This is a genomic window from Pseudofrankia sp. EUN1h (assembly GCF_001854645.1).
Classification (GTDB): domain Bacteria; phylum Actinomycetota; class Actinomycetes; order Frankiales; family Frankiaceae; genus Pseudofrankia; species Pseudofrankia saprophytica.
Window position 1 is genome coordinate 1 of record NZ_MBLN01000087.1, and the last position, 57671, is coordinate 57671.

General features: G+C 73.1%; 32 protein-coding genes (1 of these 32 running past the window's edge). 13 read left to right on the forward strand and 19 right to left on the reverse strand.

The window, feature by feature from the left end:
• A partial coding sequence (locus BCD49_RS34130) for a tetratricopeptide repeat protein (protein WP_131803619.1) occupies positions 1 to 187 on the forward strand: 187 nt, incomplete at its 5' end.
• 187 nt (positions 188 to 374) lie between these two features.
• On the opposite strand, the gene BCD49_RS34135 is transcribed toward BCD49_RS34130, so the two are convergent.
• A complete protein-coding gene (locus BCD49_RS34135) occupies positions 375 to 1187 on the reverse strand; it encodes a class I SAM-dependent methyltransferase (RefSeq protein ID WP_007520736.1) in 813 nt (270 codons plus the stop codon).
• A gap of 58 nt (positions 1188 to 1245) precedes the next feature.
• Positions 1246 to 2103 carry an NAD-dependent epimerase/dehydratase family protein gene (locus tag BCD49_RS34140; protein WP_232794056.1) on the reverse strand — a complete coding sequence of 286 codons (858 nt, stop codon included), beginning with the start codon at positions 2101 to 2103 and terminating at the stop codon, positions 1246 to 1248.
• A 226-nt stretch (positions 2104 to 2329) separates the two neighbouring features.
• On the opposite strand from BCD49_RS34140, the gene BCD49_RS34145 reads away from it, so the two are divergent.
• From BCD49_RS34145 to BCD49_RS34155, 3 genes are all read left to right on the forward strand, one after another.
• Positions 2330 to 4261, forward strand: coding sequence for a hypothetical protein (locus tag BCD49_RS34145; RefSeq protein ID WP_071042333.1), 1932 nt, complete (start codon positions 2330 to 2332; stop codon positions 4259 to 4261).
• Positions 4258 to 9267, forward strand: a complete 5010-nt coding sequence (locus BCD49_RS34150) for an FtsK/SpoIIIE domain-containing protein (protein ID WP_007515921.1) — start codon at positions 4258 to 4260, stop codon at positions 9265 to 9267. The genes BCD49_RS34145 and BCD49_RS34150 overlap by 4 nt, the downstream gene beginning before the upstream one ends.
• Positions 9268 to 9460: 193 nt before the next feature.
• Complete coding sequence (locus BCD49_RS34155) at positions 9461 to 10432, forward strand: aldo/keto reductase (RefSeq protein WP_007515922.1); 972 nt, start codon at positions 9461 to 9463, stop codon at positions 10430 to 10432.
• A 118-nt stretch (positions 10433 to 10550) separates the two neighbouring features.
• On the opposite strand, the gene BCD49_RS34160 is transcribed toward BCD49_RS34155, so the two are convergent.
• From BCD49_RS34160 to BCD49_RS34175, 4 genes are all read right to left on the reverse strand, one after another.
• Positions 10551 to 11027, reverse strand: coding sequence for a hypothetical protein (locus BCD49_RS34160; protein ID WP_027140642.1), 477 nt, complete (start codon positions 11025 to 11027; stop codon positions 10551 to 10553).
• 176 nt (positions 11028 to 11203) lie between these two features.
• Complete coding sequence (locus BCD49_RS34165) at positions 11204 to 12373, reverse strand: DUF7507 domain-containing protein (RefSeq protein WP_232794057.1); 1170 nt, start codon at positions 12371 to 12373, stop codon at positions 11204 to 11206.
• Positions 12374 to 12736: 363 nt separating this feature from the next.
• Positions 12737 to 14713: an anthranilate synthase family protein gene (locus BCD49_RS34170; protein WP_071042334.1), complete on the reverse strand. Its 1977-nt coding sequence runs from the start codon at positions 14711 to 14713 to the stop codon at positions 12737 to 12739.
• Between the two features lie 153 nt (positions 14714 to 14866).
• On the reverse strand, positions 14867 to 15301 hold the full coding sequence (locus BCD49_RS34175; RefSeq protein ID WP_007515927.1) for an SRPBCC family protein: 435 nt from the start codon (positions 15299 to 15301) through the stop codon (positions 14867 to 14869).
• 135 nt (positions 15302 to 15436) lie between these two features.
• Here BCD49_RS34175 and BCD49_RS34180 point away from each other — a divergent pair, with 135 nt between their 5' ends.
• On the forward strand, positions 15437 to 16000 hold the full coding sequence (locus tag BCD49_RS34180) for a TetR/AcrR family transcriptional regulator (RefSeq protein WP_007515928.1): 564 nt from the start codon (positions 15437 to 15439) through the stop codon (positions 15998 to 16000).
• A 72-nt stretch (positions 16001 to 16072) separates the two neighbouring features.
• Here BCD49_RS34180 and BCD49_RS34185 read toward each other — a convergent pair whose 3' ends face one another.
• The 3 genes from BCD49_RS34185 to BCD49_RS34195 form a co-directional block, all read right to left on the reverse strand.
• Entirely contained in the window at positions 16073 to 16381 is a 309-nt protein-coding gene (locus BCD49_RS34185) for a WXG100 family type VII secretion target (RefSeq protein ID WP_007515929.1), read from the reverse strand.
• A 62-nt stretch (positions 16382 to 16443) separates the two neighbouring features.
• Complete coding sequence (locus tag BCD49_RS34190; protein ID WP_007515930.1) at positions 16444 to 16740, reverse strand: hypothetical protein; 297 nt, start codon at positions 16738 to 16740, stop codon at positions 16444 to 16446.
• A gap of 53 nt (positions 16741 to 16793) precedes the next feature.
• Positions 16794 to 17774, reverse strand: a complete 981-nt coding sequence (locus BCD49_RS34195; RefSeq protein ID WP_007515931.1) for a hypothetical protein — start codon at positions 17772 to 17774, stop codon at positions 16794 to 16796.
• 392 nt (positions 17775 to 18166) lie between these two features.
• Here BCD49_RS34195 and BCD49_RS34200 point away from each other — a divergent pair, with 392 nt between their 5' ends.
• Positions 18167 to 27688 carry a hypothetical protein gene (locus BCD49_RS34200; RefSeq protein WP_071042335.1) on the forward strand — a complete coding sequence of 3174 codons (9522 nt, stop codon included), beginning with the start codon at positions 18167 to 18169 and terminating at the stop codon, positions 27686 to 27688.
• A gap of 328 nt (positions 27689 to 28016) precedes the next feature.
• Positions 28017 to 36758, forward strand: a complete 8742-nt coding sequence (locus BCD49_RS34205) for a hypothetical protein (RefSeq protein WP_131803623.1) — start codon at positions 28017 to 28019, stop codon at positions 36756 to 36758.
• A 90-nt stretch (positions 36759 to 36848) separates the two neighbouring features.
• Here the strand turns inward: BCD49_RS34205 and BCD49_RS34210 are convergent, their stop codons facing one another.
• Positions 36849 to 37181, reverse strand: a complete 333-nt coding sequence (locus tag BCD49_RS34210) for a hypothetical protein (protein ID WP_051466274.1) — start codon at positions 37179 to 37181, stop codon at positions 36849 to 36851.
• 316 nt (positions 37182 to 37497) lie between these two features.
• Here BCD49_RS34210 and BCD49_RS34215 point away from each other — a divergent pair, with 316 nt between their 5' ends.
• A complete protein-coding gene (locus BCD49_RS34215; protein ID WP_007515935.1) occupies positions 37498 to 40395 on the forward strand; it encodes a right-handed parallel beta-helix repeat-containing protein in 2898 nt (965 codons plus the stop codon).
• A 301-nt stretch (positions 40396 to 40696) separates the two neighbouring features.
• Positions 40697 to 42217: a sensor histidine kinase gene (locus BCD49_RS34220; protein ID WP_007515936.1), complete on the forward strand. Its 1521-nt coding sequence runs from the start codon at positions 40697 to 40699 to the stop codon at positions 42215 to 42217.
• Positions 42218 to 42266: 49 nt separating this feature from the next.
• Here BCD49_RS34220 and BCD49_RS34225 read toward each other — a convergent pair whose 3' ends face one another.
• From BCD49_RS34225 to BCD49_RS34250, 6 genes are all read right to left on the reverse strand, one after another.
• Positions 42267 to 43289, reverse strand: a complete 1023-nt coding sequence (locus tag BCD49_RS34225) for a TAXI family TRAP transporter solute-binding subunit (RefSeq protein WP_007515937.1) — start codon at positions 43287 to 43289, stop codon at positions 42267 to 42269.
• 167 nt (positions 43290 to 43456) lie between these two features.
• Positions 43457 to 44260: a response regulator transcription factor gene (locus BCD49_RS34230; protein ID WP_007515938.1), complete on the reverse strand. Its 804-nt coding sequence runs from the start codon at positions 44258 to 44260 to the stop codon at positions 43457 to 43459.
• Positions 44261 to 44515: 255 nt separating this feature from the next.
• Complete coding sequence (locus BCD49_RS34235) at positions 44516 to 45391, reverse strand: amino acid ABC transporter permease (RefSeq protein WP_007515939.1); 876 nt, start codon at positions 45389 to 45391, stop codon at positions 44516 to 44518.
• 102 nt (positions 45392 to 45493) lie between these two features.
• The gene (locus BCD49_RS34240) at positions 45494 to 46138 is read right to left on the reverse strand and encodes an amino acid ABC transporter permease (protein WP_071042337.1); all 645 of its coding nucleotides are present in this window, start codon (positions 46136 to 46138) and stop codon (positions 45494 to 45496) included.
• A gap of 58 nt (positions 46139 to 46196) precedes the next feature.
• Positions 46197 to 47135: a glutamate ABC transporter substrate-binding protein gene (locus tag BCD49_RS34245; RefSeq protein ID WP_007515941.1), complete on the reverse strand. Its 939-nt coding sequence runs from the start codon at positions 47133 to 47135 to the stop codon at positions 46197 to 46199.
• 140 nt (positions 47136 to 47275) lie between these two features.
• The gene (locus BCD49_RS34250) at positions 47276 to 48055 is read right to left on the reverse strand and encodes an amino acid ABC transporter ATP-binding protein (RefSeq protein WP_007515942.1); all 780 of its coding nucleotides are present in this window, start codon (positions 48053 to 48055) and stop codon (positions 47276 to 47278) included.
• A 644-nt stretch (positions 48056 to 48699) separates the two neighbouring features.
• Here BCD49_RS34250 and BCD49_RS34255 point away from each other — a divergent pair.
• On the forward strand, positions 48700 to 49281 hold the full coding sequence (locus tag BCD49_RS34255) for a sigma-70 family RNA polymerase sigma factor (RefSeq protein ID WP_007515943.1): 582 nt from the start codon (positions 48700 to 48702) through the stop codon (positions 49279 to 49281).
• Here BCD49_RS34255 and BCD49_RS34260 read toward each other — a convergent pair.
• Positions 49272 to 50198, reverse strand: coding sequence for a LysR family transcriptional regulator (locus BCD49_RS34260; protein ID WP_071042338.1), 927 nt, complete (start codon positions 50196 to 50198; stop codon positions 49272 to 49274). The two genes, BCD49_RS34255 and BCD49_RS34260, sit on opposite strands and share 10 nt — an antisense overlap.
• Before the next feature lie 73 nt (positions 50199 to 50271).
• Between BCD49_RS34260 and dapA the strand changes: the two genes are divergently transcribed.
• Entirely contained in the window at positions 50272 to 51195 is a 924-nt protein-coding gene (gene dapA, locus BCD49_RS34265) for a 4-hydroxy-tetrahydrodipicolinate synthase (protein WP_007515945.1), read from the forward strand.
• Positions 51196 to 51451: 256 nt separating this feature from the next.
• A complete protein-coding gene (helR, locus tag BCD49_RS34270) occupies positions 51452 to 53644 on the forward strand; it encodes an RNA polymerase recycling motor ATPase HelR (RefSeq protein WP_071042339.1) in 2193 nt (730 codons plus the stop codon).
• 77 nt (positions 53645 to 53721) lie between these two features.
• Here helR and BCD49_RS34275 read toward each other — a convergent pair whose 3' ends face one another.
• Both BCD49_RS34275 and BCD49_RS34280 read right to left on the reverse strand, forming a co-directional pair.
• Positions 53722 to 55923, reverse strand: coding sequence for an MMPL family transporter (locus BCD49_RS34275; protein ID WP_007515947.1), 2202 nt, complete (start codon positions 55921 to 55923; stop codon positions 53722 to 53724).
• Between the two features lie 643 nt (positions 55924 to 56566).
• Positions 56567 to 57274, reverse strand: coding sequence for a hypothetical protein (locus BCD49_RS34280; RefSeq protein ID WP_071042340.1), 708 nt, complete (start codon positions 57272 to 57274; stop codon positions 56567 to 56569).
• A 177-nt stretch (positions 57275 to 57451) separates the two neighbouring features.
• Between BCD49_RS34280 and BCD49_RS34285 the strand changes: the two genes are divergently transcribed.
• Positions 57452 to 57671, forward strand: partial view of a MarR family winged helix-turn-helix transcriptional regulator gene (locus tag BCD49_RS34285; protein ID WP_007515949.1) — the beginning only. It continues 230 nt past the right edge of the window; the window shows 220 of its 450 coding nt (coding positions 1–220); its start codon is at positions 57452 to 57454; its stop codon lies off the right edge, out of view.

Genomic DNA, 57671 nt, shown 5'->3' on the forward strand with positions numbered 1-57671 from the left:
GTTGAACGGGCTGGGTGACTATCAGGCGGCGCGGCCTTTGGCCGAAGACACCCTTGAGCGACAGCGCCGTGTCCAGGGCGCCGACCACACCGACACCCTCGCCACTGCGAACAGCCTCGTGGCCGCGCTGACCGGGCTGGGTGAGCATAGGGCGGYCCRGAGACTGGCCAAAGCCAGCAAAGCTTGACCTCCATACAAATGGACGTATGGACGTTGACGGCCAAGTAGGTCCGTGTTCCGACCCACAGGCTTTGGCCGGATCCGATGAGGGGCTTGACTAGTTTCGTTCCTCGCTCTGGCGGACAAGAACGCAGTCACTCCGGGAACGTTTTAACGATCTCAGAGCCAACCCCCACCGGAAGCCCAGCCTGGGCTCAGTCGGCGCGTTGCCCAAGGCGTAGAACGCTCAGGTAGCGACGTGATGCCTGGTTGCCCAGGCGCGTGCGGATGCGTTCGGCGATCGCGTCGAGCAACGGCTCCCGGACGTCGCGATGGAGTCGTCGGTACGGCGACATCGTGCGGAGAAGATCGGCGAAACCGTCTCCGTCGAACCACTGCTCTGTCCGGTACCAGCGCGCGGTGGGTGGCCCGAACAGGTCGCCGGGGTCGCTGACCAGTCCCCAGCCCTCGCCGGTCGCGCGGACCTCGTCCTCGACCGGCGGGTGGCCCCAGTCGGGGTTGCCCGGGGAGAATCGTTCGTGCAGGTCGGCGGTCTCGGCGTACACCTCCGGCTCTCCGGGCCGGCGGACGACGACGTGRCCGAGCAGCGCCATCCACCCGCCGGGTCGGAGCAGGTCGTGGGCTCGCCGCCAGCCGATCGATGGGTCGACCCAGTGCCATGCCGCCGCGGCCACCAGGACATCGAAACGGCGCCCGCGATCGTTCCACTCCTCGAACGTGGACGTCTCGACCTTGACGTCACGGAACGTCGAGAGCCGGTGACGAGCCAGCGCGGCCAGATCCTCCCCGGGCTCGACGGCGGTCACCGAGTAGCCGAGCGCCGCCAGCGAGCGGGTCGCCTGTCCCGTACCGCACCCCACCTCGAGCACCGACGACTCCTCGCCCATGGCGGCAAGTGAGACGAGGTCCGCGAACAACTCGTCGGGATAGCCCGGCCGCGCGCGGTCGTAGAGCTCCGCGACCTCGTTGAACACTCCGCCGAGGTCACGCCGCTCCGAGCCCGTCATCGCGCCATTCTTCCCCGACCGTCGTCCCTTCCCCAACCGTCGTCGTGGTGGCGGCGCACTACACCACGCGGGCGGGACGCCAGCGGTGCCGCGGCGCCCAGCCCAGCAGGGCGCGGGCGCCGGACGCGTCGACCAGCGCGCGGAACGGGTCGGTGTCGTACTCCGGGCCGCCCCGCCACTCGACGTCGGGGAGCAGCCGTTCGGCCAGGGTGCGGGCGTCGTCGTGCGCGGAGGAGATGTCCGCCGCGCACAGCAGCAGCCGGTGATGCCCGGTGAGCGGGGCCGTCAGTGCCCGTTCCACGGCGGACGCGAGATCCCGCACGTCGAGGAAGGCGCCGTACTGCCAGAAGGGGGACCATTCGAAGGCCGGATCGTCTCGACGGGCCTGCCTTATCCCGGCGTAGATCTCCTCCGTGAACACCCCCGGCGGGCGCAGGCACACGGTGCACACACCGGTCGCGGCGGTGGCCGCCGCGCACAGTTGCTCCACCAGCCATTTCGACATTCCATACGCCCCCACCGGGCGCGCGGGATGCCGGTCGTCGAGCGGAAGATAGTCGGGCCTGGCGCCGCCGAAGCATCCCAGCACGTCCACGCTGCTCAGGACGACCACGCGGGCGATGCCCCGCCGCTCGGCGGTTCGCAGCACGTTGCCGGTCCCGAGCACGTTGGTCTCGAACACCAGCGCGTCCGTTCCGGTGGTGTTGGGTCCGAACCGCGCCAGATCCGGTTCGTCGACCGGCTCGTCGACGGCGGCCAGGTGGACGATCCCGTCGCAGCCCGCGGACATCCGCTCGAGATCCGCGGCGTCGCGCACGTCGTGACCGTCCGCCAGGTCGAATCCCACCGGGTGGTGCCCGGCCGACGTCAACGCCGCCGTGACAGCCGGGCCCACCAGGCCTCGGTTCCCGGTCACCAGAACCCGCACAGCGGCACAGCCAACCAGCTCCTCATCCGTCCCGGCGAACCATTTACCGGGCGCCGCGGAGCGGCCGCCGGGCACCTGACGGCGGCCCTGGAGATCTGATGCGCGCCAACGTTCACCCAAGGGCCTTGCGACGCGGACGGGGGAGCCGGATCGGCTCGGTATCGTCCGCATGGATACACCTGGTCGTGACACCTCCCAGGGGCGGCGGACCATCGTGGGCGACGGCAGACAGGGCGGCCTCGACGACGACGCGGGCGTTTCCGCGCCCGCCCAGCCGGTGGCGGCTGTGCTCACCGGGCCGCCGGTGACGACCGTGACCGCCGGCGCGGCGCTGTTCGGCCCCACCGGGCTGTTCGCCACCCACCGGCACGGAATCCTCGTCGGCCTGACCATCGCGGTGGTGGTCGTGCTGGCGCTGGCCGGCGCCCAGTGGTTCTCCAGGACGGTTGGCTGGAAGCGGGCCGCCGGCCGGCTCGCCCGCGCGCTGCGCCGGGCCGTGCTCGACCTCGCGGCCGTGGCGTGGCGGCCGGCGGGCTACTGGCTGCGGGTACGGTTCGCGGCGGCCGTGCTGCTCGACGCCGGCGTGCCGGCGCTGCGGGCGCGCTCCTTTGCCGCGGTGGCCGGCGTCCGCCCGCCCGGCCGGCCGTATCTGCTGACCGTCGGCCCGGCGCGGGTGGGTGTCGGCGCGATGGTGCGGCCCGCCCGGTCCGGACCGGGCACGGCGCGGGGCCACGATGACCCGTCCGGCCGGGACGGCGGGCAAGGCCTGAGGGCGCCGTGGCGCCCGGCGGGGCCCGGCCGCTGGACGGCGGGACGCGCCGAGCTGCTGGCCGCTGCCAGCCCTACGCCGGGCGAGGCCGCGCCGGGCGTCCTGGTCGCCGTCGGCGTGTCCGGGCGGCGCCGGTGGCGAGGGCTCGTCCTGCTCGACCTCGCCGCGCTGCCCGCGGTCGGCGCCGTCGAGGGCGCGCCGGAGGACTGCCGGCGCCTCGCCGCGATGGTGGCCGCGCAGCTCGCCGCCGGCCTGCCGGCCACCGGGCGGCCGGCGCGGCTGGTCGTCACCGACGACGTGCTGCCCGGCTACGGCGGTCCGGCACTCCGTACGGCCCTCGACGAGCTGGCGAGCAGACCGCCCGGTGTCGTCCCGCGGCCGGCCACCGCCGGGAGGCCCGGCGACGACGGCGAGGCCTCGACAAGCGACGAATACCCCGGCCGGCGAGGCCCAGCCGAGGCCGAGGCCGAGCTGCCCAGGCCGGACTGGCTGCTCGACGAGCCCGAGCCGGAACCGGAACCGGAACCGGAACCGACCGCACCCGGGCATCCCTCGCTGATCGTGCTGGTCTGCGCCCGGCCCGACGACGTCGACGCCGCCCGGCTCGCGGCCGCGGCCCGGCGGGACCCGGCGCTGCGGGTGCTGGTCGCCGGCGGCTGGCCGGGCGCCGGCTTCCGGCTGGTGCTCGACGACGCGGGCGGGCTGACCGCGCCGGAGCTCGGCGTCGCCGTGGACGCGGCGCCGCTCGAACGCGCGCTCGCGCGGGCGCTGCGCCGCGGGGCGCGGCCGCGTCGGGAAAGGACCACGGCCGCGCCGGCCCGCGGCGCCCCGGCGCGACTCGCGACCGCGCCCCCAGCTCCGGGGATGTGGCCGGCCCCCGTGGGGCCGCTCCCTGTGGCGCCCGCCCCTGTGGGGCCCGTCCCCGCATGGGCGACTTCCGTGCCGGCGGCATTCCCCTCGCAGCCAGCCGTGCCGGCCCCGCCGGGACCGTATTCGCCACCGGCACCCGCCCTCGCGCCGTCCCGGCCCGAGGCTTCGCCGGTCCTCACGGTTCCACCGGTGCTGACGGCTTCGCCGGTTCCGGCAGCTCCGCCGGTTCCGGCAGCTCCGACAACTCCGTCGGTTCCCGCGGCTCCGCCGGTTCCCGCGATGCCGGCGGCGACGCCGGATCCTACCCAGCACCTGCCGCCGGCCGGCCCCGCGACGGCCTGGCCAGGGGGAGCGCCGAGGGTGGCCGGCCCGGCCGGCGCGGCGGACCTCGCCGAACCCGACGGGACGCTGGACGCCGCTGATCCGGCCGCGGCCGCCGCGTCGTCCGCGTCCGCGTCGGCGTCGTCGGCGTCCGCGGCGACATCGACGAGGGAGGCCTCGAGATGACGACCTCGTCCGTGGGTCCGGTACCGCTGACCGTCGTCCTCCCGTCTGGCGCCCAGCTCGACGTGGCGCTGGCGGCGAAGCCGTCGACCACCATCGCGACGGTCGCCGCCGGGCTCGCCCGGGACCTGGCCGACGACCTCGACGCGGCGCCGTCGCCTGCCTCCGACCTCTTCCTCGACGGCGCGCGGCTCGACCCGCTGGCGACCCTGCGCGAGTCGGGGCTGGCCGGCGGCGCCCGGCTCGGCGTCGGCGGCCCGGCCAGTCCGGTCGGGCCGGAGCCACCCTGGCGGGACACCGCGGCGTCGGCGGTGGACGGCGAGCAACTCATGACCCGCGACCCGCACTGGTACGAGGTGCACGCGGTGGGCGGCCCGCACGCCGGGCAGGTCTGGGCCGTCGGGCCAGGCGCGCACGGCATCGGTTCGGCGGCCGGCTGCCCGATCCGGCTCGACGGGCTGCCCGAGCGGGGCCCGGTGCTGCACGTCGGCCACACCGGCGACACCTGGGTCAGCTGGCCGGCACCCGACAGTTCACCAGCCCTGGCCCGTACGCCCACCGCGGTCTCGCCCTCGGCCGCCGAGTCCCGCCAGCACGCCGCGCGGCTCGCCCGGCCGTTCGCCGCACCGGTCCGCCGTACCGACGAGCACCAGCTGGCGACGAACGTCAACCACCACGGCGACCCTCGCCGCAAGCCCGGCCGCCCGGCCGGCCGCGCCGCGTCGACGGCCGCGCCCGGCGACACCACATTCGCCTCGAACGACCTGACGCCGAACGACCTGACCTTCAACGGGAACGTCTCGGGTGCCGGGACCGCCGACCGAGCGGTCGCGGGCCGTCCGGCTGCCTCGCGGCCGTGGCCGGTCGACGTCGACTTGGCCGTGGGGGACACCCTGCTGCGGCTGGTCGACCCGTTCGAGCCGGATGCCGCCGTGACCCCGTCGGTGGACGTCGTGGGACGTGACTTCAACCGGCCGCCGCGGATCGTGCCGCCGTTGCTCTACTCGCGGCAGCGCTACCCGTCGCCGCCGTCCACCCCGACCCGCCGCCCGATCCCGTTGGTGATGATGCTGTCGCCGCTGGTGATGGGCGTGGCATTCGTCTGGCTCTTCGGGTCGACGTACTTCCTGATCATCATGGCGATGGCGCCCCTCATGGGCGTGGCGAACTGGTACACCGACCGGCGCGGCGGGCGCCGCCAGTTCCGCCTCGCGGCCGCCCGCTACCGCGCCCGCCGGGCCGAGGTCGACCGCGAGCTCGCCGAGGCCGTCACCGCGGAGCGCCACGCCAGGAGCCTGGCCGCGCCGGACCCGGCGACCGCGTGGCTGATGGCGACCGGGCCGGGCGGACGGCTCTGGGAACGCCGCCGCGCCGACCCGGACCACCTGGTCCTGCGGGTCGGCACCGCCGATCAGCCGTCGCTGATCGAGGTGGAGGACCCGGCGGTCGACGGCTACTCCCGCGAGGTGCGCTGGACCGTCCCCGACGTCCCGGTCCTGGTCGACGTCGCCGGCCGGGGGGTCATCGGCGTGGCCGGCCCCGCCGAGACGGTGGCTGGGCTGGCCCGCTGGCTGGTCGCGCAGGCCTGCGTCCTGCACAGCCCCCGGGACCTGCGTGTGGAGATCCTCGCCGACGTGCTGGGGGAGGCCCGCTGGGACTGGGTGCGCTGGCTGCCGCACGCCCGGCCGAACCCGGCCGACGGCCCGGCGCCCGGCGCGCCGTACGCGTTCGTCGGCACCGACCCGGAGACCGTCGCGCACCGTGTCTCCGAGCTGGTGGCACTGGTCAAGGCGCGGACGAAGGCTCGCGGGTCGACGATGGGCCAGGTGCTGTTCCGGGAGCCGGACGTGGTCGTCGTCCTCGACGGCGCCCGGCGGCTGCGCGACGTGCCCGGCGTCGTGCAGGTGCTCAAGGAGGGCCCGGCGGTCCGGGTGTTCGCGCTGTGCCTGGACGCGGACGAGCGGCTGCTGCCGGAGGAATGCGCCGCGGTCGTGCGGGTCGACGGCGACGGGCTGACGGTCCGCCAGTCGGACGCCCCGGAGCTTCGCGGGGTGCGCCAGGACCTGGTCACACCGGACTGGTGCGACCAGGTGAGCCGGGCGATGTGCCCGCTGCGCGACGTCACCCCGGACGACTCCGGCGGGCTGCCTGGCGAGGTCCGGCTACTGGACCTGCTCGGCCTCGCGGACGTGGCGCCGGACGGGATGGCCAGCCGGATCGCCGACGCCTGGCGGGGCCGCCCGGCGACGACCGCGTTCCCGCTGGGAGCCGGGTTCGACGGGCCGTTCGTGCTCGACCTCGTCCGCGACGGCCCGCACGCCCTGGTCGCCGGGACCACCGGCGCCGGCAAGTCAGAGCTGCTGCAGACTCTCGTCGCGTCGCTCGCGGCCCGCAACCACCCGGACGAGCTGGGCTTCGTCCTGATCGACTACAAGGGCGGCAGCGCGTTCCACGGCTGCGTCCGGCTGCCACACACCCTCGGGATGGTCACCGACCTGGACGCGGCGCTCGCCGCCCGCGCGCTGGAGTCGCTCGCCGCGGAGCTGCGCCGCCGCGAGGAGGTCCTCGCCGCGGCGACCGCGAAGGACCTGGCGCACTACCGGGCGCTGCGGGCCAAGGACCCGACGCTGCCGCCGCTCGGCCGGCTCGTCATCGTCATCGACGAGTTCGCGACGCTGGTCGGCGAGGTACGGGAGTTCGTGCCCGGCCTGGTCAGCCTCGCCCAGCGCGGCCGGTCGCTCGGCGTCCACCTGGTGCTGGCCACCCAGCGCCCCGGCGGCGCCGTCACCGCCGACATCCGGGCCAACACCAATCTGCGGATCGCGCTGCGCGTCACCGACACCCACGAGAGCTCGGACGTCATCGACACCGTGGATGCCGCCTTCGTGCCCGCCGCGACGCCCGGACGGGCGCTCGTCCGGCTGGCGGCCCGGTCGTCCGTGCCGTTCCAGACGGCCTACGCGGGTGGCCGCTACGAGCCCCCGCCGCCGCCCGTCGGCACCGACGCCGAGGGCCTGGGCGGCGCGGGTGACACGGGTGGAGTCGTGGGCCCGCGTAGCGCGGCAGACGCGGGTGACGCGCCTTCCGTCCGGCCGGTCGCGGCGGTGCCGCTGCGGTGGACGAGCCTGGGCCGGCCGCTCCCGTTCACCGGCGAGGAACCGGCCGCCGCGGGGGCGACCGAGGCCGTCGCCACCGACCTGGACGTTCTCGTCGACGCGGTCCGCGCGGCGGCGCTGCTCGACGGCGCCGACCCGGGTGGCGCCGGCCGGCCGAGCCCGTGGCTGCCCCCGCTCGGCACCCGGCTGCTCGTCGACGACCTGGTCGCACGGCTGCGCGACCTCGGCTACCGGGCGCCGGACCGCGCGACGACGGCGCGCACCGGCGCGCTGCCCGCCGTCCCCTACGCGCTCGCGGACCTGCCAGCGCTGCAGCGGCAGGTGCCGGTGCTGTGCGACCTCGCGGCGAGCGGGCATCTCGGCGTCATCGGCACGCCCCGGTCGGGCCGCTCCCAGGTGCTGCGCACGCTCGCCGGCGCGCTCGCCGGAGCGATCTCCAGCGCGGACGTCCACTTCTATGGCATCGACGCCGGGGGAGGGGCGCTGGCGGTGCTGGCCGAGCTGCCGCACACCGGTGCCGTCGTGCCCGCGGGCGACCTCGAACGGCTCGCCCGGCTCCTCGAACGCCTGGCCGCCGAGGTGTCGCGGCGCCAGGCGCTGCTGGGCCGGCACTCCTGCGCCGGGCTTGCCGAGCTGCGCGGGGTCCTGCCCGTGCCCGAGCGGCCCGCGCATCTGATCCTGTTCATCGACGGCTGGGACTCGCTGGCCGCGACGCTCGGTGAGCACGACGGCGGCCGGCTCCACGAGCTGCTGCTGGCGCTGCTGCGGGAGGGCGCCGGCGTCGGCGTCCACCTCGTCATGACCTCCGAGCGCGCGCTGCTCACCGGCCGGGCGGCGACGCTCGTCGACAGCAAGCTGGTGCTGCGGATGACGGAGCGGTCCGACTACATGACGATCCACGTCCAGCCCGCCCGGGTGCCGGCGGTCGTCCCACCGGGTCGTGGCTGGCGCGCCGAGGACCAGGCGGAGGTCCAGGTGGCGCTGCTGGCCCTCGACGCGAGCGGGCAGGCACAGGCCGAGGCGCTGCGCCAGATCGGGGCCTCGGCCCGCGCGGCCGAGACCGGCGCGGCCGGGGCGGGCGGGGGCGGCGCGGTCGCGGCTGGCGGGGACAATGCTGGCGGCGGCCCGGCCGGCCGGGCGCCGTTCCCGGTCGCGGCGCTGCCCGAGTCGGTGACGTTCGCCGACGCCTACGCGCAGGTCGCCGAGGCCGACCGTCGCCCGCTGCGCGCGCTGCTCGGCCTCGGCGGTGACGACGCCGCGCCGCTGGTCGTCGACCTCGCCGGGCGGGCGCACACCTTCCTGGTCGCCGGGCCGCCCGGCGCGGGGCGCAGCACGGCGCTGGCGACGCTGGCCGTGTCACTGCTGGCCGGCGGCACCGCGCTGGCGGTGGTGACGCCGCGCGAGTCGCCGCTGCGCCGGCTCGCGGCGCATGCCGACGTCCGGCTGCTCACCGGGCCGGTCTTCAGCGGTGACGACCTCACCGCGGCGCTCGCGGAGCTGGGGGCGGCGGCGGCCGACGGGACCGGGAACGGGGCCGGGAAGGGGCGGCCCGTCGCCGTGCTCGTGGACGACGTCGACCTGCTCGGCTACAACAACCCGCTGGAGCCGCCGCTGCGCGCCGTCGTCGCGACCGGCCGTGACCGCGGCGTCGGGCTGGCCTTCGCCGGCAGCGGCGAGACGCTCGGCCAGGCGCTCGGCGGCTGGCTGGCCGAGGCGAAGCGCTCCCGTCAGGGTGTGCTGCTCTCGCCGCAGAGCTCCGTCGACGGCGACCTGATCGGCACCCGGATCCCGCAGAGCCTGCTGCGCACCGGTATCCGCCCCGGTCGYGGCCACGTCGTCGACGCGATGGGCGTGCTGCGCACCATCACGATCCCGCACACCGTCCTGCGCTGACCGCCGAGCTGGTTGATCAGTGGCGCGAGTTCGCCCGCAGCCTCAGCGGTGGCGGCCCAGCTGGCAAGGAGGTACTGCTGTTACCTGGAATACCAGGCAGTCCTCTGGCGCGGCGGCGGACGCCAGAGTCGGTTACGCCATCGGGACGTTTGCCGCGGCGCCGCCCGGCGACGACGGCCGAAAGGACCTGACCATGAAGCACGCCAAGCTAGGTGATCTTGACGTCTCGCGGATCGGCCTGGGCGCGATGGGCATGTCCACCGCCTACGGCGGGGCCGACCGCGACGATGACGAGTCGATCCGGACCATTCACCGGGCGCTGGACCTCGGCGTCACCTTCCTCGACACGGCCGAGGTCTACGGGCCGTACACCAACGAGGAACTGGTGGGCCGGGCGCTCAAGGGCCGGCGGGACACCGTGGTGCTCGCGACGAAGTTCGGGATGATCTCGCACACCGGCCGCGACGGGCTCGACAGCAGCCCGGCGAGCGTCCGGTCCGCCGTCGAGGGGTCACTGCGCAGGCTGGGCACGAACCACATCGACCTCTACTACCAGCACCGGGTCGACCCGGAAACGCCGATCGAGGACACCGTCGGCGCCCTGGCCGAACTGGTCGCCGAGGGGAAGATCCGCCACATCGGGCTGTCCGAGGCCGGAGTGACCACGATCCGCCGGGCCCACGCCGTCCACCCGGTCTCCGCCCTGCAGTCGGAATACTCCCTGTGGACCCGCGACCCGGAGCCGGCGGTGCTGCCACTGCTGCGCGAGCTGCGCATCGGCTTCGTGCCGTACTCGCCGCTGGGCCGTGGCTTTCTCACCGGCCAGATCCGCTCCGCCAGCGAGCTGGACACCGGTGACTTCCGCCGGAGCAATCCCCGCTTCTCCGCCGAGAACTTCGACCGCAACCTGCGCAGCGCCGACGAGGTCGCCGCCGTCGCCGCCGAGGTGGGCGCCACTCCCGCGCAGGTGGCGTTGGCCTGGCTGCTCGCCAAGGGCGACGACATCGCCCCGATCCCCGGCACCAAGCGCGTCGCCCGCGTGGAGGAGAACGCCGCCGCCGACCAGGTCGCCCTGACCCCCGAGCAGCTCGACCGGCTCGACCGCGTCACCCCCGCGGCCGGCGACCACCACAACGAGGAGCAGCTGCGGATGATCGAACGCTGACGACGCGGAGATGCGGCGGTGCGGCCGGAACGCACGCGCCCCGGACGGCCCCGCGGGCACAGGCCGCGCGGTCCCGGTCGAGGGCGATCGGCTGTCACGAACCCGGCGCATCCCCAGGTCAGCTGGGGCATTCCAGGTTGAACTCGGCCATGACGGCGGCGGGGACGCCGTCGCCGCAGCCGACCTCGGCGGAGCCGAGGCTGACGACCTTCCAGGTGCCGCCGGTCTGGTGCAGCACCGCCCGGGCGCCGCCGGCGGTGGGTGAGGAGGTGGCGGCGAAGGCCCAGGTGGAATCGATCGAGGAGATCGTGATCTTTTCGACGGACGCGTCCGGGGCGATGTCTGGATCACGCTTCACGGCGTCAGCGATCGCGGCGATCGGCGACGGGGATGCCGTGCCATCGGGTGCCGAGGATGCGGCGACGACGGGCGTAGCAGGTGCCGTGACGACCGGCGTAGGTGATGTCGTGGCGGCGGGCGTCGAGGATGCGGCAACGTCGACGCCACCTGACGCGGGCGCGGCCTCCTGCTGCTGGTCGCCCTGGCACCCGCCCAGGATCATGGTCAGGCCGGCCACCGCCGCGACCACCACCACGGTCCTCGTCGCAGCGATGATGCGCGTACGTACCACGTCAAACCCCCGGATTAGTGCGGTTGGCGGAGGCTAGCACCGAGGTCCTGCCATGCCGGCGCGAGTCGGGCGTCGGTTACACGGCCGGTATCCCCGGTGACGGAGCCACCTCCGCCACCGGCCAGTTCCACCGTCCGTCGTCAGCCGACTGGCAGCGGGAAGGGCACCGGCACGAGGAAGGTGAGCGGCTGTGACGGGCGGGTGCCTGGCGTCGCCGGGCCGGCGGCGAACGCGGTCGCCGTGGCGGGGCCGGCGGTCGGCCGCCCGCCGCCCTTCGCCGCCGTCCCGACCGCCGTCGCGCTGTTGGTGACCGAGCCGCGCGCGACGTCCGCGGGGGAGGCGGTGTAGGTCGCGGTGCAGGTCATCGACTCGCCGGTGCGCAGCCGGGTGGATGGGCAGGCGACGGGGGAGAGCCCGGGCAGGGTGTCGGTCACCGTCACGTCATTCAGCACCACGTTGCCGGAGTTCTCGACGATGTAGGTGAAGCGCAGCGTTGTGCCGGCGGAGTAGTGGGCCGGGGCGACGGACGTCGTGAGACCGAGCCATGGCCGCGGGGTGCGGATCGTCCGGCTTGCCGGGTTCGACGTGACCGCGGGTCCGGTCGGCGGGGTGGCTGTCGCCGTGGCGGTGTCCGTCACCTCGCCGGCGGCGACGTCCGCGGCGGTCGTCGTGTAGCGGGCGAAACAGAACGTGGCGGCGCCGGGCGCGATCGTCGTTTCCTGGCAGCCCAGTGGTGAGAGCCCTGGGTGCGGGTCGTGCACGGTGACACCGGTCAGCGGCGCGTTGCCGGTGTTGGCGACCCGGTAGATGTAGCTGACCAGCTGGCCCGCCTCGCTGAACGTGTAGTCGAAGGAGCTCTTGAACAGCGCGACCGCGGGGGCGGCGAGGGCCGGGATGGTCACGGATGACCGCGACGAGGTCACGGCGGGCCCGGTCGGCGGGACGGCGCTCGCGATCGCCGCGTTGGTCACCCCGCCTCGCGTCACGTCTGCCTCAGTCGTGGTGTACACCGCCAGGCAGTTGGTCGTCTGACCGGCGGCGAGGGTCTCCTCCAGGCAGAGATTGGTGGTGATGCGGGGTAGCGAGTTGTGCACGGTGAGCCTGGTCAGGGTCTGGCCGCCCGTGTTGGTGATCGTGTAGTAGAACGGCAGCTCGATCCCGGCGGAGGCGAAGGACACCGCGAGTGGGCTCATCGCCATCGAGAGGGCGGGTGCCGGCGCGGTGGGGGCGGCCACGGCGCCCGGTGCCCCGATGCCCGCGGCGCCGGCGCAGGCCACCGTGGCAAGCAGGCCGGTGGCCCATCTCCGCACCGCGCGCCACGGGTGGCGGCCAGGACCCGGCCGATGAGCGGAAGGCGACGTCGCGTGGCCGACGGGACCGGGTGGGACCTGTCTCGACATCGCGGTGCGCTCCCTCGCGTGTGTCGGCGGCGCCCGGACCGGGCCTGGGGCCACCGTCGCGACCCGCCGTGACGGCCCCGGCCGGCCCCCCACGGTGCCGGGCTGTGGCCGTCGTCCCTGGCAGACCAAAAGGAGCCACGGGAATAGTCACACAGAGTGACCGACGTGCGAGGTCACGCCGCTCCGCGTGTCACTGACGGCCAAGCCCCTGGCGCACTCGACGTCACGGACGCCGATGACCTTGAGGAATCCGTACGCCAGCTGACGGTGCGTTCAGGCCCGGTGCGCCGGCGCGGGCAGCAGCTCCGTCAGCAGATCGCGCAGGATCTGGAGGCCGTCCTCACTGAGCACCGACTCGGGGTGGAACTGCAGGCCGGCGAAGGTCCGTCCACGCAGCGCGTGCACCTCACCGCCGCCGCCCTCGTGACCGTCCCGGGCGAGCCGGACCACGCCGTGCGGCGTGGCGATCTCGTCGGCGTCGGACAGGGCGGTGAACGTCGAGTAGAAGCCGACCCGGCGTGTCTGGCCGAACAGGTCGATCTCTCGGGCCAGCCCCTGGTACGGCGCGTCGCGCCGGTGCAGGCGCAGCCCGAGCAGCCCGGCCAGGAGCTGGTGCCCGAGGCAGACGGCGAGCATCGGCCGTCGCTGGTCCAGCAGGTCGGCGATGATCCGACGCATGGCCGCCATCTTCGGGTGGTGCCGCAGGGTCGGGTCGCCCGGTCCCGGGCCGGGCACGACCAGGTCGAAGCCGGCGGCGTCGCCGGCCTGGTGCCACGGCAGCACCGTGACCGTGAGGCCGAGGGCGCGCAGCTGGTGGGCGAGCATCCCGGTGAAGGTGTCCTCGCCGTCGACGACGAGCGCCGACCGCCCGGCCAGCGCGGGCACCGTGGTCGTCCCCGGCGACCGTTCCTCCAGCCAGAAGCGGGCCAGGTGGGTGTTGCGCGCGGCGAGCGCGGCCGCGACCCGCGGGTCGGTCGCCGCCGGGGCGTGGGCGTCGTCGGCGCCGCCGGTGCGCGGCGTGCCCGTGGACGGCCGCGGCCGCGGCCGTGGCCCCTGCTCCGGAACCGGCCGTAGTCCCAGCGCTGTGAGTACCCCGGCCGCCTTGGTGTGCGTCTCGGCCACCTCGCCGGCGGCGGTGGAGTGGCGCACCAGGGTGGCCCCGACCGGGACGCGCAGCTCGCCGGCGGGGGAGATCTCGGCCGCGCGGATCAGGATCGGCGCGTCGAGCGTCTGCCGCCCGGCCTCGTCGTGGCCGAGCAGGGCGAGCACGCCGGCGTAGTAGCGCCGGGGGCGCCCCTCGTGCCGGGCGATGACCCGGAACGCGTTCTCCAGCGGGCTGCCGGTGACGGTCGGGGCGAACATCGTCTCGCGCAGCACCGCGCGGACGTCGAGGCGGGTGCGGCCGGCCAACAGGTACTCGGTGTGGGTGAGGTGCGACATCTCCTTCAGGTAGGGCCCGATGACCTGGCCGCCGTGCTCCGCGACCCGGGCCATCATCTTCAGCTCCTCGTCGAGCACCATGTACAGCTCGTCGATCTCCTTGGGGTCGGCGAGGAAACGCAGCAGCGCCGCACGGTCCGCGTCGGAGCCCGCGCCGGAGTGCGGCCGCCGGTGGGTTCCGCTGATCGGGTTCATCATCACCAGCCCGTCGTCGACGCTGACGTGACGTTCCGGGGTGGCGCCGACCAGGATCCGCGTTCCGGTGTGGACCAGGAACGTCCAGTACGCGCCGCGTTCGCCGGTGAGCAGCCGGCGCAGCGCGGCGAGCCCGGCCGCCAGCGGCGATCCGACGACGGACGCGGTGTAGGTGCGGTGGATGACGAAGTTCGCGCCCTCGCCGCGGCCGATCTCGTCGCGCAGCACGGTGCCGACCGTCTCGGCGTACTCGTCGTCGCTGACGTCGAAGCGCCCGCCGGTGGCGGTGACGGCCTCGTCGGGCAGGGCGGCCAGCGCGGCGGGCAGCGGCACCCGCTCGTACCCGGTGACCTGGAGGCACTCCAGCGGTGCCGCGTCGTCGAGGCAGGCGAAGCCGCGCTCGATGATCTGCCGGTATGGCACGACGGCGAGCGTGCAGGGCCCGGCCGACCCTGCCGGCCCGGCCGGCAGCGGGATGTCGGCCAGCCGGCCGACGGCGTCGGTCTCGCCGCGCAGCACCTCGAGGTGGTCGGTGCCCTCCCGGCGCAGCAGTGCGAACGGGCCCGGGTCGCCTCCCGCGGCGACGGCGGTGAGCAGGTGCTGGAGCAGGTCCATGGTCGTTCCTCACGGGGCAGGGCTGCCGCGTCCGGCGGCACCGCGCCCGAGAGGGATCGATGGCGGCCGCCGGAGTGGGCGGCCGCGGATGGGGTTACGCGCGGGAGAGGTGGGCCGCCACTGTGGCGGGCCACCAGGAACTCATTCGCGCGATCACGTGCCAGACCCTACCCGCTCGCAGCGCCCGCGCAGGCCCTGGGCCTCGGTGTCGACGTAGCGGCGGACGAGCCGGGCCATGAACAGGCCGACGATCGGCGCCAGCGGCCCGGACTGCCGCAGGCTCAGGGTCACGGTCACGCCGTCGCCCGCCGCTGCCGGCGCGATGCGGTGCTCCGCGAGGGTGGTCATCCCGGTGGCCTTGGAGATCCAGGAGAAGCCCTGTCCGGGCTTCAGGTCGTTCACGGTCCAGGTGGCCACCGGCAGCCTGGGCTGCTGGATCCGGACGACGCTGCCCTCGCGCAGCTCGCCGTCGTCGGTGCGCGCGTTGGTCACGGTCGGGGTCCAGTCGGGCCAGCGCTCCACGTCCCGCATCACCGTCCACACCTCGTCGGCCGTGGCGTCGATGGTCACCGAAGTCTCGTAGTACATGGCATGCCTCCCAGGAACGGTCCGAGCGAGTCGACGCGGCGAGCGTCGCCGCGTTCCGTACCAGTTGGTACATGTACCATTTGGTACGTGAGCTCGCAACGTCGGCCGGCGGACAGCCCGAGAAGCGGACCGGAAATGGGAGGCGGTGCTCGGGAGGCCCTGCTGCGCGACACGATCGCGTACCTGGCCGAGCACGGGATAGGCGACGTGAGCTTGCGCCAGCTGGCGGCCGCCCTCGGCACCAGCCACCGGATGATCATTTATCACTTCGGCTCACGGGACGGCCTGCTGGTCGAGGTCGTGCGCGCGATGGAGGAACAGCAGCGGGCCGCGCTCGCCGAGCTGCGCCGCGAACCGGTCACCTCCGCCGCCGAACTGGGGCGGCTGATGTGGCAACGCCTGAGCGCCCCGGCGCTGGCGCCGTTCGAGCGGCTCTTCTTCGAGATCTACGGCCAGGCGCTACAGGGTCGCCCCTATGCCCGGCCGCTGCTGGACGGGGTCGTCGAGGACTGGCTCGGGCCACTCGCGGAGATCCTGGAGCAGGACGGCATGACGCCGCAGGCCGCGCGAGCGCAGGCCCGGCTCGGCCTGGCCACCACCCGTGGGCTCCTGCTGGACCTGCTGGCCACGGGCGACCTCGAAGGCGTCAGCCAGGCGATGGAACGGAGCCTCGCGGCGTTCGAGCGGGAACGCGGGTAGTGCGGGTTGTGCGGGTGGAAGCCGGCGGTGACGCCGGCCCACCCGACCGGGACGTCCGAGGGCGGGAGCGGCTCAGCCGTCCGCGGCGCCCGGGGTGGCGATGCTCTGGTCCATCTGCTGGAAGTTCTGTGCGATCGTCTGGAAGGTCGTGGCGAACTGGCCGATGCTGGCGATGACCTGCGTCAGCGACGTGTTGAAGCTCTCGTAGTTGGCGTTCAGCACCGGGCTGGACAGTGCCATCCACAGCCCGCCCTCGGGGGTGAGCAGGGAGGCGACCTGCCGCTGCAGCGCGCCCAGCTGGACCTGGATGTCGCCACCCTGGTTCTGCAGCTGGTTCGCGACCCCGTTCACCTGCGCATAGTCGATCTTGACGTCCGCCATGGTCCGGTCTCCTCGCTGTCCGCTGTCCGCTGTCCGCTGTCCGCTGTCCGGTCGGTCGTCGGCTACTTGGCGCCGGACAGCTGGGCGTCCATCGCCTGCAGCTGTGTGACGATGCCGTTGAACTGCGCCGCGAAGCTGTTGATGCTCGTCACCGCGTTCGTCGCGGAGGTGTTGAACGTCTGGTAGTTCTGCGCGAGTATCGGGCTCGACCTCTGCATCCACAGGCCGCCGTCGCTGGTCAACAGGGCGTTCACCGCGCCCTGCAGGGCGACGAGCTGCGGCACGATGTTCTCGACGGCGCCGTTGAGGCTGCCCGCCACCAGCTGAGCGGCTTCGTAGTTGACACTGATGTCGGCCACAGGGCCTCCTTCGAGGTTTCGACGCGCGGAATGGTTCGGGGAATGCGAGCGGGCTACGGCCCGGTCCACTGCAGGTTCGGGTCACCGTCCGCCGGGACGTCCGGGCTGTCCACATGCGCCGTCGTCGTCCAGGCGTTCGTGTTCGGGTCACCGGTGTAGATGTCCTTGCTGCCGTCCGGGTTGGTGACCGTCTTCGTGTAGCCGCCGAACTCGTTGCCGCCGATGACGGTGCTGGTCACGGCGCCGTCCGGGTTGACGTCGCGCTGGCTGTACGAGCCGTCGACGCTGGGCATGACTGTCGACGTCGACGTCTTGCCGTCCGTGACGCTGGTGACCGTGTAGGAGCCGTCCGCGTTGTTCTGCTTGTGCAGCGTCATGGTCTCGCCGCCGGCGTAGGTGACCGTGGCGCTGTACTCGGGGGGCGCCTTGCCGTCGCCGTAGTCATAGGTGACCGTCTTGGTGTAGCTCTGGCCGTCGGAGGTGGTGACGGTCGTCGTCTGCGTCAGGACCCGGCCATGGTCGTCGTAGGTCACCTGGGTGCCCGGCGCGGGCGTTCCCGACGGATTGTCGCCCGGCTTCGGCGGCGGCGGCTGGTCGGCAGGCCAGGTCCCGTCGGCCTTGCGCTTCAGGTAGTCGTCGTAGGCCGCCTTCTGCGACTGCCAGTCGCCGCCGGCCATCTGCGCCAGGGTGTCCAGCCCRCTCGACTTCAGGTCCGCGTCGACGTTGAAGTACGCGTCGGCGATGCCGCCGAACAGGTTGGACAGCTGGTCCAGCGCGTCGAGCGCGTCACTGAACGGCCCCTGYGTGGCCCGGTAGAAGGCGACGAGGGCGCCGTACAGGGACGAGTTGCCGACGTGCCCGGTGCTCACCGGGCCGGCCTCGCTCGCGACCGTCATGCCGCCCGACATGTTCAGGTCGGCCTCGACGTTGGTGCGCAGCGTCTTCATGTTGCCGGCGAGCCGGTGCAGCAACGAGTAGTCGATGACGAGGTCGGGCGCGCCCCCGCCCCCGCCGCCGTCCGCCGCGTTGCTCACGGCGCACCGCCCGTCAGCGCGGCCCGCGGCCGGCGCCACGGCCGGTCGGGGGCTGGCACATCCCGCAGCCGCATCTGGCCGTCCCTCCTCACACAGTGCCTGGCCCGCGCTGGTTGCCGTTCGGTACAACGCGGGCGATAGCGCCGAGGTTCATCAAAATTCCATGAACCTCGGCAGAACAGGCCATGTTGGCCGTCAAGTGTGGAGGTCCACGGGGAGGAAGTGGCGTCGCGAACCGGAGCCCACCCGAGCACCAGGGCGGGACCTGGCTGCTCTGGTCGCGAGCAGCCTCGGTCCGATGTGGTGGGGAGGCGCGGGTGGGTGGTCGGCCGGTTGACTGGTCGCGGCTCCACCTGGAGGGGGATCCGACGCCGGGTGATCCGGATGCGCTGGTGGGTGTCGCGGATTTCATGTGGAWGATGCGTCGGCAGGCGACCACCGTCCATGAGCAGTTGACGGGCGTCGTCGCCAGCACTGGCGACGGGGTGTTCGTCGGTAAGACGGCGGACTATCTGCGGGACACGGTGAACGGTGCGATTCGTAACTTCATCGCGGGTGTTCACAGTGCGTTTGACCAGGCGGAGCCGGCTGTTCGTGGCTATATAAGGGCGATGCGTGACGCGCAGGGCCGTGYGGATGCGGCGCATGCCCAGGCGGAGGGGCTCGCGCCGGATGATCCGGCCCTGGCGGGGTTGCAGACGGACGCGATCAACGCGCAGGCGGATCTGGGTAGGGCCGCGTCGGCGGCGGCGCAGACGATCCGGACCGCGGCGAGGGCGATCRTGTCGCCGAAGACGGGCTGCGAGCAGTTCTGGGACGCGTTCAACGAGGTCGCGATCGTGGTCACGTTGGTCGCGATCGTCGTCGGCGGCCCGCTCGGCCTGCTCGCGTTCGCGCTCAACGCGGTGCTCGCCGTCAAGGCCGTCGTCGACTACGCCACCGGCAAGACGGATGGTTGGGGATTGCTGTTCGGCCTGTTGATGGCGGTGGCACCGACGACGAGGCCGCTGATGGCGCTGAAGACGTGGAAGGCGCTGGGTGCGGGGGCGCTGGACCTGTTGAAGGGTGCGGGCAAGGTAGCCATCACTGCCTGGGACTTCTCCCGCGTGATGACGCTGTCCCTCGTGATGGGCAGGACATGGGACGTCGTCGCCGTACTCGGCAAGGCGGCCGACGCCTCCCGGGTGCTCGCGCTGCGCGGCTTCGTCACCCTCGTCCAGTTGCCGAAGGCGCTGATGGGACTGCGTCCGTTCGAGCGGCTGGCGGGCCTGCACCCGTGGCAGAGCCTGAAGTCGGGTTTCGCCAACCAGTTCCTCCAGGGAAAATGGTTGCGGATCTTCACGCCGCTGGAGGCCGACGAGATCGGTGTCTATGGCCTGCGGGGCGCGTTCAAGCTGTCGGTTCTGGGCCGCGGACTGCGCATACCGGAGTATTTGAACCCGGCCCACTACGTCGCCGACGGCATCGCGGGTGGGGCCCACGCCCTCGGCGGCCTCGGCGGCCACCCGCCGTCCGGCGTCTACTCGCCGTCCACTGGCCCGTTGCCGTTCGGTGGGCACCCGCTCTTCGGCGGGCATGGTCCGGTCGGCCTGTCGGGAGCCGGCGGGATGGATCATGCGCGGTTCGCGCCTGGCAGCCACGCGTTCGGTTCCACCAGCCCGTTTGGTTCCGCCGGCCTGTTCGGCTCCACGAGCCCGCTTGGCTCCGCCGGCCTGTTCGGCGGGCCCGGCCACACGCTCGGCTTCGAGCCGGGCCTGTCGGGGCTGCTCGAACCCGCCGGCGCGTCCGCCGGCTTCTCGACCAGCGCGTCCGGACTCCTCGTGCCGCACGTCGGCGCGGCGGGTGGGTTCATGGGCCTGGTGGATCACACCGGGGTCCCGATGCTCGCCGGTGCCGGCGGGTTCGCCGCGGCTGGAGCGCTGCCTGCCCACGCGGGCGCGCTGTCGGCGTTCGCGCCGGCGCACATGGCCCGGGCGACCGGGATGGTCGACCTGCTCGGGTCCACCCGGATGGCGGGGCACCTGGGCGAGAGCCTGGCGGGTTTCCGGCCGGTCGAGCAGCGGGCCATCCTGACGGGCGACGCACCCGTCACCGTGACCCGCGGCGGGGGTGACCGCATCGCGTTCACCTTCACCGACGCCGAACCGGCGACCGCCGGGGCGCACATCGCCGACGCGCACACCGTCGGCGCCGACCCACGGCTGTCGGCATCTGGCTCGACCCCTCACGCCGAGCAGCCCCTTCGGTCGTCCCCGGTCGACGCGGTCGACACGGCGGCGTCCCGGCCAGCGGCCGCTACCGGCACGGGCCCGCGAGGTTCCGCGGTGAGCCGGGAGATCACCATGGACGGCGCCGAGGTGCGGATCGGCCCGGCCAGCGCCCGCGATGTCCACGGCCTGCCCGGCGCGGAAGGCAGGGCTGTCCCCGCTGGCAGGCTGGACAGGGCTCATGGCGATCCAGCCGCGGCCCGGACGGCGTCCGCCCAGGCACCGGGTACGCCACAGGCCGGGCGTGAGCTCGCCGGGCGTGGGCTGGCCGAGCCGGCGGCACACGCGCCGGGTGGCTCGCTCGACGAGGCCGGGTCGGCCGGCGCGTCGCACCGGGTGGACTCGGCCAGCGCTGGTCAAGGCGAGGCCGGTCTCGACGCCGCCGTGCGCCGCCCGGAGACCGCCGGCGTCGCCGCCCGGCCCCGCGGCGCCGAGACGGGCGCCGCGTCGGGCGCGGGTGCGTCCGACCCCGCCCGCGTCCCCGTCCGCCCCGAGTTCCGGGCGCCGGAGGCCGCCGCGGCGCACCAGCGGGCCGCCGCGCAGGTCACCCAGGCACACACCGCCTTCGACACGGCGCTGGTCACCGGTGCGCACGACCCGGACGCGCTCCTCGACGCGCTGGTCGGCAGGCGCGCGGCCGAGGCGCACCTGGCCCAGGCCGAGTCCGACCTGGCGGCGCTCGGCCATGGCGCCGGCACGGGTACGGGCACGGGCGACGACGTGGCGCGCTCCCTTACAACCGGTGACCCGTCGCCGGCCCATGCGGCCGTGCACGCCGACCCGCCGCCGGCCCGAGCCGCCGCGCACTCCGGGGATGACGGCGCCGGTCTACGGCAGCAGCCGCTGCAACAGCAGCAGGCGGCCGTTGACGGGGCACCGCCGCCCGGCGGCGGCGAGTCGATCCCGCGCGGCCACGCCGACCTAGGCCTGCCGCCGGATGACTTCGCCATCGTGCGCGACCACGACGGGTACCGCGTCACCGACATCTCCGGCGGCCCGCACGACGGCGACTACCGGGTACACGGCCCGGACGGCGGCCTCGCCCGTGAACGGGTGAGCTGGCTCGACCGCCGGGGCAGGCCCGACGGCACCTGGTTCGACATCGACCACCAGGCCGGGCGCTGGACCCGCCTCGACGCGCACGGCGACCAGCTCGCCGGCGAGGGCGGCCGGGCGGCGTACGGCTCCCAGGGCTTCGTGGACCGCGGCCGCCAGGGCGAGCTCATCCTGCGAGGCGACGGGGACGCCGACCGGACGGTCTTCTACGTCCGCGCCTCGCTTCCCGACCGCTGGGAGGGGGAGGTGGCGCACAGCCGCTGGCTGGAGCTGTTCGGCGAGCGCGGAGGCCGTCTCGGCGACGTCAGCGGGCGGCAGCACTGGCTCGAGTGGGAACGAGCGGGGGACCTGCAGCGCATCGCTCCCGAGCGGCTCCCGGGCGCCGAGCGGCGGCTCGACGAGCTGCTGCGCACCGGCGATTTGCAACAGATCCGCGAGTCGATGCGCCCCGAGGATCTCGTGCGCCCCGGCGGGTTGGCGCGCCCCGGCGAGCTGTACTACGGCGAGCTGGGCGGCCGCCTGGTCGACCGCGGCATGCGCGTGGACGGCAACATCGACGGCATGTGGTCGGACGTCGACGGCCTCGGCCGGAAGGTCCGCACCTACGCGGAGACGCACGACGGCGGCATCGTCCGCGCGGACAGCGGCCTGCGCGACCACTGGTACACGCACAGGCACTGGTTCTGGACCCGCTACCAGGACGGCATCGAGGTCATGGACGGGCGGCGCTACTGGAGCCGCGGCGGCTGGGCCGACCGGCACGCCGACTCGGAGGCCTTCGCCCAGCGGTACTTCGGCTGGGCGAACCGGCCCAGGAACGCGTTCCACTATCTCGAGCGCGACCTGACCATCGACCATTCGGTCTACAGCCTGGCCCGCGACCACCGCGTCGGCGACGCCTACACCCAGTACTCGGCGCGGGGCTCGATGACCGAGCGCCTCGAGCACGTGGCCGGGGGCAACGAGCTGGAGATCCGGCACGCCGCCGACTGGCGTCCGCCCAGCCGCCACGGGACGACTCCGGAGCAGCTGGAGAGGCAGGCAGGGCGGTTCGTCGCCCGGGCCACCGGCGGGATCCGGCACGAGGCGGTGGACTTCCCGAGCGCGGCCTGGCTGCGCGGTGACGGCCGACTCCAGGTGTTCCGCTGGACGGAGCGACCCGCCGGCGGCGAGCCCCTCGCCAGCGGCGCCCGGGTCGTCGGGCCCGACGGGTCGTTCTCCGACTTCGCCGGTGGTCATCTCGTGCGCGGAACCTTCCGGCTGGACGACGGCCACGTCCTGGAGGTAGGCCGCGAAGTCGACGGCCGGTGGGCGTCGGTCCTCGACGGCCGGCCCGGCGACGGGGGACGCGCCCCGCTGCGCTGGCGTGAGCTCGACGGCCCGACGGAGGTGGCGACGGGCGAGCGGCACTTCGCCGCCGACGGCCGCCACTGGGTCGACACGGCGACCGAGCCCGGGCCCGGCGGCGGCGAACGCACGGTGGTCGTCCGCCACACCGCGAACGACAACGGCGACGTCGTCACCTATGCCCCCGGGGACCGGCCCCGGTATGAGCCGCCCGCCACCGGGACCCACCACACCGGGCCGCACCCCCAGGACGCCCACGCGGTCTCCGTCACCCGTGACCCGATGGGCCGGGTCGTCGCCCGCACCGACCACTGGGCGGTGGACGACGGGCTGTCGATGGTCAGGGGCCACGGCGAGCCTCGCGGGGGCGACTGGGTGTGGGAGGCCGACGGCGCGACCGGTCCGCGGGTCAGCGGACGCGGCGAGCGGTGGACGGGCAGCTGGGACGAGTCCTACCGCGACTACGTCGCCGGCGCCGACGGCGAGCTCCACCTGGTCCGCGACCTGCGCTCACTCGAGAACGGGTCCACGCTGCGGGCCTACCGCGACGCGGAGGGCACCTGGCGCTCCGGGCGGTTCGGCGCCGACGGAGTCGCGGAGCCCGGAGAGCTGGCCACCCGCCAGTGGAAGCGGCCCGGTGACGGCCATGCGCCCGGCGACCACTGGGCGCCGGACGCGCCGCCGGGCCGGGCGGCGGCCGACTGGCGCGACGTCGCGGCGACCGAGGACGGTCTGGTGGTCGTCCGCGAGTCCACCGACGGCCGGATCCTGGAGTACAGCTGGCTCGAGCGGGAGAAACTCGACGACCTGCTCGACCCAGGGGCCGAGCGTGTCGTGGAGCGCGGCCTGCCTCGGCCGGTGGACGCGCCGCCCGGGTGGGGCGAGTGGCGCGAGCACGACCTGGGCACGGTGCTGCGCGAGCGGCGGGAGACCGAGCCCGGGATCTTCCGGGAGACGGAGCACGGGCACGGCCAGTGGCGGGAGACCGACCCCGACGGGAGGCTGTTGCGCTACCGGTCGATGAGCGGGCGGATCTGGGACCGTGACCCGTTTGGGCGGTCGCGGATCGTCGGCCGCGAGCCCGGCCCGTCCGGCCCGTCCGGCCCGTCTGGCCCGTCTGGCCCCTCCGGGCCGTCCGGGCCGTCCGGCGGGTTCCCGGGCCGAGGCCCGTCCCCGCGGGGCATGAGCCGCGGCCAGCTGCTCGCGACGGACGGGCTCATAGGTGACTTCGTCCCAGCCTCGACGCGCGTCGAGCGGATGCAGGCGGCCCGTGACTGGGCACACGAGTTCTTCCCGCGCCTGGAGGCGCTGGGCGGCGACGCCGGCGCGGTGCAGCTCGACGCCCTTTTCGATCTGCGCGACGGCCTGTTCGACCTGCGCGACGCGCTGCTGCGCCGGCGTGCGGCGGCGCTGGGCCAGCCGCGGGCCCCGCACCTCGACCCGGCCGCGCGCCCCGAACCCCTCCGCCACCTCGCGCCGGAGCCCGCGACCCATGGCTCGGTGCCGGGGGAGGCGCATGGCCCCGCGCCGGCCGGCGGGCACGGTTCGGTGTCGGTACAGGAGCACAGCCGGCCCTCGCCCAGGGGTCATGGCTCGACGTCCACCCATGCTTCGGCGTCGGGCACGGGGCACCCGCCGATCTCGACGCCGGCGCACCCCTCGGCGCCAGGCGGGGCGCACGGCTCGGCGTCAGGCGGGGCGCACGGCTCGGGGGTGGCCGGCGCCGGCCAGGCACCCCGTGGCCCTCAGCGCGAGTTCGGCGACGGGCACATCCGTGAGCACCCGGACCCGGGCGGCGGCGCGCCGACGCCCCGTTACCACGACGGCAACGGCCGGCCGATCGGCGGCGTCGACGTCACGCGGGCCGGTGACCGGTACCGCGTGATCGACACGACCGACGGCCCTCACCGCGGCGACGTCCGGGTCTACGACCGTGGCGGCAAGCCGCTGTCCGAGCGGGTGAGCTGGCTCGACCGCCGCGGCCGCCCGGACGGCACCCGGTTCGAGATCGACCACGCCGCCGGGACCTGGCGTCGGGTCGACCGGCACGGCGTTCAACTGTCCGGGCCGAGCGGCAAGGTCGCCTACGGCGCGCAGGGTGTGATCGCGCGCGGCCGGGCCGGGGAGCTCGTCCTCGCCGGAGCGGATGGGACGACGTTCTACATCCGTGCGACGCTGCCCGCCGAGGGGCGGCTCGGTGACCGGTACCTCGAGCTGTTCGCCGAACGCGGCGGCCACGTCGGCGACGTGGCCGGACGGCTGCACTGGCTTCAGTGGGACCGGCTCGGTGACGGCCTGCTCGGCGACCTGGCCGGCCGGGGCCTGCGCCGGTTCGACGAGATCGACGGCATGTGGTGGGACCTCGGCGCGTTCGGCCGCAAAGAGCGCGAATACCTGCACATGTCCGACGGCGGCATCGTGCGCGCCGACCGGCACCCTGACGGGGGCTGGCGCTGGCGCCGCTACGACAGCACCGGCAACGAGGTGCTCGCGGGACGGCGGGTCCGGCACTGGCACGGGCGACTGGGCGACTGGGTCGACTACACGGACGGGACCGACCAGGTCGCGCAGCGGTACCGCTACTTCATGCACCGGACCCGCGACGCCTTCCACTACGTCGAGCATCACCTGGACGACTCCGGCCAGCTGCGCGACACGTTCACCCAGTTCTCCCCGCAGAGCAAGGAGACCGCCTCCCTCGAACGGCTGGCGGGCGGCAACGGCCTTCATCTCACCCGCTTCACCGAGCAGCGCCCGCCGCACCAGCTGTGGAAGACGCCGGAGAGCCTCGGCGGGCCGGGCGGCAGGACCGTCTCGCGGCTCGCCCGGTTCGGCCACTACGGCACGGTCGACTTCCCGAACACCGGCTTCCTGCGTGGGGACAGCCGTTTCCAGGTGTATCGCTGGACGGAGCGGCTGCCGGACGGCGAACACCTCGTCGTCGACGAGCGCGCCGCCACCGGCGTGCGCACCGTCCGGCCGGACGGGTCGTTCTCGGACTACACCGTCGACGGCTACCTGGTCCGCGGCACCCTCAAGCTGGACAACGGCCACACGGTGGAGATCGGCCGCCGTGCCGACGGCACCTGGGAGTCCGTCTCCGGCGGCGTCCCCGGCGAGGGCGGCCGCACGCTGAGCTGGCGCCAGCTCGACGGGAAGYGGAACGTCGTGGCGACCGGCGAGCGGCACTTCGCCGAGAAGGGCCATCACTGGGTCGACACGATGACCGAGCGCGCCCCGGGCGGCGACCGCACGGTCGTCGTCCGCCACACCGTTGCCGACAACGGTGACGTCGTCACCTACGCCCCCGGCGGCCGGCCCGTCCACGATCCGTCGCGTCTCGTGGACGGGCGGCCCCTCCCGCGCGACCCCGACGCGGTCTCGGTCACCCACGACACGATGGGCCAGGTCGTGGCCCGGTCCGACGCCTGGCCGAGCGGCGGCGGCCAGGCCGTCGTCGCCGGGCACGGCGACCCGCGCAAGGCCGACTGGGCCTGGGAGCACGCCGACGGGACGGCGGGGCTACGGGTGAGTGGCCGGGCCGAGCGCTGGACCGGCGCGTGGGACGACTCCTACCGCGACTTCGTCCGTGGTACCGACGGCGAGCTTCACCTGGTGCGCGACCTGCGCTCGCTCGAGGCGGGCACGACGCTGCGGGCGCAGCGCGACGCCGCCGGCGGCTGGCACTCGGCGCGCTACGACGCCGACGGGGTCGAGGACGTCACCTCCGTCGGCACCCGTGAGTTCCGCGCGCGGGGCGCCTCCTCGGACCCGTCCGGCCGCTGGGTCACCGAGGCGCCGGCGGGCCGCGCCGCGGCGGACTGGCGCGACGTCGACGCGAACGGCCACGTGCTGCGGGAGTCGGCCGGGGGCCGCGTCCGCGAGTACCGCACGCCCCGACCGCCCGACCTGCCGTCCGGCTGGGGCCAGTGGCGCGAGTTCGACCTCGGCGGGGTGTTCCGCCAGCGGCTCGAGGTCGCGAACCGGCCGGGGATCTTCCGGGAGACCGAGAACTTCCACCAGCAGTGGCGGGAGACCGACGTCGACGGGAAGCTGCTGCGTCACCGCACGCTGAGCGGGCGGATCTACGAGCGTGACGCCCTCGGCCGGCGCACGATCACCGGCGGCGAGCGGACGGAGATCGTCGGCCGCGAGATCGACTTCCGCGGCGCGACCAACGAGTTCCGCGGCGTAAACCGCTACCTGCGGGAGGCCAACCGCCGCCAGTTCCTCGCGACGGACGGGCTCGCCGGCGAGTTCATCTCGGTCCCGCGGCGGGTCTGGACGAAGCTGTCGCTCGACTGGGCGCAGGAGTTCACCATCGACCTCGCGGCCCGCACCCTCTCCCAGGAGATCTACTTCCAGGCCACCGAGCACCGGAACCTGACCATGGAGGAGTTCCTGCGCGGCGGCGTGCTGGGCGCGTTCATCAACAGCGTGCTCAAGGGCGGGGTGTCAGCGCTGCACGAGCCCGGCCCGCTCAAGGGATACCGCGATGGCCTCGCCAACGTCGACGGCGGCAAGCACTACACCCGCAACCCGTACAACCAGGACAAGAACTGGTCGAACGAGTGGGCGGGCAACGAGAACCCGCCACGCTGGCGCACCATCACCTACGACTACACGACGTCCACACTGCTCGCGAGCCCGGCCATCTCGTTCCTGGCCAACACCGGCGTCGCGTTGGTGACGTCGGACGGCGACTTCGGTCAGTCCCTGCGGGAGGGCGGGGCCTACGCCCTGAGCTCGCTCGCGGTCGGCGGCTCGATCGGCTTCGTGCGGACCGGCACCCACGCGTACTTCTCCGGCCGGTTCTTCCACCGCGGTGGCCTGGCCGACATCGGCTTCATCTGGGGGGAGCGCACCGTCGAGCGCCTCGCCGGCCGGTACCTCTACGACCAGTACTTCGCCCCACCCGCCCCGCCCGCCCCGCCCGCGCCGGCGCCCGCGCCGGCGCCGGCGCCCGCGCCGACCCCGACCCCGACCCCGACGTCGAGCCCAGCCGCGACGCCCACGGTGAGCCCAGCCCCGCCGTCGTCCTCGACGCCCTTGCCGACCCCCACGTCCAGCGCCACCCCTGGGTTCGGCGCCTCCTCGACAGCACCGTCCTCGCCCGGCGCGACCCCGACGTCGAGCCCCACGTCGGCGCCCCCCGGCCGGCCGCGGCCGGTGATCCGGCCCATCGTGGCCGACTCCGGGGACGGGGACCCGCACGTGGAGGCCGCGCTCGCACTACTGGGATGACCAGGGCGGTACGCACCCTGCTCGCCTGAGCGCCGGTCTGCTCTGGCACGGCCGGGATGTGGCGTCGGCCCGCGCGTCCTGTCACTCGTCCGACGCGCTCACGTCACCAAAGTGAAACCCGGGCACCAAGGTGAACCCAAGCTGGCCGGCGAATGAACCTTGGTCTGCTTCGCCACGTTGACCCCAGCGGAACGTCCGGCGACCTCGCGATGAACGCGAGTGGACCGGGCGGCGGTGCGGTGGGGAGGCGTGGGTGGGTGGTCGGCCGACCAACTGGTCGCGGCTCCACTTGGAGGGGGATCCGACGCCGGGTGATCCGGATGCGCTGGTGGGTGTCGCGGATTTCATGGGGAAGATGCGTTGGCAGGCGTCGAGGGTTCATGACGAGTTGACCGGGGTGGTCCGCAGTACCGGCGACGGGGCGTTCGTCGGCAAGACCGCGGACTATCTGCGGGACACGGTGAACGGCGCGATCCGCAATTTTATTGCTGGTGTTCACAGTGCGTTCGACCAGGCAGAGCCGGCTGTTCGCGGCTATATCCGGGCGATGCGTGACGCGCAGGGCCGTGCGGATGCGGCGCATGCGCAGGCGGAGGGGCTGGCGCCGGATGATCCGGCGCTGGCGGGGTTGCGTACGGACGCCATCAACGCGCAGGCGGATCTGGGTAAGGCCGCGTCCGTGGCGACGAGCGCGATCCGCGAGGCGGCGAGGGCGATTGTTTCGCCGAAGACGGGGTGTCAGCAGTTCTGGGACGCGTTCAACGAGGTCGCGATCGTGATCACGTTGGTCGCGCTCGTCGTCGGCGGCCCGCTTGGGTTGTTGGCCTTCGCGCTGAACGTGGTGCTCGCGGCGAAGGCGGTCGTCGACTACGCCAACGGTGACACGAATGGCTGGGGGTTGTTGTTCGGCCTGTTGATGGCGGTGGCGCCGACGACGAAGCCGTTGATGGCGCTGAAGACCTGGAAGGCCCTCGGTTCGGGGGCGCTGGACCTGCTGAAGGGCGCGGKGAAGGTCGCGATCAGTGCGTGGGACTTCTCCCGGGCGCTGACGCTGCCGTTCCTGGTCGCCAAGTCGTACGACGTCGTCGCGATCCTCGGGAAGGCCGCCGACGCCGCCCGCGTGCTCGCCCTGCGCGGCTTCGTCACCCTCGTCGAGCTGCCGAAGACGCTCGGAGCGCTGCACCCCTGGCAGGCGCTGACCGCGCTGCACCCCTGGCAGGGCCTGAAGGCCGGCGCCGCCAGACAGCTCGCCCAGCTCAAGGCGCTGCACCCCTGGCAGAGCACGAAAGCCGGCTTCGCCAACCAGTTCCACGACCTGAAGTGGCTACGGATCTTCACACCCCTCGAAGCCAACGAGATCGGGGCTCTCGGGGTCTGGGGCGCTCACGACCTCGCCATCCTGGGCCGCGGCTTCCAGATCCCGAAGTACCTGGGCCTGGCCGACTATCTCCCCGGCGCCGCCGCGGCCGCCACCCACACCGGCGCGCACCTCGGCGACGCGCTGCTCGGCATCCACTCCCCGGCCGGCCCGTACCCGGGCGCGGGGATGGAGCACGCGCTTTCGGCGGCCGGCGGGCACGCGACGGGATCCGGGCTCGGATTCGGATCTGGCCACAACCCGCTCCTCGGCTCGGGCGCGGCGACGCTGCTCGAACCGGCCGGAGCGTCCGCATCGCTCGCCACGGGTGCGTCCGGTCTGATCCTCCCGCACGGCGCCGCGGCCGCGGCGGGCCAGCTCGCGAGCCCGATGAGCCATGCCGGCGCGCGGGCGTTCGCCGACACCGGCGCGCTCGCGGCCACGGCGCACCTGGCACCCACGCACGCGGTGGACCTGCTCGGGCAGGCGCACGCCGCGAGGCGCCTCGGGGAGGCGCTCGCGGATTTCAGACCGGTGGAGCACAAGCTCATCACCAACGCGGAACACGTCACCGCCCTGCGCACCGGCGGCGACACCTTCGCGATCGACTTCTCCCGCGTCGAGACCGCCGCGCCCGTCACCCGGGCCACCGGCGCCGACACGGCCGTGTCGGCGCCCGGCGCGCGGGCAGCGCTCGATGCACCCCGCACGGCCCCGCTCGACGCGGCGCCCAGACTGCCGGCCGAGGCTCGCCCCGGCTCGTCAGCGCCGGCCGCCGCGACGGGCCGGGACCTGGTGTTCGACGGCGCGGAGGTACGGATCGGCTCCGGCGCCACCCACGATCTGGGGGGCCTGCCCGACGACGCCAGYCGAACGGCCACCACGCCAGATCGAGCTCGTGAGGTTCTCGGCGCGGGCAACGAGACGCCGGCCGGAGCGCGGGGCACGCCGTCGCCGGCCGACGGGGCGCTCGCCGAGCCGGCTCCGCACACGCCGGACACCTCCGAACTGCTCGCCGAGACGGGGCCGGCCGGCACCCGGCACCTGGTTGACTCCGCCAGCGCCGGCCACGGTGGGGCCGGTCTGGACGAGGCCGCGCGCCGCCCGGAGTCCGCCGGCGTCGCCGCCCAGCGCCACGGCGCTCGGCCAGCCGCCACGGCGTCGACCGACGGCGTCGGCGTACCGGTCCGGCCCGAGTTCCGGCCGCCGGCCGGGGCCGGCACGCCGGAGCGGTCGCTGGTGGGCGCGGGCACGTCGGCTTCCGACGGTCGGGCGGGTTGGCATCAGCAGCCGCATCAGCAGCACTGGGCGCGGGAGGACACGGGGGCCGGCGGGCGGGGTGAGCCGCTGGACGCGGCGACGGCTCACCAGCGCGCCACCGAGGAGGTGTCACAGGCGCACGCCGCCTTCGACTCCGCGTTGCTCGCCGGGGCGCACGACCCGGACGCGATGATCACGGCGCTGGTCGACCGGCACGCGGCCGAGGCACGCCTGGCTCACGCCCGAGCCGAGCTGACGACGCCGAGCCCCACCATGGGTGACGAAACGGCACGGGCCCTGACCACCGCGGACGGGCCGCCCGCGCGCGCCGCCGAGGACGCGCCGGCCGCGCGCACCGACCCGCMCCCGGGAACGACGCAGGGCCCGGCTGGGTCACCCGGCGGCGTCGAGCACACCGCCGTCACGCCACCACCGGCGGGCGAACGGCCCCAGGCGGGCTCGGGTGGCGGCGGAGAGAAGCCGCCCGGCCAGCCACCGCGTCCGGTGCCCTCCTCGGCGCCGGATCCCTTCGACGGTGTGCCCGGTGGTGGCGGTTCGGCCCAGCCACGCCGGCTGGCGGCATCAGTCGGCAGTGACCCGGCGTTCGACGTGTTCCTGCACGCCGATGGCACCGCCCGGGTCGCCGGCCACCCCCGCCCCTGGGCGGTCACGCACGACGCCGACGGATCGGTGACTCTCACCGTGGGCCGCAACCGGATGAAGCTCGACGCGGACGGCAGGATCCTGCACGCGAACCTGCGTCACACCCTCGAGAACGGGGACGCCCTCGGCCGCACCCGGATCAGGGCCGACGGGACGACCACCTGGTTCGAGGCGAACGGCAAGGCCGTCAGCAGCGATCTGCGCTTCACCCCCCACGGCGACGGCGGGTTCCACCTTCACCGGCCCGACGGCACGCATCTGTCCTTCGACGCCGGCGGGACGCTCACCGACGCCCGGATCACCCATGCCGCCGCGGACGGGACGCCGCTTGGGCATGTCGAGGTCGCGGCCGACGGTTCCGCGGTCTGGCACCACGCCGACGGCCAGGTCACCGGCGACCTGCGGCTCACCACCGGCCCGCGCGGTGGCTACCAGCTCGTCTCCGCCGACGGCAGCCACGCGCCGATCGCCCTGACCACCTTCAGCCACAGCCTGCCCGTCCCGCGCATGAGCCCGCAGGGGCACTGGACCAACGGCGCCTACACCGTCAGCCCGGCGAAGATGGCGCCGCACCTCGCCAACGCCCCGGGCCCGGAGCTCAAGAGCCTCTTCCTGCGCCACGTCGACGCCGAGAAGGTCACGCTCGACGCCGCGGCCTACGCGGACGCCGCAGGCCTGTGGGTCCGTAACAAGGCCCGGGTCCTCATCGAGGGCGGACCCGTTGGCGTCCGCGGCAACACCGGCGAGCTCACCCACTGGGTCCAGGTCACCCGTCACGGGCGGATGGTCCACGCCTGGCCCTCCAGGCCGCCGCGCGCGCTCGCGGCCTCGCCGGTGGCCTGGGGTGGCACGGAAGCGCGGTTCCTGGCGGATGGGCGTCACCTGACGGTCACCGCCACAGCCGACGGCAGGCTCGGGCGGATCATCGATCCGGGAGCCCGTGACGTCTATCGGGGTGCGTTCGAGGAGATCGAGGGCGATGGCGTCCGCGTCACGGCGCTGACCACGGACGATCTCGCCGCCGTGACCGGTTTCGAGGACGTCGTGCTGTTGGACGGGTCGGGCGCCCGCATCGCGGACTTCCGGGAGTTCGATGGCGCTGGCCGGCTCACCGGCAGCGGGAAGTTCCTCCAGGACCCTGGCCACCACCTCTACGCCCACCTCACCGTCGACCATGCCGCCGGCACGGCGACCCTCCGCCACGCGGACGGCACCCTCGAGGAGGGCCTGGCCCACACCGCCGCCGAACGCGGCGGCACGATCACCCGCGCGGACGGCACCGAATACCGGTACGCCGCGGACGGCACGGTGGCTCACCCGCCGCCCGCGTCCACCAGCCCCAGCCACCCCGCGCCGACCGGCCCCGGCCACCCCGCGTCCGCCAGTGCCAGCCATCCCGCACCGGCCAGTGCCAGTCACCCCGCGCCCACGAGCCCCAGCCACCCCACGACCGGGGCGCACCCCGCCGCCCCCGCGCAACCCCCGGGCGGTGGCGCTGGCTGGCACCATCAGCCCCAGCAGCAGCACCTGGCGTCCGCCGGCGGCACGCCGCATACCGGCCACGGGCCTGGCGGCGCCGGGGGCGGCGCCCACACCGCCCCGCCAGGCTGGCATGCCCAGGCCCAGCCGGGCGGCGGCCGAGAGCTCACCAACGGCGACATGAGGATCGTCCTGCGCGCCGACGGCCAGCCGGCGAGGCTGGACAACATCCGGCTGGGACCGGCCCACGGGCAGGACAACGGCCTGATGATCCGCGCGGCGCGCAACGCGACGACGGGTGACCTCGACGTCGAGGTGCTCGCGCGCCTGCGGGGCGGGACCGGGCCCGCGAGGTTCGTCCAGGTCCGCGGGGCCGAGGCGGCATGGGACGGCACCCACGTCCGGGTCACGACCACCGCGGGCCGCCACGGGGGCGACTTCCGGCTGTACGACCTGGACGGGACGCTGAGCCGCGAGCGCGTGTCGGCGTTCGCCCGCGGCGGTGACCGGTCCGGGGCGACGTTCGAGATCGACCACGCCGGGCGGACCTGGGAACGGCGCGAACCGATCCCGGGAGACGCCAGTGGCGCGACCCGGATACCCGACTACGGCGGCAGGGGCGAGGTCGTGACCGGCCGGGCCGGCGAGCTGCGGCTGGTCGACCCGCTGGCGCGGCACAGGACGGCCGTCTACGTCCGCGAGCGGCTCTCGAACGGCAACCTGCTGGAGGTCTTCGGCAGAGCCAGGGGCCGCCACCACTGGATCGAGTGGCGGGACTCCGGGCGGAGCCTCGACCACTTCGAGGCCAGGCGCGGCTACCGCACGTACGACGAGATCCCGGACGGCATGTGGTGGGACCATGAGGCGGGCCTGCTCGGGCCGACCGGGCCGCGGGTGCGCGAGTACCTGAACCTGCCCGACGGCGGCCTGGTGCGCGCCGAGCAGGAGGTGTCCGGCCGGTGGGGCTGGCACCGCTTCGGCACCGACCACAGCCTCGTGGCGGAAGGTGAGCGGGTCCGGTACGGCCGTGGCTGGGTGGACCGGGCTACGACGGGCGAGGTCGCGCAGCGGTACTACCCTGCCGTGTTCGGGAAAGGCCATTTCCCCTTCGTCGGCCTGCACCGCCCACGCGACGCGTTCGACTACCTGGTCCACGAGCTGGACACCGCCGGCCGGCCGACCGAACGCTTCGCGCAGTTCTCCCCGCAGAGCGAGCTGACCCGCGCCAGCGAGGCGATGAGCGGCGGCCACGCGCTGGACCTGCAGCGGTACGCCGAGTTGCGCCCGCCGCGACAGGTCTGGACGGCCAGGCAGGACCTTGGCGCGGTCGGCCCGTCGGGCGAACCTGGCTGGTGGCGGGTTCGTCGGGATATCGGCGACGTCGACTTCCCCAGGCCGAGCGACCTCCGGCTCCGCCGGGGCGCCCCCGGCGATCCAGCGCCCGGCTGGGACATCGGTGACAGCCGCTTCCGGGCGTTCCGCTGGATCGAGCGCGACGCCCAGGGCAACCAGGTCGCCAGCGGAGTGCGGACGGTGCGGGACCGGACGAACGGCACCTTCTCCGACTTCACCCACGACGGCCACTTCGCGCGCGGGACCTGGAGGCTGGAGAACGGCAACGTCCTGGAGATCGGCCGCGCAGACGCGGGGGTGGTCGGCCAGGCCGGTGGCACGCGCTGGATGGCGCACCCCGACCCCGGCGTCTACGCCGGCCCGCGCGACCTGCACTGGCAGGAGCTGGGCGGCACGGCGCCCGGCGACACGGTGGTGGCGGCTGGGGTGCGCCATTTCGCGAGCGACGGGCCGCACTGGGTCGACACCGTCACCGAGAACGGCGCGCAGGTCGTCGTCCGCCAGACCGCGGGCGACGCGGGCGACGTCGTCACCTACCTGCCCGGGCACCGGCCGGTGTACGACCGAGGACTCGCCGAGGGCGCGTCGCACACCGCGGTCAACCTCGACAGCCCAGGCACCGTCTCGGTCACCCGGGACACGAACGGCGAGCTGGTCGGCCGGACCGACGCATGGCGGGTCCAGGACGCCGGCGGCAACCCGATCACGGTGACGGTCACCGGCCACGGCCACCCGAGCCGGGGGCACTGGGCCTGGAAGATCGACCAGGACGGCATCCAGCTGAGGGTCCGGGCGGGCGGGCAGGATGTCACCGTCGACGCGAAGGACTTCGCCGGGACGCGGATCAGCGCGCGCAACAGGCGCCCGACCGGCCCCTTCAACCTGCGGTACGCCGACCATTTCGACGAGTCCTTCCGGGACTACCTCAAGGTGACCGTCAGGAACGGCGGCAAGGACGAGGACCTCTGGGTCCTTGTCAGGGACAGCCGGGCGCTCGACCAGGGCACGACCCTGCGAACCTTCCACGACGGCACCGGCTGGCGCTCCCAGGTCTTCGACGGCAACGGCGCCCCGGTGCGCGACACCGGGGCGACACGGCTGTGGCGGCACGGGACCGACGCCGGTGGGAAGCCCATCTGGGAGGCCGAGCCGGTCGCGGGGACGGGCCGAATCCCGGCGCGCGCCCCCGTCTGGCACGACCTGAGCGCCGACGGCCAGCGGGTGCTGCGCGAGTCGAACGCGGGCAGGGTCCTCGAGTACACACCGGCCGGTGGGCACCCGGCCGCGGGTGGGCCAGCTGGCCATCCAGCCTCCGCGAGCCATCCAGCCCCCGTGAGCCATCCAGCCCCCGCGGGCCAGTCAGCCTCGGCGGCCACGCCGCCCCCGGTGGGCCGGCCGGTCGGCCAGAAGACGGGCTTCGGCACCTGGCGGGAGTTCGACCAGGGCCAGGTCATCCGGTCGCGGGTCGAGCTCGAGCCCGGCCGCTTCCGCGAGACGGAGACCTTCCACGGGCAGTGGCGGGAGACCGACGCGCAGGGCGGGCTGCTGCGGATCCGTACGCTGTCCGGCCGGGTCTGGGAACGTGACCCGCTGGGGCGCATACGCATGGTCGCCACCCCGCACGGCCGCTGGGACCTGGCCGGCCGCGAGATGGACTACCGCGGCGCGCTCAACGAGATCCGTGGCTGGAACCGGGTCAACCGGTACCTCAACATGCGGCAGTACCGGGCCGGGGACGGGCTGGTCGGCGAGTTCATCCCGCGGAGCCTGCTGGTCGCGCGCCGGGCGCTCCTGGACTACACGCAGGACGTCCTCCTGGACTTCCCGGCCCGGTTCGCCAGCCAGCTGATATTCAACGGGATGAGCGGCGAGCACAAGGACGACCCGTTCAGCTGGAAGTGGGTCGAGAAGACCGTGCTGAACTCACTGGTCGGCGGGGCGTTCCGGACCGGCGTGACGACGCTGCACCAGGTCGGCGGCGTCGGCCGGTGGCGCCTGGGCTTCGGCAACGTCGACAACGGCTTCCCCTACAACCGGCACATCCCCAGGGACGACTGGGAGACGGAGTTCGCCGGCAACGAGTACGCGCCGCGGTGGCGCGGCCTCGCCTATGACACCGGCGCCTACGGGGCCGTCTTCAACCCGCTTCTCTCGGCGGCGAGCAGCTGGACGGTGGGGGCCGCGTTCGGCGACGAGTGGCAGTGGGCCAGCCCTTGGGAGAGCGCCGTCAGCACATTCAGCACTGGCCTGCCGATCGGCTTCCTGCGCAACCTGGGCCACGGCTACGCCTCGGGGCGGTTCTTCCACGTCGGCGGCCTGGCCGAGGTCGGCTGGATCGCCGGGGAGCGGGTCGCCGACCGCACGCTGAGCCTGTTCCTCAAGCGCTGGTTCCTGGAGGACTCGAGCGGCCAGCAGCCAACCCAGCAGCCTTCCTCTGTGCCGTCGCCTTCCCCGTCGGTGTCCCCGTCACAGTCCGTGCCGCCAACGCCTCCCGGAACCTCGTCGCCGACCAGCCCGCCCGCGCCGGCGCCGACCGGGACGCCATCCACGGCTCCACCTCCCGGGAACACACAGCCACCCCCGGCACCCGGACCCACCTCGATCCCACCGCATCCGGTGCCGACGTCGACCTCGGTCCCAGCTCCGACGCTGGTTCCGACCTCAACGCTGATCCCGACCCTGACTCCGACCACGACGCTCAGCCCGACCGCGACCGCGACCGCGGGCCCGACGCCGACGCCGACGCCGACGTCCACCCAGAGCCCGACGGCGGCCCCGACTCCCACCCCCACGGCCACGCCATCACCGACGGAGCCCCCGAGCCCGACTCCGACCGCGACACCGGCGCCGGTCCCGAGCGGCGCGTCGGCGCCCGACGAGGCGCGGCTGGCGTCCTGGACGGCCGCGCCCGACGCCGAGAATCCGTACCTGGAGGCCGCGCTGGCCCTTCTCGGGTGACTCGCGCGGTGGACGCCGAACCGCGGCGCGGCGCCCCCCGGCGCCTGCCCGCGCCTCGGGCCGCGCGGCCCGCGCGCGTTCGCGACGATCTCAGTCGATCATCTCGAAGGTCGGCGAGATCTCGAAACGGTTGAAAATCATCCAGGCGACCTCGATCTGTTTCCCGAGACAAGGTTCGTCGGCCGGGAACAGCAGTCTGACGTCGATATCGCCCTCTTCCGCGACCCGGGAGACGGCGATCTCCAGGGTAATGCGGCCGACGAGCGGATAGGTGAACCACTCTTCGTCATCCGGCCCGGCCTCCAGGCCGGTCTCGACGGCGCCCCAATCCAGCTCGCCGAACCGATAGCCGACTATTTCTGACAGCGCGACCAGGAACCCTTTCAGATTCGCCAGCCTCAGCCACCCGTCGAGCTGCTCCACCACGTCACCAACCCGTCATTCGCCAGCGCTTCTCACCCGCCAGGAGTCGCCGTCGCCCACTCAGACGAGGGTGCTCCGGCTGGGCGGCACGCCCGTTCGACCCGACTATACGGCCGGCGGTTTGGCACGCCGTGCGCCGCCGTGCGGATTGCCGCCGCCCCGGCCCGCGCTTCCCACGCGGCGGGGACCACAATGAGGTTCAGGCGGTTATGGCCCGGCGCACGGCGAAGGGCCTGAACTCGCGGTCGGGCACCAGGTAGGCGGCACGCGGACGACGCGACGGCCGTGGATACGCGGAAGGACAGCGGACCACAAGATGCGAAGGCCACGACAGCAGGCGGCGCCGGCGGCGAGCGTGGCGCCAACGTTCCAGGCGCCGGCCGCTGGTTGGCCGGCGCCAGCCCCGTTCGGCCCGCCGCCCGGGCCCGGGCCGGGGCCGGGGCCTGTACCGGGGCCACTGTCCGCCGCGCTCGCGGCGGCCGCGCCCGGCCAGACCGTGACGCTCCCGCCTGGCCGCTACGCCGAGAACCTCCTGATCGACGGGGATGTCACGCTCGCCGCGGCGGCCGGTGGCGGCACCGTGTGGCTCGTGGGTGGCGGCCCGCTCGTCCTGCGCGGCTCGGCGGTGCTGTCCGGTCTGGTCATCGTGGGCATCGATCCGTCACTTCCCGCGGTCGTCATCGATGCGGGGGCGCCGACCCTGCGAGGGTGCGAGATCGTCAACGGCCGGGTGGAGATCGTCGGCGACGCCTCGCCGACGCTGCGCGACTGCCGGATCAGCGGTGCTCAGCTCGCCGGCGTRCACGCCGCCGGCACGGGCGGGCCCACGTTGGAAGGCTGCGTCGTCACCGACGTGGACGGCACCGGTGTCGTCGCCAGCGCCGGCGCGGCCGTCACCCTGCGAGGCTGCCGGATCTCCCGGACCACCGGCTCCGGCCTGCGCGCCCGCGGGCAGGCCACCGCGAGCGCCGACGGCTGCGAGATCACCAGGACCGGCCGCAGCGGCGTGCTCGTCGAGGACACGGCGACGGTCCGGCTGCGCGACTGCTCCCTGCGGGGCGCCGGTACCGAAGGCGTTCGGGTCCTCGGTTCGTCGCCGGCGTCTCCCGGCGTCCCCGGCCTGGGCACGGCGGCGGGTGCGAGCGCCGCGGCCTCCGCCCCCGGCGCGAGCCCCTCGGCGGGCGGGAGCGGCTCAGGAAACGCCGACGGCCGAGGGGACGCGAACAGCCCGGGAGACGCGGACGGCACCGCCGCGCGGCCGGGGCCCGAGGTCCTCGCCGACGACTGCGAGCTGGAGGCCGCCGGCACGGACGGCCTGCTCGTCGAGGGCGCCGCGACGGTGACGCTGTCCGGCTGCCGGCTGCGTTCGCCCGCCCGCGCCGGCATCGTCGTGGCCGGGGCGTCCGCCGTGACGCTGACCGGCTGTGTGCTGGAGCGCGTCGGCACCTCCGCCCTGGTCGCCAGGGGATCGGCGGTCATCACGGTCGACGGCGGCCGGGTGTTCCTGCCGGCGGCCAACGGGGTGTTCGTCGCCGACGCGGGCCAGGCCACGCTGCGGGGTCTGGCCATCGAGGAGGCCGGCTACAGCGCGGTCCATGCGGCCGGCGCCGCGTCGGTCACCCTCGTCGACGCGCACCTGCGGACCACTCCCGAGCACGGGGTCCACGCGGTCGGCCAGGCCGCCGTTCACGTCGAGGGTGGCCGGGTCAGCGGCGCGGCCATGTCCGCGTTGCACGCCGAGCAGGACGCGACGCTGACCGCGCACGGCTGCGAGCTGGCCGGGAACGGCATCGGGATCAGCGCGAACGCGACGGCGCCCGCCACCGTGACCGGCTGTGTCGTCACCGACAGCACCGACGTGGGCGTCCGGGTCGGCTCGGGTGCGAAGGCGACGCTCACCGGCTGCCGGATCGAACGCACCGGCGCCGCCGGCGTCGTGGTCGCCGAGCGCGGCGAGGCCCGGATCGCCGACTGCCAGATCGCGGACGCGACCGGCTCCGGCCTGGTCGTCTGGCGCGCGGCCATCCCGACCGTCAGCGGCCTGCGGGTCGCGCGCGCCGGCAAGAACGGTGTCTTCGTAGGCGACGGCGCGGCCGGCGCGTTCGACGGCGGCGAGATCACCGCGGCCGAGTTCCCCGCGCTGCACGTCGGCGCCCGGGCCACCCCCCGGTTCACCGGCCTGCACGTCCACGACACGGACACGGACCTGAGCCTCGCCGACGGCGGCGAGCCGACGTTCGAGCACTGCACGGTCACCCGGGTGCGGACCGTCAACATTCCCACGTCCGGCCGCGACGGCACGGCCCAGGGGGCCGACGGGACGGAACCGACGACGGCCGCGGCAGGTGGCCAGGGCGGCGCCGGGACCGACGGCGAGGCGGACGGCCTGCCGGACGCGCCCCCGGCCGAGTCGCTCGACGACCTGCTGGCGGAGCTCGCCGGCCTGGTCGGCCTGGACCGGGTCAAGCGGGACGTCGGCGCGCAGGTGAAGCTCATGCAGACGGTGCGCCGCCGGCAGGAGGCCGGGCTCGCCGCCCCGCCGCTGTCCCGCAACCTGATCTTCGCGGGCAACCCGGGTACCGGCAAGACGACCGTMGCCCGCCTCTACGGCCGGCTGCTGACCGCGCTCGGGATGCTGGAGCGCGGTCACCTCGTCGAGGCGGACCGGTCGGCGATGGTCGGCGAGTACATCGGCCACACGGCGCCGAAGACGACGGCCGTCTTCCGCCGCGCCCTCGGCGGGGTGCTGTTCATCGACGAGGCGTACGCGCTGGTCCCGCCAGGGGTGGGCAACGACTTCGGCCAGGAGGCGGTCGCCACGCTGGTGAAGCTGATGGAGGACCACCGCGACCGGGTCGTCGTCATCGTCGCCGGCTATCCCGGCGAGATGTCCGGGTTCATCGACTCGAACCCGGGTCTCGCGTCCCGGTTCACCCGCACGATCACCTTCGACGACTACGCCGACGAGGAGCTGACCGACATCGTGACGGCGCAGTGCGCCCAGCACGAGTACGAGCTCACCGAGCCGGCGCGCGCGGCGCTCGTCGGGTACTTTGCCGGGGTCCCACGGGTCCGCGGCTTCGGCAACGGACGGCTCGCCAGGCAGGTGTTCCAGCGGATGACCGAGATCCAGGCCCAGCGGGTCGCGGACCTGGCGGACCCGAGCACCGAGGACCTGCTGCGGCTCGTCCCCGAGGACGTCCCCGGGGGCTGACGGGGCTCGCCCGGCGCCGCACCCGGGCCCTCGTCCCGCGGCCACCGGCGGGTAAACATCCGGCGGTAGACCTTCAAATCCGTCTCAAATCGGTCCATGCCCGTTGGCGTGACCATAGCCTGACCTGGCGTCAGCTCGGCGGAGCGCCATGTGTCCCGGCTGCTGCTGGGCGACTCGGGCCGGACCGAGGACATCGTCCCGGAGACGTTCCTGCGCGCCTGGCGGCACGCCGACCTGCTCACCGGCCTCGCCGACTCGAGGAGCTGGGCACGGGGCACCGACAGAAGGTCAGGGCACCAGCATGCGTACGAGGCTGCTCACGATCCTGCTCGCGTTCATGACGGCGACGCTCGCGGCGCTGGGCGTGCCGCTCGGGCGCAGCGTCGCGCAGAGCCAGCAGCAGCAGATGTTCGTCGACCGGCTCGCGGACACCTCGCGGTTCGCCGGTATCGCCGGTCAGGTGACCTCGGCTGACGGCGAGCTGGAGCTGCGGGAGGAGCTGGGCCGCTACGAGCAGCTGTACGGGATCTCCGCGGTGGTCGTCGACCTGAACGAGCACATCCGGGCCGCGTCGCGCCCGGGGGTCGACCCGCGCGCGGACGAGCTGCGCTCGGCGCTGCAGGGCGCGCTGGGGGGCCGCCAGTCCAGCGACCCCGGCCAGATCTGGCCCTGGCAGGGCCGCCCGCTGGTGGTGGCCGAACCGGTCGTCTCCGGCAAGGACGTCGTCGGTGCCGCGGTGACCATCTCGCCGACGGACCGGTTGTCCGATCGGATCCTGGGCCGGTGGCTGTGGCTGCTGGGCGCCGCCGTCGTCGTCACCTGCTTCTGGGTGATGGCGGCTGTGCGGCTGACGCGATGGGTGCTGCGCCCGGTGCACGACCTGGGCCTGGTCACTCACGAGATCGCGACGGGGCGGCTCTCGGCCCGGGTGCTGGGCAGTTTTGGCCCGCCGGAGCTGCGCCGGCTGACCCTGTCGTTCAACGAGATGGCCGGCCACGTGGAGGACGCCGTCGAGGCGCAGCGTGCCTTCGTCGCCGACGCCTCCCACCAGTTGCGCAACCCGCTGTCGGCGTTGCTGTTGCGGATCGAGAACCTGTCGATGGACCTGCCGGACCAGTGGCAGGAGGAGGTGGGGGAGACGCGCGTGGAGGCGCGCCGGCTGGTCAGGGTCCTGGACGAGATGCTCGCGCTGGCCAGGGCCGAGCACCACGTGCCGCGCCCGGAGAAGATCGACGTTCGTGCCGTCGTCGACGAGCGGGTCGCGGCGTGGCGGCCGATGGCCGACGCGCGCGGTGTCGGCGTCGACGTGACGGGGCTCGCCAGCGCGTCCGCGCTGGCGGACGCCGACACCCTCGGGGGCGCGCTGGACGCGGTGCTCGACAACGCGCTGAAGTTCTCCCCACTGGACTCGATCGTCACCGTCACCGTCAGCCTGGATCCGGACGGTTCCGGCGACGCCCCCGGCCCGGACGCGGCGCGGGACGACAGCGGCCGGGCCGCCCGCGACGCCCCCCGCCTTGTGGTCCGCGATGCCGCCCGCGCCGGGGGCCGCCGTGCGGACGAGCCGGCAGGCGGCGTGTTCATCCGGGTGAGCGACCAGGGGCCGGGGGTCACCGTCGACGAGCTGGCGAACATCGGGCGCCGTTTCTGGCGCAGCCGGCGCAACGTGAACATCGGCGGCTCCGGCCTCGGCCTTAGCATCGCCACCGCCCTGCTGACCGCCTCCGGCGGTGACATCCGCTACGCGCTGGGCGAGCCGGCCGGCCTGGTGGTGACACTGCGACTGCCTCCGGCCACCGCGCCCGCGGGCGCGGGGATCTAGAGCCCCGGTTGGCGGCCCGGAGCCCTGCCAGCCCGGCATCCCTGGCGTATCAGACCTTGGCCGCTCGGTAGTACTTCGCCGCCCCGTCGTGGAGCGGCACCGGCCCGGTCGCGACGGCGCTGCGGGGGTCCAGCGCGTACGCGACCGGCACCACCCGGGCGATCGTCTCCCGCGCGTTGAAGAGCACCCGGGTCACCTGGCGGACCAGCCCCGGGTCGGTGTCGGCGCTGGTCACGAGCAGGTCGGCCATCGCGACGGTGGGGGTCGCGCCGACGCCGGCGTAGGCGCCGTCGGGGATGACGCCGCGCCGGTACTCGGCACCCCACTTCGGGACCTCGTTGAGCGCGTCGACCAGCCCGTCGAGCTGGACGAACCGGACCGGGAACCGCCGCGCCAGGTCCGCGACCGTCACGGTGGGCAGYCCGCCCTGCCAGAAGAACGCGTCGATGGTGCCGTCCGCCAGCGCCTTCGCCGACTGGTCGACGCCGAGGTTGACCTGGGTCACGTCCTTCGCGTCGATCGCGGGGTCGACGGCGAGCAACCGGGTGGCGACCAGCTCGGTGCCCGAGTCGCGGGCGCCGGTGGAGACCCGCCGGCCGCGCAGATCGGCGAGGGTCCTGACCGGAGAGTCCCGTGGCACGACGAGGTGGATGTACTCGTCGTAGATCCGGGCGACGGCCCGGACGGGCAGTGCGGAGGCGAACGGGTCCTGCCCGCGCACCGCGGCCGTCGCCGCGTCCATCGTTGAGAAGCCGAAGGTGTTCGGGTCGGCCACGACCCGCCGCAGGTTGTCCACCGCGGCGCCGGTGACCATGGTCGTCGCCCGTACGCCCGGCAGCGAGCCGTTGATCGACGCGGAAAGTGCCGTGCCGTAGCGGTAGTAGATGCCGCCGGTGCCGCCGGTGAAGACCGTGACAGGACCCCGTCGATATGGCTGGCCGCCGCCGTCGAACCGAATCCAGGCGAGTAGCCCGGCCGTTACCAGAACAACGGCGGGAACGACGGCCAGCACGAGCAGACGACGCCACCTGGGCACGCCAGGCCGGCGTGACAAGGCCAGGGCGACTCGCATGCCTGATCCTCCCACACCGACGTCTGGACACGTCGGACGGCGCGGTTATCCGAAGGCATGGTCCGTGGGCGGGCCGATGGCCGGTCGGCAGGATTTCCTATCTGTGGGCGCCGATTCTCGGCAGAGCGATCGGGGGTTTAGCGCGCCGGGTTGCGAGGCTTAGAGGCTTAGCCGACGGCCTTTGCGCTCAGTCGGTATCCGATACCGCGGACGGTCTCGATGGCTCCGGGTACCCCGAGCTTCGCGCGCAGTGACGCTATATGCACCTCCAGGGTGTGGGAGGCCCCTTCTGGGCTGTACCCCCACACCTCGGCGACGATCTGCTCGCGCCGGAAAACCACGCCCGGCGCGCCCGCGAGCTGGGCCAGCAGGTTGAACTCCTTGCGGGTGAGGGTGGTCTCCCGCCCGGCGACGGTGACCTCCCGCGCCCGCAGGTCGATGGAGATCTTCCCGACGGACAGCACCTGGTCGCCGTCGGCGCCGAGAGCACCAGGCCGGTGCTGGCCAGGGCCGGCCAGCACCGGTGATGGTGGCGGCCAGGCACGCGTCCGGCCGGGGTCCGGCCCGCCGCGGGCCGGCTCGGCCGGAGAGCCGGTGGCTTCGTCGCCGTGCCGACGGGAACGTCGGGTCACAACATGAATGCGCGCGATGAGCTCGAGGACGTCGAAAGGCTTGACGATGTAGTCGTCGGCTCCGGTGTACAGGCCGCGCAGCCGGTCGGCCTGCTCCGCGCGGGCGGTCACCATGATGACCGGCACCGCGGATATCAAACGGATGCGAGTGCAGATGTCGAAGCCGTCCCGATCCGGAAGACCCAGGTCCAGCAGCACGAGATCCGGCCGGGTGCTGTTCAGCAGGTCCAGCGCGAGGGTGCCTGTTCGGGCGCGGACCACGTCGAACCCGTGCCGGCGGAGACTGCCGGCCAACGCACTGGCGACGCGATCGTCGTCCTCTACTACCAGCAACAGCATCGCTGCCTCCGCCAGTCGGCGCCACCTGAGCTTCCCCGTACCCGCGTCGCGCGATTCATGAGAATTCACCTGCTTGGCCAGAAGGTAGCACTAGGAGATAAAGACGAGGCCGGCGGCGACTCCCACGCGGCGTCGGGGTATTCCGCTGTTCCGCGCCAGCGGGTGTGGACGGCGGCGAGCCGGCCGCGAGGGTCCCGCCGTTCGTGTCTGGCCCGGTCGGGGCAGGGACCCGGGGGAGCGAGTTTCGTGCCTGGCTCAAGCCGCCGGCGTGCTGAGGTTTGCGCCGACGACCAGCGGGTTCAGCTCGATCGGCGTCTCAGCGGCCACCTGCGCCGCCGGTCGGCGTTGCCTGGCCTCGAGTCGTCGCGCCAGGTAGGACAGGCTGGCGTTGACCGCGATGTAGACGACGGCGACGACGACGTAGGCCTGCAGGGGGGACTGGGCGAACTGCCCGGTGATCTTTCCGCGGCTCAGCAGCTCCGGGTAGGGCAGGACGAAGCCGAGCGAGCTGTCCTTGAGCAGCACCACGAACTGGCTGACCAGGGAYGGCACCATCCGCCGGACCGCCTGGGGGAGCAGGACGAGCCGCATCGTCTGCCAGAAGCCGAGGCCGAGCGCCGCCGCCGCCTCCCGTTGGCCGCTGTGCAGCGAGACGATGCCGGTCCGGAAGATCTCCGCGAAGACGGCGCTGTTGTACAGGGTCAGGCCCAGGACGAGGAACCAGAAGACCGGCAGGTCCACGCCCATCGTCGGCAGCCCGAGCCCGATGAAGTAGATCAGTAGCAGGACCGGGATCGCCAGCCAGAAGTGCGTGTACGTCGACGCGGCGGCCCGCAGCGGCATCGCCGGGGCCAGCCGGCAGATTGCCAGCAGGCAGCCGATCGTCAGCGCGAGCGCGCCCGCGACGGCGGCCACCTTCAGGGTGTTGAGCAGGCCGTACGCGAGGAATCGCAGGATGGCGGGGTCGGTGACGAAGGTCCAGCGGGCGCGGTCGAGCTGGTGGTGCCCGGCCAGCCGGACGAACGCGACGACGACCAGCAGGGCGACGAGCGCGGCGCCGACGACGGAGCCGACCGCGATCCACCTCCGTGCCCGCGGCCCCGGCTCGTCATACAGAACAGTGGCACTCACGGCGGCGTCCTTTCCCTGGATGGGCCGTGCTGAGGGATGCCTTCGCCGCGCGGGACGCGCGCCGTGACCACTCGTGCCGGGGTGGCCACCCGCTGGCGGCGGTCACCGGGCCACCGCCACGCGGCGTTCGACGAGGCGGGTGACCGCGCCGAGTGGCAAGGTCACGACCATGTAGGCGGCGGCGGCCGCGAGGTAGATCCAGATGGGATTGGGGTCGGAGGTGTTGAGCTGGCCGGCCCGGGCGGTGAGTTCCAGTACTCCGATCGGGGCGGCCAGTGAGGTGTTGCGGACCAGTGCGGACAGCAGCGCGCCCAGCGGTGGGATTACCGTGCGGAAAGCCTGCGGGAGGACGACGTACCGCAGCGTCTTGGTGAAGGTCATGCCGAGTGAGCGGGCTGCCTCGGCCTGGCCGATGGGCACCGCGCTGATGCCGGACCGGAGTGCCTCGGCGACGAAGGCGCCGGTGTACGCGCCCAGTACCAGGACGGCCGAGATGAACAGTGAGTAGCGGATGCCGGTCTTTGGTAGTCCGTAGACGAACAGGAGGATCAGGACGAGTGGGGGTGTGTTGCGGACCGTTTCGACGTAGGCCAGCCCGGCCGCCCGTAGGGGGGCGGCCGGGCAGACTCGCGCCGTCGCGACGACCACTCCGATGCCCAGCGCGAGCAGGAACGACAGCGYGGTGAGTTTGAGGGTGGTCCACAGCCCCGACCCGAACACGTCGAGGTTGTCGAGGACGACGTTCACGGTTGGCTCCGAACGAAGGCTGGTGGTGCGGCGGTCAGCGGGCCGGGCCTATGTGCTGTCAGGCGGTGTAGCGGTCGATGGTGGGCGTGGTGGGGACGGAGGTCGCGACCTTGCCGACGGTCGACTGGAAGGCCTTCGCCCAGTCACCGTTCTGGTAGGTCGCGGCGAGGGTGTCGTTGACGAAGGTGCGGAACGCGTCGTCGCCCTTTGTCAGCCCGATTCCGTACGGCTCCGTGGTGAACGTCTTGCCGACGAGCTTGAGGGTGTCCTTGTGTTGTGAGATCAGGCCGAGGAGGACGACGTTGTCGGTGGTGACCGCGTCGACCCGGCCGTCGGTGAGCTGCTCGGCGCAGGAGCTGTAGGTGTCGACGAGGACGACGTCGGCGGTGGGGGCCTTGGCTCGCAGGTTCTTCTCCGAGGTGGAGCCTTCGACGGTGCAGACCTTCTTGCCGTTCAGGTCGGTGACGCCCTTGATCGCGGTGTCGCTGGACTTGACCATGATGTCCTGGCCGGCGGTGTAGTAGGGGCCGGCGAAGTCGACGAGCTTCTTGCGCGCGTCGTTGATCGTGTAGGTGGCGATGACGACGTCGACCTTGCCCTGCTGGATGAACGGTTCGCGGTTCTTGGAGACGGTCTCCAGGAACTTCACCTTGTCCGGAGTACCGAAGATCCGGATTGACAGCAGCCGGGCGATCTCGGTGTCGAATCCCTCGATCTTGTCGTTCGTCGGGTTCTGCAGCCCGAACAGCGGCTGGTCGAACTTGGTGCCGACAATGATCTCTCCGCGCTTGCGGATCTCGTCCAGCGACGGGCTCGCCGGGAAGTCCGTGGCCTGGGTCAGCTTGTAACCGCTGGCCGGCGTGGCCCCGCCGGCGGGGGACGCTCCTGGACCGCTGCCGTCGTCATCGCCGCAGGCGGCGAGCGTCAGCGCCAGCGTGGCGGCGAGGCCGACCGCGATGGCGGACAGGCGCGCCGAGAGGCGGGATCGTCTGGACATGGTTTTCCCTTCCTGCTGTTTCCCCGCGCGGGATCGCGGCGGGTGCGGGAAACGTCGATGAGCCTTTCGGCTGGCCGTGGGACCGGTGGTACGCGCGCGGCGCCCCGAGGGAGACAGCGCGGGCGGTCAGCGGCTGAGAATCAGTGGCTGAGGACCTTGCCGAGGAAGTCGCGGGCGCGTTCGGATTTCGGGTTCGCGAAGAACTCGGCGGGCGGCGCGGTCTCGACGATTCGGCCGTCGTCCATGAAGACCACGCGGTTGGCGACGGTGCGGGCGAATCCCATCTCGTGAGTGACGACGACCATCGTCATTCCGGATGCGGCGAGTTCGCGCATCACGTCGAGCACTTCGTTGATCATTTCGGGGTCGAGGGCGGAGGTGGGCTCGTCGAAGAGCATGATCTTGGGTTCCATCGCCAGTGCCCTGGCGATCGCGGCCCGCTGCTGTTGACCGCCGCTCAGCTCGGCCGGTAGCTGGTCGGCCTTCTCCCCGATCCCCACCCGGTCGAGGAGCTCACGTGCGGTCGCCTCGGCCTGCTTGCGCGGAATTCCCCGCACCTTGACCGGTGCCAGGGTGACGTTGTCGAGCACGCTGCGATGGCTGAACAGGTTGAAGGACTGGAAGACCATGCCCACCTGCGCCCGCAGCCGGGCCAGCGCCCGACCCTCCACGGGCAGCGGGACCCCGTCGATGGTGACACTGCCGGAGCTGATCACTTCCAGCCGGTTGATGCAGCGGCACAGCGTCGACTTCCCGGCCCCAGACGGACCGATGATCACGACGACCTCGCCGCGGTCGACCGTCAGATCGATGTCGTGGAGAACCTGATGGGAGCCGAAGGACTTGCACACCTTGTCCAGCACGATCAGTGGATCGCCGGTCGAGGCGGGGAGATTGGGCCCCTGCGCTGCCGGGGTCATGGCTGTTTGGAGCTCCTTTCCGAACGACGGTGGAGGGCATACAAAAATAGAACTCCCCGACATGGCGCAGCCATGGTCGAGGTTTCTTGCCGGCTGGTTGACGAGCCCACTAACCGGAGGTTTCTCTTCGAGATCTTCAGGCTTTGCCAAACATAAATGACCCCCGCCGCCGAATACTGTCCGGTTGGCGACAGATCTCTTTTCTTTACTCCTCCTTTACTCCCTCTTTACTGCTCTTTACTTCTTCTTCACCCATCCAGGCGCCCGCGTCCTGGGCTGCCAATCACCCCGCCGCTGGGCGCTGTCCGGTTCGCGACAGGCTTTTGTCTCCTCGGCACGGACGCCGACCTGAAACCTCGTCGACGGTGGCCGGCCGACGACCGATGGCGGGGTGGACGGCGTGCCGGACGTGCCTGCGGTGGAGCCGTTCGACGGCCTGCCCGCGGAGCTCGCCCGCGGAGCTCGCCCGCCGCGGCGCGCCGCGGTACGGCGGGTCCTGCCCGCCGCACCGCCGGCAGGTAAACATTTGGTGGAAGACCTTCAAATCCCGCCCAAATCGGTCCACCTCCGCCGGAGTGACCGTAGCCTGACGTGGCGTCAGCTCGGCCACCGTTGACACCGGAAGCCAGGCGGAGGGACTGCCCATGACGAGCGCGGCCGTGCCCGCTCCAGAGCGGGCCGAGGCGGCCCGGCGGCGGCACTTCGGCGACCACCTGGTGCGTGACTGCGGCCCGGCACTGGAGCGCTACGTTTCCCGGCTGCTGCCGGGCGACCCGGGGCGCACCGAGGACATCGTCCAGGAGACGTTCCTGCGCGCCTGGCGGCACGCCGACCTGCTCACCGGCCTCACCGAGGAGGAGGACCTACGGCGCTGGCTGTTCCGGGTCGCCCACAACGTGGCCGTMGACTGGTTGCGCCGGCGCGCCGCCCGCCCGCTCGAGCTGGGCGGAGACCTGCCCGTCCTGCCCGACCCGGCCGGCCAGGACCAGCTGGAGGCGGTGCTGCTGCGCGGCGTCCTCGCCACCGCGTTCGAGGCTCTGTCCGGGCCGCACCGTGCCACCCTGGTGCATCTGTACTGGCTCGACCGTTCCCACGCCGAGGTGGCCGCCGAGCTCGGAATCCCGGCGGGAACCGTCAAGTCGCGTCATCACGTCGCCGTCCGCGAACTGCGGGCGGCCCTGACCGCCCACGGCGTCACCGACGCCCACCCTCGCGGTCATTCCTGATCGTCGCGGGTGTCCTCGCAGCTGTTGGCCGAGCCCAGTTCCGCGAGCACCGCCCGGATCGCCGGGCTGGCCTGAGCGCTGCGCCGCCACGCCGCGTGAATCTCGCGCTTCGGTCGTCGCCGCAGTGGTCGGGCGACGAGCCGATCGCCCAGGGGCGGGCGAGCGAGGCGAGGTATCAGGGCGACGACGTCGCTGGAGGCGATCAGCGACAGCTGGGAGGCGAAATCGTCGACCAGATGGCGCACGTCGGGTACCTCGGGCGCGTCCGCGAACAGCCGGCGGAACCACTGGTGGCACACCGTGCCCGGCGGGCTGGTCACCCACGCGAGGCCGGTGAGGTCGGCTCTGGTGAGCGGCGGGTCGAGGCGCACGAGCGGATGCGCCCGATTCACGACGACGTCGCCGACGTCCGTGCGCAGATGGCGCTGGGCCAGGCCCGATGGCAACGGGGCGCGCAGCCCGTCGGCGTCATGAACGAGGGCGAGGTCGGCCGTTCCGGCACCGACGCTGTGCAGGGCCTGGTCGGGATCCTGCTCGGTGATGTGCACGCGCAGGTCCGGGCAGCGCGTCGCCAGCCGCGGCACGGTGGGCGCGAGCAGCCCACGGATGGCCGTCGAGAAGGCGACCACGCGCAGGACGCCGCGCGGCGCGCCCGCCGAGACTGCCCGGGCCGTCTCGGCGCAGCRCTCCAGCGCCTGGAACACCTCAGGCGCCGAGTCGACGATGGCCTTCCCCGCCGGGGTGAGCACGACCCCGCGTCCCGCCGGCGCGAGGACKGGCACGCCGACCTCGCGCTCCAGCCTCTTGATCTGCTGCGACACCGCCGAGGCGGTGAATCCGAGCTCGTCGGCCGCCCGCGCCAGGGTGCCGAGCGCGGCCACCGACCGCAGCGCCCGCAGCGCCCCGACGTCAATCATGAAGCCAGGCTACGTAATACTGGCAAGAAAGCATCGCTGGACCACTTGCCTCGAGTCGAGGCACGGTCACCCCATGACCGACTCGCGGCACGCCGCCGGCCCGCTCTTCGGCGCCAACCTCGTCGCCATGGTGACCCCGATGCGGCCTGACGGCACGATCAGCGAGGCCGGGCTCGCCAACCTCGTCGACCACCTGCTGGCCACCGGGTGCGACGGCATCGTCGTCGGCGGGACTACCGGCGAGTCGCCGACTGTGACCGATCCCGAGGCAGCCCGGCTCGTTCGTGCCGTCGCGGCCCAGGCGAAGAACCAGGCCCGGGTGGTCGCCGGTGTCGGCACCTATGACACGGCCGCCAGCATTCGTCGGGCACGCGAAGCCGAGGCCGCCGGAGCGGATGCGTTGTTGGTCGTCTGCCCCTACTACTCCAGACCCACCCAGGCCGGGGTGGTCGCCCATTGCCTCGCGGTGGCCGACGCCACCGAGCTACCCGTGATGCTCTACGACGTCCCCGCACGCACGGGGGTCGCCATGGAGGCGTCCACGCTGATCGAACTCGCGAGCCATCCCCGGATCCGGGCGGTCAAGGACGCCAAGGGCGACCTGTTCGAGGCGATGTCCGTCATGGCCCGCGCGCCGCTGGCCTACTACTGCGGCATCGACGAGCTCAACCTGCCTTACCTGGCGTGCGGTGCCACCGGCCTGGTCAGCGTCGTGGGGAACGTCGCCGCCGACCGCAACGCCGAGCTCATCCGGACGGTCCACGCCGGCGACCTCGACGCGGCGAGGACGGTCCAGGGTTCACTGATCCCCCTGGTGGAAGCCGTCATGCGCACGTCCCAGGGGGCCATCATGGCCAAGGCCGCCCTGGCCGAGCTCGGGATCATCCCGCACCCGACGGTGCGCCTGCCGCTGCTCGAGCCGCCGCCGTCGGACCTTCAGCGGCTACGGAGTGCTCTGGCGACCGTCGCGGTCCCTGGCCAGGCCCTACCCTTGTGAGAATGCACGGGCGACCTGGCGTCGCTCGAGTTGGCACTGTGATCTTGAGTTGGCAGTGTGATCTCGAGTTGGCACTGTCATCGATGGTGGGGGAGGAGCGGACACTCTCCCCGCCACTATCAACGTATAGCGCACCTGGGGGCTTGCGGCAAGACCCAGGTGGTGCCGCAGAATCGCTGGCCGAGGCCAGGACCGGGCGACGTTCGCGCTGGCCGCCGGGCCCGGTCCGACATCAGTTAGCCGCTGCGAGGGGTATGTGTCGACTCAGGAATACGAAGAGGAACTCCGGTCCGAGCGGGACTACGTCGCCGGGCTGTACGCGCGGCTCGACGCCAAGCGCGCGCGGATGAAGGGCGAGTTCAAGGCGACGTTGCGCGGGACCGGTGGAACGCCGATGGAGCGTGACGTCGAGGTGCGCGCGCTGGCCAGGGAGGTGCGGCGGCTGGACGTGGCGGACAACGGGTTGTGCTTCGGCCGGCTGGACGCCCTTTCGGGCGAACATTCGTACATCGGCCGGATTGGCCTCTTCGACGAGGAGAACGAGTACGAGCCGGTGCTGCTCGACTGGCGGGCGCCGGCGTCGCGCGCGTTCTACATCGCCACGGCGGCGAGCCCGGAGAACATGCGCCGACGCCGGCAGTTCCACACCCGCGGGCGTCAGGTGGCCGACTTCACCGACGAGGTGCTCGGCCGTCCCAGCGGTGGCGAGCGCGGGGACGCGGCCCTGCTCGCGGCGGTCAACGCGCCGCGCGGTGACGGGATGCGCGACATCGTGGCGACGATCCAGGCCGAGCAGGACGAGATCATCCGGCTCGACAACGCGGGCGTGGTGGTGATCGAGGGTGGCCCGGGCACGGGGAAGACCGTGGTGGCGCTGCACCGCGTCGCGTACCTGCTCTACACCCAGCGGGAGCGGATGGAACGTCACGGCGTGCTCGTCGTCGGGCCGAACTCGGCGTTCCTGAACCACATCGGCCGGGTGCTGCCGTCGCTCGGCGAGTCCGCCGTGGTGTTCATGAGCACCGGCGACCTCGTGCCCGGCCTGCACGTCACCGCCGAGGACACTCCGCAGGTCGCGCGGCTGAAGGGATCCCGGAAGATCCTGGACGTGCTCGCCGCGGCGGTCGCCGATCGGCAGCGGCTGCCGGAGCAGCCGGTGGCGATCGAGCTGGCGGACGTCACGGTGCGGATCGACGCCGAGACCGCCCAGTGGGGGAGGGAGGAGGCGCGCGCGAGCGGGCTGCCGCACAACGAGGCCCGCGCGGTGTTCAGCGAGATCGTCACCTGGGTGCTCACCGAACGGGCGACAGCCCGGATCGGTCGGGGCTGGCTTACCCGGGAGGACCGCCCAGCGTGGGAGCGCGTGCGGGCGGACCTGCTCAAGGAGCTTACGGCCGACGACAGGTTCACCGCCGCGCTCGACGAGCTCTGGCCGATGCTGATGCCGAAAGAGCTGCTGGCATCGCTGTACACGTCCCCGCAGCGGCTGCGAGCGGCGGGCGCCGACGAGGCACTGCTGCGTGCCGACGGCGCCGCCTGGACGGTGTCGGACGTGCCGCTGCTCGACGAGCTGGTCGACCTGCTGGGCGGCGACGCGTCGGCCGAGCGGGTCGCCGCGCTGGCCGCCGAGCGGGAGCGCAAGGACGAGGCCGAGTACGCCGCCAGCGTGCTGGACATGATCAAGATCGACCGTGCTGACCTGATGGACGACGAGGACCATCTGCTCGCGCAGGACATGGTCTACGCCGAGGACCTGGCGGACCGCTTCGTGGAGCACGACACCCGTGAGCTCGCCGAGCGCGCCGCAGCCGACCGGGACTGGACCTACCGGCACGTCGTGGTCGACGAGGCCCAGGAGCTGTCCGAGATGGACTGGCGGGTGCTGATGCGCCGCTGCCCGAGCCGGTCCTTCACGGTGGTGGGCGATCTCGCCCAACGCCGCTCGGAGGCCGGAGCGATTTCGTGGGCCACGATGCTGGAGCCGTATGTGCCCGGCCGCTKGGTCTACCGGTCGCTGTCGGTGAACTACCGCACCCCGGCGGAGATCATGGACGTCGCCGCCGCGCTGCTCGCCGAGTTCGCGCCAGGAGTCCGGCCGCCGGAGTCGGTCCGCGCCTGCGGCGTGCTGCCCTGGTCCAGGTCGGTCACCGAGGACGAGCAGCACGGCGCGATCGAGGAGTTCCTGCGGGATGAGGCCGGCCGCGAGGGCACCAGCGTCGTGATCGGGCCGGCGGGGGTGCCGGGCGCGGTGACGGCGTCGCAGACGAAGGGCCTGGAGTTCGACGCCGTCCTGGTCGTGGAACCGGAACGGATCCTCGCCGACGGCCCACGCGGCGCGGCCGACCTCTACGTCGCCCTCACCCGTGCCACCCAACGCCTCGGCGTCCTGCACCAGGGCCCGTTGCCCCGCGCCCTGACCGGACTCGTCGAGACCGGGATAGCGGCCTGAGAAGCCGCGCGGTCCACGCCGGCCGATGAGCCGGCGCGGACCGCGCGGGGTGAAGGATCTACTCGGGCGCCGTCTGGCTAGTCGGGAACCTCGGACGGGCTGGCCGAACCGCGCGGCTCGGGCACCGCCACCGCGTCGCCGGTGCCGGCGGCAGCGCCAGCGACGGCCGGCTCGATCGGATGCGACGGAGGTACGCGAAGCACCCGGGCCGCCCAGTCGGGCAACCACCAGTTCCACTTGCCGAACAACGACACGAGCGCGGGCACCAGCACCGACCGGACGATGGTCGCGTCGAGCAGGATGCCGAAGCCGAGCGCCGTCGCGAACACCTTCAGGTCGGTGCCCGGACCGGTGGCGAGCGCGAGGAACGCCAGGAACAGGATCAGCGCGGCACTGGTCACCAGGCGGCCGGTGCGCCCGATGCCCTCGACGACGGCGCCGTTCGTGTCCCCCGTCCGGTCGTACTCCTCCCGGACGCGGGACAGGATGAACACCTCGTAGTCCATCGACAGCCCGAACAGGAACGCGAAGACCATCAGCGGGATCCAGAAGGTGACCGCTCCGGTCGCGTGTACCCCGAAGATCGCGTCGGACCCGTAGCCGTGCTGCCAGAACAGCACCATGAAGCCGAGGGTCGCGGCGAGCGTGATCAGGTTGAGGAGCACGGCCTTGATCGGCAGAATGATCGACCGGAACGCGCGGGCGAGGAGGATGAACGTCAGCACCGCGATGATCGTGATCATCAGCGGGAAGTTGCCGTAGACGGCCTTCAGGAAGTCGATCTGGTCCGCGCCGATCCCGGCGACGCCGACGACGCCGGGCAGGTCGTTCACCGCCGACTTGACGTCGCGCACCGGTCCGACGGACGACGAGTTGACGGTTTCCGACTTCGGGATCACCACCACGATGCTGTGCCCGCCGGCGGTCTGCCCGGGGCCGGTCGCCACCACGGCCCGGTCGACGCCGGGCACGTCCCGCGCCGCCGCGGCGACGGCCTGCGCCTGTGGCGTGTCGACGAGCACCTCCATCGGCGTCAGCACGCCGTTCTGCACGCCGCCGTCCCGCAGCGTCGCCAGCGCCGTGTACGCCGGGCCGTTCTTGGCCAGGGAGTCGGACGAGGCAAGGCCGATCTTGATGCCGAAGAAGGAGGCCACGAGCAGGCCGAGGGCGAGCAGGGCCACACCCGCCGCGACGAACCGGCGGCGCACCACGGCCTGGGCCCACCTGGTCCAGGCCTTGCCGGCTCGGTTCTCGTGCCGGATCTTGGGCCAGTCGACCTTGGGGCCGATCCCGCCGAGGATGGCCGGCGTCAGCGTCAGGGTGGTGAACACGCTGGCCAGCGGAATCAGCGCGCCGCCCAGGCCGATGCTGCGCATGAACGGCACGGGGAGCACCACGAGCGCCAGCAGGCCGATGGCCACCGTGATGCCGCTGAACATCACCGCGTGCCCGGCCGTCTGCATGGCGATGACCACCGCGTCGTGGTTCTCGCGTCCGCGGTCCCGCTCTTCCCGCCAGCGGGTGACCAGGATGAGCGAGTAGTCGATCGCGACACCGAGACCGATGAGAGCCACCAGGAACTCGACGATGAACGAGACGTCGGTGAGGTAGGTCAACGGCAGCAGCAAGACGAACGTGGTCAGGATCGAGGCCGCCGCGACGACCAGCGGCAGGAACGCCAGGAACGACGCGAAGACGAAGGCGAGCACCGCGAGCGCGCCGACGGCGCCGAGGAGCACCTCGGCGAACACGCCGACGCCACCGCCGTCCGAGTCGCCGACGGCGAGCGCGTCCTCGCCGGTGACGCCGATCGTCGCACCCGCGGGGGCCGTCTTCGTCAGCGTCTCCCTGATGGCGTTCGTCGGCAACTTCGCCGTCGGGTCGTGGGCGAACCGGTAGAAGACCAGGGCGTACGCCGTGTGGTCATCCTTGGTGCGGAACGCCTTGTCACCGGTGTTCGCCTCGTCGATCACCCGGGTTTGCGGCACCTGCTGCTGCACGGCGGCGAACGCCCGTCCGACGGCCTCCTCCTGGCCGGTGATGGCCTTACCCGCCGGCATTGTGACGGTGACCACATAGGGCGAGGTCTTGCCGCCCGATGTGAACTCGGTGTCAATCTGGTTTGCCGTCTCGGTGCCTGGTTGCCCCGGCAACGAAAAGTCGATAACCAGGCGGCTGTTGGTCCGTCCGGTAAGCGCGATGCCCGCGACCACGACTAGAAGCCAGCCGACCAATACAAGTCTGCGATGGTGAAGCACGAACTCTGCGATCCGACGCACGAAACTCCCCTGCCTTGAAAGATCACGTCAAACGGGTGAACCCTAGCAAGGAAGACCGACAACCCGGCTACGACTCATCGACTCAGGCGGGAACGATGTCCGCTGGCAGGTTCGTCATCGGTGACGACAAACCGGTGATGCGGGACGAACGGTGAGTGGGGCCGCGCGCCGCCGAAGCCGCGCCGCGACCGACCGATCTCGGCCGCGAAGCCCCGGTCGCCTACGGCGCCACGCTGGCGACCTGCCGGGCGGCGGCGAGGTCCGACTGATGTTCCACCGCCCAGTGAACTCACACCTCTACCTCGAAGACCGCCAGCCACCAGAAGGCGACGCCCACGGGCCGGCGACCGCTCGGCCCCGCACCTCCGCCAACCAGCCCAGACACCCGTACCCCACGGGCTTGATCACCAGTTCTGTATCCGGATCCGAACTGGCCGCTGCCCGGAGTTCGGATCCACGTACGTACCTGGTGATCTTCGAAGGCGAGTGGGGACGAGGGCGGGAAGCGGCGCCAGGTCGGCATGGGATCGGCGTCGCCAGCTACCACTGCCACCCTGACGCCCTCGCGGTCGCCAACTGGCCCGACACCGACGAGATCCACATCGCCGACTGGTCTGCGGTCCCAGCGGGCGCGCGTCGCCGCTCACGAGGTTTGGGCATCCCCGCGTCTGCCCTCCTGCTCGTCACTGTGAATGGTGACGGCCGCGACGTCGGGAAGTCGCCGGTCGGTGGCCGAGGTCGGCACCAGCCTCGTCACGGAATTCGGCATGGGCCCGACGGTGAAGACGTGCACCCGGGAACCGACGGTGACTGTCACGAAGGAAGCTTCGGGCGGAACGGCGTCGGGGATGGTGATGTCGTGGGATCCGGCGGCCAGGTCGCCATCGAACACCCGCATCGAGGTGCTGGTGGGCTCAGGTGGTGTGAACGACGTGGCCCACAGCGCCTCGACGGTCATATGCACGGCTTCGGAGAGCGAAACGCGGCAGGTTCGTTCTGCGACGTCGTATGTGATCTCGGCCACGCCCGAGGAGTCCTCATGGGTGACGACCTCGACCTGGGCGGCGATGACTCCGGCGATGCCGGCGAGTCCCTGGACGAAGGTGACCCCGGGATTGCGCCTGGAGATTTCGTCGCGGAGGTACTGCTTGGTGTCGGCGGGCACCATGCCGCCGAAGACGAGGACGTCGAGATCGCTGACGTCGTAGTGGTCGAGTACCTGGCCGAACTGGTTGGTCGCGTCCGCGAGATAGCCCTTGGCGCGCAGCATGTCGGCGGCAGCCATGAGGACGCCGGGACTGCGCCCGACGATGAGGACGCGAGCGGTTCCGTKGGTGGGCACAGCCTTCATCGTGGGATCTCCATGGTGGGTCGTGGACCAGACGCGAGCTGTGGCTGGTCGGCTTCCGCGGCCGAGCGCGCGGGGAGCGGGCGCGGTCGACCTGTGCCCTCCTATGTTGGCGTTACCAATGTTGGCTCATCCAACATACATAGTGTTGGCCTCGCCAACAACTGATAACCTGAGGCCATGCTCGCGCATCACGACGCGGCCGGTCGCGCGCCAGATCGGGTCGCGGGGCGCCCAACCTGGCTCATCAGTCGCGCCTTCTCGCGTTCCTCGGCACTGCTGGCGGCCGGCTTCGACGCCCATGGTGACGGGCTGCGCGGATATCACTACAGACTGCTTGCGGCACTTGAGCAATGGGGGCCTGCGAGCCAGGCCGATCTAGGCCGGGACACGGGCATCG

Bases quoted from the DNA above. Each gene is read 5' to 3' on its own strand.
- BCD49_RS34245 (WP_007515941.1), bottom strand. From the start codon at position 47,135: ATGTCCAGACGATCCCGCCTCTCGGCGCGCCTGTCCGCCATCGCGGTC.
- BCD49_RS34250 (WP_007515942.1), bottom strand. From the start codon at position 48,055: ATGACCCCGGCAGCGCAGGGGCCCAATCTCCCCGCCTCGACCGGCGAT.
- BCD49_RS34185 (WP_007515929.1), bottom strand. From the start codon at position 16,381: ATGGCGGACGTCAAGATCGACTATGCGCAGGTGAACGGGGTCGCGAAC.
- BCD49_RS34180 (WP_007515928.1), top strand. From the start codon at position 15,437: ATGGGAGGCGGTGCTCGGGAGGCCCTGCTGCGCGACACGATCGCGTAC.
- BCD49_RS34155 (WP_007515922.1), top strand. From the start codon at position 9,461: ATGAAGCACGCCAAGCTAGGTGATCTTGACGTCTCGCGGATCGGCCTG.
- dapA (WP_007515945.1), top strand. From the start codon at position 50,272: ATGACCGACTCGCGGCACGCCGCCGGCCCGCTCTTCGGCGCCAACCTC.
- BCD49_RS34175 (WP_007515927.1), bottom strand. From the start codon at position 15,301: ATGTACTACGAGACTTCGGTGACCATCGACGCCACGGCCGACGAGGTG.
- BCD49_RS34230 (WP_007515938.1), bottom strand. From the start codon at position 44,260: ATGCTGTTGCTGGTAGTAGAGGACGACGATCGCGTCGCCAGTGCGTTG.
- BCD49_RS34220 (WP_007515936.1), top strand. From the start codon at position 40,697: ATGCGTACGAGGCTGCTCACGATCCTGCTCGCGTTCATGACGGCGACG.
- BCD49_RS34170 (WP_071042334.1), bottom strand. From the start codon at position 14,713: ATGGACCTGCTCCAGCACCTGCTCACCGCCGTCGCCGCGGGAGGCGAC.